45 protein-coding genes, 1 tRNA gene and 1 pseudogene (1 of these 47 running past the window's edge) are annotated in these 41,701 nt (G+C 65.5%); 19 read left to right on the top strand and 28 right to left on the bottom strand.

Annotation, left to right across the window (positions count from 1 at the left end; translation table 11 throughout):
• Both QB898_RS06150 and QB898_RS06145 read right to left on the bottom strand, forming a co-directional pair.
• Positions 1–260 (bottom strand): carboxyltransferase domain-containing protein (locus QB898_RS06150; RefSeq protein ID WP_279524235.1); only part of this gene is annotated, 260 nt, incomplete at its 3' end.
• 117 nt (positions 261–377) lie between these two features.
• Entirely contained in the window at positions 378–1,151 is a 774-nt protein-coding gene (locus QB898_RS06145) for a putative hydro-lyase (RefSeq protein WP_279524234.1), read from the bottom strand.
• Between the two features lie 391 nt (positions 1,152–1,542).
• Between QB898_RS06145 and QB898_RS06140 the strand changes: the two genes are divergently transcribed.
• A complete protein-coding gene (locus QB898_RS06140) occupies positions 1,543–2,181 on the top strand; it encodes a hypothetical protein (RefSeq protein ID WP_279524233.1) in 639 nt (212 codons plus the stop codon).
• A 94-nt stretch (positions 2,182–2,275) separates the two neighbouring features.
• Here the strand turns inward: QB898_RS06140 and QB898_RS06135 are convergent, their stop codons facing one another.
• The gene (locus QB898_RS06135; protein WP_102283212.1) at positions 2,276–3,034 is read right to left on the bottom strand and encodes a LamB/YcsF family protein; all 759 of its coding nucleotides are present in this window, start codon (positions 3,032–3,034) and stop codon (positions 2,276–2,278) included.
• 3 nt (positions 3,035–3,037) lie between these two features.
• On the bottom strand, positions 3,038–4,327 hold the full coding sequence (locus QB898_RS06130; protein ID WP_050716524.1) for an NRAMP family divalent metal transporter: 1,290 nt from the start codon (positions 4,325–4,327) through the stop codon (positions 3,038–3,040).
• 327 nt (positions 4,328–4,654) lie between these two features.
• On the opposite strand from QB898_RS06130, the gene phaR reads away from it, so the two are divergent.
• The 4 genes from phaR to QB898_RS06110 are packed head-to-tail and all read left to right on the top strand — an operon-like array spanning position 4,655 to position 7,352.
• Positions 4,655–5,239: a polyhydroxyalkanoate synthesis repressor PhaR gene (phaR, locus tag QB898_RS06125; RefSeq protein ID WP_279524232.1), complete on the top strand. Its 585-nt coding sequence runs from the start codon at positions 4,655–4,657 to the stop codon at positions 5,237–5,239.
• The gene (gene rimO / locus QB898_RS06120) at positions 5,214–6,635 is read left to right on the top strand and encodes a 30S ribosomal protein S12 methylthiotransferase RimO (protein ID WP_279524231.1); all 1,422 of its coding nucleotides are present in this window, start codon (positions 5,214–5,216) and stop codon (positions 6,633–6,635) included. Before phaR ends, rimO begins: the two co-directional genes overlap by 26 nt.
• Before the next feature lie 25 nt (positions 6,636–6,660).
• A complete protein-coding gene (locus tag QB898_RS06115) occupies positions 6,661–6,924 on the top strand; it encodes a putative signal transducing protein (RefSeq protein ID WP_050715607.1) in 264 nt (87 codons plus the stop codon).
• A gap of 35 nt (positions 6,925–6,959) precedes the next feature.
• A complete protein-coding gene (locus QB898_RS06110; RefSeq protein WP_279524230.1) occupies positions 6,960–7,352 on the top strand; it encodes a lysozyme inhibitor LprI family protein in 393 nt (130 codons plus the stop codon).
• 336 nt (positions 7,353–7,688) lie between these two features.
• Here the strand turns inward: QB898_RS06110 and QB898_RS06105 are convergent.
• A tRNA-Leu gene (locus tag QB898_RS06105) sits at positions 7,689–7,773 on the bottom strand.
• A gap of 55 nt (positions 7,774–7,828) precedes the next feature.
• Between QB898_RS06105 and QB898_RS06100 the strand changes: the two genes are divergently transcribed.
• Positions 7,829–10,042 carry a ribonuclease R family protein gene (locus QB898_RS06100; RefSeq protein WP_428982742.1) on the top strand — a complete coding sequence of 738 codons (2,214 nt, stop codon included), beginning with the start codon at positions 7,829–7,831 and terminating at the stop codon, positions 10,040–10,042.
• Positions 10,043–10,192: 150 nt separating this feature from the next.
• Entirely contained in the window at positions 10,193–10,768 is a 576-nt protein-coding gene (locus QB898_RS06095; RefSeq protein WP_279524228.1) for an NAD(P)H-dependent oxidoreductase, read from the top strand.
• Between the two features lie 186 nt (positions 10,769–10,954).
• Here QB898_RS06095 and QB898_RS06090 read toward each other — a convergent pair whose 3' ends face one another.
• Positions 10,955–11,212: a hypothetical protein gene (locus QB898_RS06090; protein ID WP_279524227.1), complete on the bottom strand. Its 258-nt coding sequence runs from the start codon at positions 11,210–11,212 to the stop codon at positions 10,955–10,957.
• Positions 11,213–11,334: 122 nt separating this feature from the next.
• On the opposite strand from QB898_RS06090, the gene rlmD reads away from it, so the two are divergent.
• Positions 11,335–12,828, top strand: a complete 1,494-nt coding sequence (rlmD, locus tag QB898_RS06085; protein WP_279524226.1) for a 23S rRNA (uracil(1939)-C(5))-methyltransferase RlmD — start codon at positions 11,335–11,337, stop codon at positions 12,826–12,828.
• A gap of 206 nt (positions 12,829–13,034) precedes the next feature.
• Positions 13,035–14,225, top strand: coding sequence for a tRNA nucleotidyltransferase/poly(A) polymerase-related protein (locus QB898_RS06080; RefSeq protein ID WP_279524238.1), 1,191 nt, complete (start codon positions 13,035–13,037; stop codon positions 14,223–14,225).
• A 226-nt stretch (positions 14,226–14,451) separates the two neighbouring features.
• Here QB898_RS06080 and QB898_RS06075 read toward each other — a convergent pair whose 3' ends face one another.
• From QB898_RS06075 to pth, 5 genes are all read right to left on the bottom strand, one after another.
• Positions 14,452–15,093 (bottom strand): DUF6806 family protein, encoded by a 642-nt coding sequence (locus QB898_RS06075; RefSeq protein WP_050715612.1) that lies wholly within the window; start codon positions 15,091–15,093, stop codon positions 14,452–14,454.
• 150 nt (positions 15,094–15,243) lie between these two features.
• Positions 15,244–15,804 carry an HMA2 domain-containing protein gene (locus QB898_RS06070; protein WP_102283208.1) on the bottom strand — a complete coding sequence of 187 codons (561 nt, stop codon included), beginning with the start codon at positions 15,802–15,804 and terminating at the stop codon, positions 15,244–15,246.
• A gap of 228 nt (positions 15,805–16,032) precedes the next feature.
• Positions 16,033–16,479: a GatB/YqeY domain-containing protein gene (locus QB898_RS06065; protein ID WP_102283207.1), complete on the bottom strand. Its 447-nt coding sequence runs from the start codon at positions 16,477–16,479 to the stop codon at positions 16,033–16,035.
• 94 nt (positions 16,480–16,573) lie between these two features.
• Positions 16,574–16,786 (bottom strand): 30S ribosomal protein S21, encoded by a 213-nt coding sequence (gene rpsU, locus QB898_RS06060; RefSeq protein ID WP_012346814.1) that lies wholly within the window; start codon positions 16,784–16,786, stop codon positions 16,574–16,576.
• Between the two features lie 152 nt (positions 16,787–16,938).
• Entirely contained in the window at positions 16,939–17,574 is a 636-nt protein-coding gene (gene pth, locus QB898_RS06055; RefSeq protein ID WP_279524225.1) for an aminoacyl-tRNA hydrolase, read from the bottom strand.
• A 784-nt stretch (positions 17,575–18,358) separates the two neighbouring features.
• On the opposite strand from pth, the gene proV reads away from it, so the two are divergent.
• The 5 genes from proV (at position 18,359) to QB898_RS06030 (ending at position 24,520) form a co-directional block, all read left to right on the top strand.
• Positions 18,359–19,615, top strand: coding sequence for a glycine betaine/L-proline ABC transporter ATP-binding protein ProV (gene proV / locus QB898_RS06050; RefSeq protein WP_279524224.1), 1,257 nt, complete (start codon positions 18,359–18,361; stop codon positions 19,613–19,615).
• Positions 19,612–20,676, top strand: a complete 1,065-nt coding sequence (gene proW / locus QB898_RS06045) for a glycine betaine/L-proline ABC transporter permease ProW (RefSeq protein ID WP_279524223.1) — start codon at positions 19,612–19,614, stop codon at positions 20,674–20,676. Before proV ends, proW begins: the two co-directional genes overlap by 4 nt.
• Positions 20,677–20,726: 50 nt before the next feature.
• Positions 20,727–21,752, top strand: coding sequence for a glycine betaine/L-proline ABC transporter substrate-binding protein ProX (gene proX, locus QB898_RS06040; protein WP_279524222.1), 1,026 nt, complete (start codon positions 20,727–20,729; stop codon positions 21,750–21,752).
• 625 nt (positions 21,753–22,377) lie between these two features.
• A complete protein-coding gene (locus QB898_RS06035; RefSeq protein ID WP_279524221.1) occupies positions 22,378–23,904 on the top strand; it encodes a trypsin-like serine peptidase in 1,527 nt (508 codons plus the stop codon).
• 73 nt (positions 23,905–23,977) lie between these two features.
• Positions 23,978–24,520, top strand: a complete 543-nt coding sequence (locus QB898_RS06030) for a TFIIB-type zinc ribbon-containing protein (protein WP_279524220.1) — start codon at positions 23,978–23,980, stop codon at positions 24,518–24,520.
• Between the two features lie 328 nt (positions 24,521–24,848).
• Here QB898_RS06030 and QB898_RS06025 read toward each other — a convergent pair whose 3' ends face one another.
• Positions 24,849–25,046, bottom strand: coding sequence for a heavy-metal-associated domain-containing protein (locus QB898_RS06025; protein ID WP_050715620.1), 198 nt, complete (start codon positions 25,044–25,046; stop codon positions 24,849–24,851).
• 316 nt (positions 25,047–25,362) lie between these two features.
• Here QB898_RS06025 and QB898_RS06020 point away from each other — a divergent pair, with 316 nt between their 5' ends.
• A complete protein-coding gene (locus QB898_RS06020; RefSeq protein WP_279524219.1) occupies positions 25,363–26,490 on the top strand; it encodes a Fic family protein in 1,128 nt (375 codons plus the stop codon).
• 183 nt (positions 26,491–26,673) lie between these two features.
• Here the strand turns inward: QB898_RS06020 and QB898_RS06015 are convergent, their stop codons facing one another.
• The 16 genes and pseudogenes from QB898_RS06015 to QB898_RS05945 all read right to left on the bottom strand — a co-directional run bounded on the left by QB898_RS06015 (position 26,674) and on the right by QB898_RS05945 (position 38,983).
• Positions 26,674–28,065 carry an MATE family efflux transporter gene (locus QB898_RS06015; RefSeq protein ID WP_279524218.1) on the bottom strand — a complete coding sequence of 464 codons (1,392 nt, stop codon included), beginning with the start codon at positions 28,063–28,065 and terminating at the stop codon, positions 26,674–26,676.
• A 2-nt stretch (positions 28,066–28,067) separates the two neighbouring features.
• Positions 28,068–28,460 (bottom strand): annotated as a pseudogene (locus QB898_RS06010) (helix-turn-helix domain-containing protein); the annotation flags it as partial.
• Between the two features lie 115 nt (positions 28,461–28,575).
• Entirely contained in the window at positions 28,576–29,064 is a 489-nt protein-coding gene (locus tag QB898_RS06005; RefSeq protein WP_279524216.1) for a phage virion morphogenesis protein, read from the bottom strand.
• 5 nt (positions 29,065–29,069) lie between these two features.
• Complete coding sequence (locus QB898_RS06000) at positions 29,070–30,440, bottom strand: phage minor head protein (protein WP_279524237.1); 1,371 nt, start codon at positions 30,438–30,440, stop codon at positions 29,070–29,072.
• A gap of 100 nt (positions 30,441–30,540) precedes the next feature.
• Positions 30,541–32,049 (bottom strand): DUF935 domain-containing protein, encoded by a 1,509-nt coding sequence (locus QB898_RS05995; RefSeq protein WP_279524215.1) that lies wholly within the window; start codon positions 32,047–32,049, stop codon positions 30,541–30,543.
• Positions 32,050–32,057: 8 nt separating this feature from the next.
• Entirely contained in the window at positions 32,058–33,566 is a 1,509-nt protein-coding gene (locus QB898_RS05990) for a hypothetical protein (RefSeq protein WP_279524214.1), read from the bottom strand.
• Positions 33,563–34,117, bottom strand: a complete 555-nt coding sequence (locus QB898_RS05985) for a phage protein Gp27 family protein (RefSeq protein ID WP_279524213.1) — start codon at positions 34,115–34,117, stop codon at positions 33,563–33,565. The genes QB898_RS05990 and QB898_RS05985 overlap by 4 nt, the downstream gene beginning before the upstream one ends.
• Before the next feature lie 3 nt (positions 34,118–34,120).
• Positions 34,121–34,438: a VpaChn25_0724 family phage protein gene (locus QB898_RS05980; protein WP_279524212.1), complete on the bottom strand. Its 318-nt coding sequence runs from the start codon at positions 34,436–34,438 to the stop codon at positions 34,121–34,123.
• The gene (locus QB898_RS05975) at positions 34,422–34,790 is read right to left on the bottom strand and encodes a hypothetical protein (protein WP_279524211.1); all 369 of its coding nucleotides are present in this window, start codon (positions 34,788–34,790) and stop codon (positions 34,422–34,424) included. The genes QB898_RS05980 and QB898_RS05975 overlap by 17 nt, the downstream gene beginning before the upstream one ends.
• Entirely contained in the window at positions 34,787–35,014 is a 228-nt protein-coding gene (gene lysC / locus QB898_RS13420) for an Rz1-like lysis system protein LysC (protein ID WP_428982744.1), read from the bottom strand. Before lysC ends, QB898_RS05975 begins: the two co-directional genes overlap by 4 nt.
• Entirely contained in the window at positions 34,905–35,306 is a 402-nt protein-coding gene (locus QB898_RS05970) for a hypothetical protein (protein ID WP_279524210.1), read from the bottom strand. The genes lysC and QB898_RS05970 overlap by 110 nt, the downstream gene beginning before the upstream one ends.
• The gene (locus QB898_RS05965; protein ID WP_279524209.1) at positions 35,303–35,956 is read right to left on the bottom strand and encodes a transglycosylase SLT domain-containing protein; all 654 of its coding nucleotides are present in this window, start codon (positions 35,954–35,956) and stop codon (positions 35,303–35,305) included. Before QB898_RS05965 ends, QB898_RS05970 begins: the two co-directional genes overlap by 4 nt.
• Positions 35,956–36,384, bottom strand: coding sequence for a putative holin (locus QB898_RS05960; RefSeq protein ID WP_279524208.1), 429 nt, complete (start codon positions 36,382–36,384; stop codon positions 35,956–35,958). The genes QB898_RS05965 and QB898_RS05960 overlap by 1 nt, the downstream gene beginning before the upstream one ends.
• Positions 36,385–36,671: 287 nt before the next feature.
• On the bottom strand, positions 36,672–37,502 hold the full coding sequence (locus QB898_RS05955; protein WP_279524207.1) for a damage-inducible protein D: 831 nt from the start codon (positions 37,500–37,502) through the stop codon (positions 36,672–36,674).
• Between the two features lie 18 nt (positions 37,503–37,520).
• Positions 37,521–38,588, bottom strand: coding sequence for a PDDEXK family nuclease (locus QB898_RS05950; RefSeq protein WP_279524206.1), 1,068 nt, complete (start codon positions 38,586–38,588; stop codon positions 37,521–37,523).
• A complete protein-coding gene (locus QB898_RS05945) occupies positions 38,585–38,983 on the bottom strand; it encodes a helix-turn-helix domain-containing protein (RefSeq protein ID WP_279524205.1) in 399 nt (132 codons plus the stop codon). The genes QB898_RS05950 and QB898_RS05945 overlap by 4 nt, the downstream gene beginning before the upstream one ends.
• 75 nt (positions 38,984–39,058) lie before the next feature.
• Here QB898_RS05945 and QB898_RS05940 point away from each other — a divergent pair, with 75 nt between their 5' ends.
• The 4 genes in view from QB898_RS05940 to QB898_RS05925 are tightly spaced (at most 38 nt apart) and all read left to right on the top strand, a layout consistent with a single transcriptional unit that may run on beyond the window.
• The gene (locus QB898_RS05940) at positions 39,059–39,244 is read left to right on the top strand and encodes a DNA-binding protein (protein WP_279524204.1); all 186 of its coding nucleotides are present in this window, start codon (positions 39,059–39,061) and stop codon (positions 39,242–39,244) included.
• Between the two features lie 29 nt (positions 39,245–39,273).
• Positions 39,274–39,582, top strand: coding sequence for an IclR family transcriptional regulator (locus tag QB898_RS05935; protein WP_279524203.1), 309 nt, complete (start codon positions 39,274–39,276; stop codon positions 39,580–39,582).
• Positions 39,583–39,620: 38 nt separating this feature from the next.
• Entirely contained in the window at positions 39,621–40,667 is a 1,047-nt protein-coding gene (locus QB898_RS05930; protein ID WP_279524202.1) for a hypothetical protein, read from the top strand.
• A 17-nt stretch (positions 40,668–40,684) separates the two neighbouring features.
• Positions 40,685–41,701, top strand: the 5' portion of a protein-coding gene (locus QB898_RS05925; RefSeq protein WP_279524201.1) for an integrase. The gene runs 909 nt beyond the window's last position; 1,017 of the gene's 1,926 nt are visible here — the first part of the coding sequence; it begins with the start codon at positions 40,685–40,687; its stop codon lies beyond the right edge, outside the window.

The raw sequence follows: 41,701 nt of genomic DNA, 5'->3' as shown, positions 1-41,701 counted from the left end.
GCCCCGGCCGCTTCTTCAGGCGGCGCGCCGCTTTCTGCTGCACTTTGTGCCTTTTGCGCAATGGCGGCCACGGCGGCGGCCAGTTGCGCATCGTCCAAGCGCCACGGCTCGTAATGAATCAGCAGCGTGCGCGCGGCCGGAATGACTTCGGTCACGCCCTCGGGCGGGCCAGCTTGCAGCGCGCGCAGCAGCGCCAGCGTGCGGGGCAAATCGGGCAGCTCGACAAGCAAAGCGCCTGCGGTGACGGGGAGAAATCTCATGCTGGAAAGAAGATGAAACCGGGATAGAGCTGTTTCGCTCTTTTTTTGATAGCTGCCTGCGCTTGTTCCATGCGGACTCGCGGGCGATTTGATGCCTGAAACAGGGGCTGAAACGGGCTACGCGTGATACGCCTCATCCGCCACGTCGGTCACGAACATGTGCCCCGGCGCGTGCGTGATGGCGAAGGGCACGCCTGAGGCCATTACCGCCGCCTGGGGCGTGACGCCGCAGGCCCAGAACACGGGCACTTCGCCCGCGCGGATGGGCACGGCATCGCCAAAGTCGGGCCGCTGCACATCGGCAATGCCAATGGCCGCCGGATCGCCCACGTGCACCGGCGCGCCGTGCACGCCGGGGTAGCGGCCCGAAATGCGGCAGGCATCGGCCACGCGGCTGGCTGCAATGGGGCGCATGGAAACCACCATCGGCCCATGCAGGCGGCCCGCCGGGCGGCAGGCGATGTTTGTCTTGAACATGGGCACGTTGCAGCCCAGCGCGATGTGGCGCACCTCAATGCCCGCCTGCGCCAGCGGCGTCTCGAACGTGAAGCTGCACCCGATCAGGAACGTGACCAGATCGGGCCGCTCGTTCCAGAGCGCGCGCGCATCCGGCGTTTCTTCCGCCAGCCGGCCATCGCGCCACACGCGGTACAGGGGCAGATCGGTGCGCAAGTCGGCCCCTTGCGCCAGCACGGTTGTGAAGCTGCCCGGCTCAGTCACGTCCAGCACGGGGCAGGGCTTGGGGTTGCGCTGGGCGAAAAGCAGAAAGTCCCACGCCCAGTCGCGGGGCAGGGCGATCAGGTTGGCCTGCGTCAGGCCGGGCGCCACGCCCGCCGTGGGCGCAACGAGGCCCTGGCGATAGGCAAGACGCGCGGATTGGGCTGGAGTCATGAAAAAAGCCTGGAAAAAAGATGGACGAATGAAAAGACGGAAAACAGACGCGCCGCTTGAACGCTTTAAAAAGGATAGCTGCCTGTGCCCATTCCACGGGGGGTTTCACGGGGATTTCACGGGGATTTCACGGGGATTTCACGGGGGATCATGCGGCCTTGCGGGCCATTGATGGCGCGGCGCAGAGTCTGGGGCGCATGGGCGTGGCCTTGCAGGCATCGGCCCGATTCAAGGCAATCCGGAGCGGTTCATGCGCTTTGGAAAAGAATAAACCGCATCCTGATTTGATAAAAGGCAATGAATCATGAAATCCGGTTGTCATAAGTGAATATCGCGGATATTGGCAACAGGCAGCAAATGGCCGGTGGGCGCGCGGTTAATCGCACATAGAATGCAATTTCCTTTGACTCATTTGGAGGCAGGTATGCGTAAATTCATTTGCGGGCTGCTGCTTGCGTGCCTGGCTTGCACGGGAGCTTGGGCTGCCGGGGCGGTGGAATATTTCAATGTCGAAATGCGGGTGGATGTGAATGGAAAAAGCATGGGCCACCAGGCGATTGCCGAGCCGGGAAAGAAGGTGCGCGTCATGTCGAAAGAGGATGGCCAGACAGTCATGCGGGCGGACTACACCCTGGGGCCGGTGGGCGCGGACGAGGGCGGAGAATGCATTGGCCGTGTTTCAGGCATGGTCTTCGTGCCTGGCGCGGATGGCGCCCTGTCCCTGGCCAGCGAATGGGTTGCTCTGGCCAAAATGGGCAAGCCGTTCCATTTTGAAAGCAGGAATGAGCGTTTCAATACCGTTATCGACATGGTGATTTCGCCCATGACGAAGGAGCAGGCGGAAGAAAAAATCGGCGGCAAAATTCCGGAATCATCGTCTTGCGATACGGCGTCAGATTGGACCAAGCATGATCTTCTCAAAATCATGGAAGAGCCTTGCTGCGAGAAACCATGCCGTTCCGGCACAAAGGAAATGAGGTGCTGCGGCGGTATGGGATGCTGCGACTTCCGGCAGGAAGAAAATGGCTGATGCCTGCGCAGATAATCAGAAAACCGTTTTTCCAAAAAAGGCCCCGTTTTTATTTGACGGGGCATTTTTATTGGTGCGTTTCAAATGGCGTTTCTCACGCGAACGCCTTCAATTCAACCCCCGCTTCCAGCAGCGTTTGGCGCACCTGGCGGGCCATGTCCACGGCGCCGGGGCTGTCGCCGTGCACGCAAATGGAATCGGCCTGTATGGGGGTGAGCGTGCCGTCGATGGCCTCTACCACGCCGTGCTGCACCAGGCGCAGCATGCGCGCGGCCACCTGGGGCGCGTCGTGCAGCACCGCGCCGCTTTGGCGGCGGCTGACCAGCGTGCCTTGCGGGGTGTAGGCGCGGTCGGCAAAGGCTTCGGCCACCACGCGCAAGCCCGCCGCTTGCGCCCAGCCCACCAGGGGCGAGCCAGCCAGCGCCACCAGCGCCAGGCCGGGATCAATGGCGCGGATGGCTTCGATCACGTCCGCCGCCTGGCGCTCGTCGTGCGCGATGGTGTTGTAGAGCGCGCCGTGCGGCTTGACGTAGCGCACCTGCGTGCCGGCCACGCGCGCCAGCCCTTGCAGTGCGCCAATCTGGTAGATGACATCGGCGCGCAAATCGGCGCTGGCCACGTCCATGTTGCGGCGGCCAAAACCGGCCAGGTCAGGGTAGGCCACGTGCGCGCCCACGCTCACGCCGCGCTCGGCGGCGGCGCGCAGCGTGCGCAGGATGCCCGCCGCGTCGCCCGCGTGAAAGCCGCAGGCCACGTTGGCGCTGGTGACGATGCCGAGCATGGCCTCGTCATCGCCCATGCGCCACGCGCCCAGGCTTTCGCCCAGGTCGCTGTTCAGATCGATGTGCGCCATGCCTTATCCCATGATGAATTTGAAAACGCCGCCAAACGATTTGTAGCCCATGTACCAGGTCAGCAGGCACACGGCCGAGCCCAGCGCCAGCAGCGGGCGTGAATAGGTTTTGCCGCCCAGCAAATCAGGGCGCGCCCAGCCGACGTACATGAAGAGCGTCATGCCCAGCGGCAGGATGAGGCCGTTGAAGCCGCCCGCAAACACCAGCAGCGCCGAAGGCGCTTTGCCCAGGCCCAGAAACACGGCCAGCGACACCAGGATGAACACCACCGTGGCCTTGTTGCGCGCACTTTCCGAAATGCCGGGCCTGAAGGCCGTGAGGAAAGACATGGAGGTGTAGGCCGCCCCGATCACGCTGGTGATGGCCGCCGCCCACAGCACCAGGCCGAAAAAGCGCAGGCCCAAATTGCCCGCTGCAGCCTGAAAGGCCTGCGCCGCCGGGTTCGCGCCCTTGCCGGAGATGTCGATGACCACGCCGCCGCTGACCACGCCCAGAATGGCCAGAAACAGCACGTAGCGCATCACGCCCGTGACGGCAATGCCGTTGAGCGCGCCGCTGGTGACGGCCTTGAGGTTTTCCTCGCCCGTCATGCCCCGGTCCAGCAGGCGGTGCGCGCCCGCGTAGGTGATGTAGCCGCCCACCGTGCCGCCCACGATGGTGGTGATCATCACCCAGTCCACCACTTCGGGCATCACGGTCTGGCGCAGCGCCTCGCCCACGGGCGGGCCGGAGACGATGGCCACATACACCGTCAGCGCAATCATCAGAATGCCCAGGAAGATGATGAGCTTGTCCACCGCCATGCCCGCGCGCCTGGAGGCAAAGATGCCCAGCGCGATGGCCGCGCTCAGCGCCCCGCCCCAGGCTGGCGGCAGGCCCATCAGCGCGTCCAGCCCCAGGCCCGCGCCCGCGATGTTGCCCACGTTGAAGACCAGCCCGCCAAACATCACCAGCAGCGCCAGCACATGCCCGCTGCCCGGCAGCGCCGCGTTGGCCAGCGAAGAAGCATCGCGCCGCGCCAGCGCCACCATGCGCCAGATGTTGATTTGCACCACGAAGTCAATCAGCACCGAAGCCAGAATGCCGAAGGCGAACGCCGCCCCCAGCTTGGTGGTGAATGTGGCTGTTTGCGTGATGAAGCCGGGGCCGATGGCCGAAGTGGCCATCAGAAAAATGGCGGCGATGATGGACGAGCGCCGCGAGCGAATGAACTCGGTCGGCTCGCTGGACGCAGACGCCGATGGCTGGACGGACGCTGCGCACGCGTTGGAATCTGCGGAAGGCAGGCTCATGGCGGATTGCTCCTGTTGCTGGGGCCAAAAAAGCACACGGCAGCGCCAGCTGCGGCAGCAAGGCCCCGCAAGCTGGCTCCCCGTGCAAAAACAGGCGCGGATTGTTGGGGCGCAGCGCCGCCGTGGCGCATGGGGATTTCCCTCTCGGGAATTACCCTGCCAAGGGTTTTCCGCCGCCCGGCGGCAAAAGCGTGCGGACGGAACCTGGCAGGCAGGCGTTGCAGACGAGGCATTGCAAGCCAAATCGCCCGCAAGTCCTGGTGGAATAGGCGCGGGCAGCTATGGTTTTTGCAGCAAGCGGGCAGCCGCCTAGAATCCGCCGCGCCCATGCCTTCCCATGCTTCTTCTTCTGCTGGCGCTGCTGGCCACGCCCAGGGCAGCGAGCGCGTCATCAAGAAATATCCCAACCGCAGGCTGTATGACACGCAGGCGTCTGCCTACGTGACGCTGGCGGACGTGCGGGCGCTGGTAATGCAGCGCGCGCCGTTCGTGGTGCGTGACGCGCGCACGGGCGAAGACCTCACGCGCAGCATCCTGCTTCAGATCATGCTGGAGGAGGAGGCGGGCGGCGCGCCCATGTTCAGCGAGCAGCTGCTGGCCAATCTGATCCGCTTTTACGGCCACGCCATGCAGGGGCTGATGGGCGCGTATCTGGAGCGCAGCATTGACGCCATGATGGATGTGCAGGCGCGGCTGGCCGAGCAGGCGCAATCGCTCTCGCCCGAGCACTGGCGTGCGTTCATGCAGCCGGGCGTGATGGGCGGCTATTTCGAGCAGTCGCAGGCGCTGCTGGCGCACATGCAGCAGCAGATGCACGCGCAGGCCGGGCAGGTGCTGGGCGCTTTCGGCCTGCGGCCCGCTTCTTCCACGATGACACCCGACAAGAATGACCACGACGACCTCCCCGACTGAATCTGCTCCAGGCCCCGCCCCGCGCGTGGGCTTTGTCTCCCTGGGCTGCCCGAAGAACCTGACGGACTCGGAACTCATCATCACCCAGCTCTCCGCCGAAGGCTACGTGACGGGCAAGTCGTTCGAGGGGGCTGATCTGGTCATCGTCAATACCTGCGGCTTCATCGACGAAGCGGTGAAGGAGAGCCTGGACACGATTGGCGAGGCGCTGAACGTCAATGGCAAGGTCATCGTCACCGGCTGCCTGGGCGCGCGCAAAACGGTCAATGCCCGGCCGGGCGAGGAAGACAACCTGGTCAAGAGCCTGCACCCCAGCGTGCTGGCCGTGACCGGCCCGCAGGCCACGCAGGAAGTGATGGACGCCGTGCACCAGCACTGCCCCAAGCCGCACGATCCGTTCACCGACTTGGTGCCGGGCGTGGTGGGCGAGGCGGGCGTGAAGCTCACTCCGCGCCACTACGCCTACATCAAGATCAGCGAGGGCTGCAACCACCGCTGCACGTTCTGCATCATTCCTTCCATGCGGGGCGATCTGGTCAGCCGCCCGATTGGCAACGTGCTCAAGGAAGCCAAGGCGCTGTTTGAAGGCGGCGTGAAAGAGCTGCTGGTGGTCAGCCAGGACACCTCCGCCTACGGGCTGGACGTGAAGTACCGCACAGGCTTCTGGGAGGGCCGCCCCATCAAGACCCGCCTGCTGGAGCTGGTGCAGGCGCTGGCCGCGCTGGCCGAACCGCACGGCGCCTGGGTGCGGCTGCATTACGTCTACCCCTACCCGCATGTGGACGACGTGCTGCCGCTGATGGCGCAGGGCCGCGTGCTGCCGTATCTGGACGTGCCTTTCCAGCACAGCCACCCCGACGTGTTGCGCCGCATGAAGCGCCCGGCCAGCGGCGAAAAAAACCTCGAGCGCATCGCCCGCTGGCGCGAGCAATGCCCGGAGCTGGTCATCCGCTCCACCTTCATCGCCGGCTTTCCGGGCGAGACGGAGGCCGAATTCCGGCATTTGCTCGACTTTGTGCGCGAGGCGCAGATTGACCGCGCCGGCTGCTTCGCCTACAGCCCCGTGCAGGGCGCGGCGGCCAATGAACTGCCGGGCCAGCTGGCCGCCGAAGAGCGCGAGGAGCGCCGCGCCCGCTTCATGGCCGTGGCCGAAGAAGTCTCCGCCGCCCGCCTGCGCCGCCGCGTGGGCAGCGTCATGCAGGTGCTGGTGGACTCGGCTCCCGCGCAGGGCCGACGCGGCGGCGTGGGCCGCAGCTACGCCGACGCGCCCGAAATCGACGGCGTGGTGCGCCTGCTGCCGCCCGAAAAAATCAGCAAGACGCTCAAGGCGGGCGCGTTCACCAAGGCGCGCATCGTCGCCGCCGAAGGGCATGACCTGGTGGGCGTGCCGATCTGAACCGCAACACGAAAGGGCAGAAACCATGAAGCTGGCGACCATCCATAGCGAACTCAATCCGTGGGATGCGCGCATCGTGTGCAACCTGCTGCGCAGCGAAGGCATGGCGGCCACGCTGCTGGGCGAGCACCACGCCACGGCCGACCTGCTGGTTTCGCCCGCGCTGGGCGGCGTGCGCGTGCAAGTGCCCGCCGAGCAGGCCGAAGCCGCCCGCGCCCTTGTCGCCCGCTGGCAAAGCGGCGAATTCGGGCGCGCGCTGGAAGATCAAATGAAGGACGAAGCGCCGTGAACGCGCCGCAAGCCGCCCCGAAAGGAAAAAGAACCATGCCCGCCCGCCAAGCCCTCCGCAAGGCCAGCCTGCTGGCCATGCTGGCGCTGACGGCTGCCAGCGCCCTGGCGCAGCCAGCGGCATCGCCCCAGGGCGCTTGCACGCCCGAAACCTGCACCCTGCAAGACTTCGAGGCGGCCCGCGCCGTCACCGAAACGCTGTATGGCGACGTGCTCACCGCGCTGGCTGCCCATGAACGCCCGGCCCTGCGCAGCGACCAGAACCAGTGGCGGCGCGCCGCCCGCCAGCACTGCAACCGGCTGGCCCCGCTGCGCGGCGAGGCCGGGGCCCCGGGCAACAACCGCCACCACGCCTGCATGATCCAGCAGCACATGGAGCGCCGCCAGGCGCTGCGCCACTGGCTGATGAATGGCTACATCGTTGATTGAGCGCGAAACCGCCGCCCGCCTGCGCCGTCCAGCCGGGCCGGACGGCAGGCGCACAAGATCAGAAAAAGGAGCAAATTTGAGCCTGCCAAAAACGGCGCCTGCGCCCTTTCTACTAGGACATCATGCTATTGATACAGGAGCGAAAATGCCCCCCATCCATGCAGCCGTTGCCAAGCAAGAAAGCGGGCCGCTGCAAACGGCCAGCGGCGGCAATCCGGCGCTCGATCCACGGCCTCCAGCATGGCCATGCGCCTGGCGGCAGACAAAAAAGCCTTGCGATGGGCAATGCAATGGGCAAAAAAAAGCCTTGCGGTTTTTGCCGCAAGGCTTCATGTGTGGTGCCCAGGAGAGGACTCGAACCTCCACGGAGTTACCCGCTAGTACCTGAAACTAGTGCGTCTACCAATTCCGCCACCTGGGCGTTTCAGGGAAAGCGCGAATTCTACAGCATAAAAATGAAAACAGACAAAACACGCATGAAAAATGAACTGGAAGGCTCTGTGCAGGGCCACCGCGACGGCCACGGCTTCGTGCTGCGCGACGATGGCGGCCCTGACCTGTACCTGCCGCCCGCGCAAATGCGCGCCGTGCTGCACGGCGACCGCGTGCGCGCCGCCGTGACGCAGTTTGACCGCAAGGGCCGCGCCGAAGGGCGGGTGCTGTCCATCATCAGCCGCCCGCCGCGCCCGCTCATCGCCCGCCTCGTGCGCGAAAGCGGCGTGTGGCTGGCCCGGCCGGAAGACCGCCGCTACGGGCAAGACGTGCTGCTTGAAAAACGCGGCATGGGCCGCGCGCGCGAAGGGCAAATCGCCGTCATCGCCTTCACGGGCGAGCCGGCGCTGCATGCCCAGCCCACGGGCCGCGTGACCGAAGTGCTGGGCGACGCGGACGACGCGGGCATGGAAATCGAAATTGCCGTGCGCAAATTCGGCGTGCCGCACGAGTTCTCCCCCGCCGCGCTGGCGCAGGCCCAGGCGCTGCCAGACGCCGTGCAGCCCGCCGAGCGCAAAGGCCGCATTGATTTGACCGATGTGCCCTTTGTCACCATCGACGGCGAAGACGCCCGCGACTTTGACGACGCCGTCTATTGCCAGCCCGCCGTGGCGTCAGGCCGTGGCAAGCGGCCCAATGGCTGGCGGCTGCTCGTGGCCATTGCCGACGTGAGCCACTACGTGACCAACGGCGACGCGCTCGACGCGGACGCCTTCGAGCGCGCCACCAGCGTTTATTTCCCGCGCCGCGTCATCCCCATGCTGCCGGAAAAACTCAGCAACGGCCTGTGCTCGCTCAACCCGCAGGTGGACCGCCTCGCGCTCGTGTGCGACATGCTGATTGACCGGCAAGGCGCCATCACCGCCTACCAGTTCTACCCCGCCGTCATCCACAGCCACGCGCGCCTGACCTACACGCAGGCCGCCGCCTGGCTTGCAGGCGAGACCGGCGGCGCCGCGCCCGGGCAGCAAGCCCTGCTGCCCCAGCTGCAAAACCTCGCCAGCGCTTACCGCGCACTGCTGGCCGCCCGCCACGCGCGCGGCGCGGTGGAGCTGGACAGCGTTGAAACCCAAATCGTCTGCGACGAAGCGGGCCGCATCACGCAAATCCTGCCGCGCGAGCGCAACGACGCGCACCGCCTGATTGAAGAAGCCATGCTCGCCGCCAACGTCTGCGCCGCCGACTTCATGCTCGAAGGCAAGCGCGAGGGCCTTTTCCGCGTGCATGACGCGCCCCCGCCCGACAAGCTCGCCACCTTGCGCAGCTACCTGGCCGCCCTGGGCGTGCGCGCCGCCGTGCCTGATGAGCCGCAGCCTGCCGACATCCAGCGCATCGCCGAACAAGTTGCCGCCCGGCCTGACGCCGCCCAAATCCACGCCGTGCTCCTGCGCTCCATGAGCCAGGCCCTCTACACCCCCGCCAACAGCGGCCACTTCGGCCTGGCCTACCCCGCCTACGCGCACTTCACCAGCCCCATCCGCCGCTACCCTGATTTGCTGGTGCACCGCGTCATCAAAGCCATGCTCGCGGGCCGTAAATACGCCCTGCCCAAGCTGCCCGCGTTTGGCGAAGCGCATGAAAAACTCCGCCAGCGCCTGCAAAAAAACGCCCGCCCGGCCAGCGCGGCGGAAAACCTCCCGCGCAAAACCGCCAAGGCCCATCAGGCCTGGGAAGCGGCCGGACTGCATTGCAGCGCGTGCGAGCGCCGCGCCGACGAAGCCAGCCGCGACGTGCAGGCCTGGCTCAAATGCCAATACATGCAGCAGCACCTGGGCGAAGTGTTTGAAGGCACGGTCAGCGCCGTCACCAGCTTTGGCCTTTTCGTCACCCTGAAAGACCTTTACGTGGAAGGGCTGATTCACGTCTCGGAACTGGCTGGCGACTACTACCGCTTTGACGAAGCCCGGCAAGAGCTGCGCGGCGAGCGCAGCGGCACGCGCTACACCCTGGGCCAGCCGCTGCGCGTGCAAGTCGCCCGCGTCGATCTGGACGGCCGCCGCATCGACTTTTGCCTGCCTGCGGCCAGCGCAGACGGGCCGCCCGCGTCCGCTGACGTGCCCGCCGGCCGCAAAACCGCCCGCCCCGCAGCCGCCAAGACAGACCGCAAGCCCAGGGCCGCAAAAGCGGCCAAAGCGGCCAGAGCCGCCAAGCCCCGGACCGCCCGTTCTTCCGCACGCTCCTCATCAGGCAGGCGCTGAACCCGGCTTGGCGGGCCGCCAGGAGCGCTCTGGCGCCCTTCATTCCTGACCCCATGAAACGGATAGCAGGCAGTCTGTTTAACTGCTTCCGTCAAAGTAATGCCAACCCGCTTTCAATCTGCACAACCTTTTCCATGCCAGGAGTATAAAGTGTCATTTACCACGATTATTTATGCCCACCCATACGATGAAAGTTTCAATCACGGCATTTTGCAGCGTGTGCGGCAGCTACTGGATGGAAAAGGAAAAAAATATCAGCTGATTGATTTGTATGCGGACGGTTTCAACCCCGCCTACACTAAAGAGGAACTTGCCTTGTTTAACCAGGGGAAAGCCTTGGATCCGCTCGTTTTGCGTTATCAGGAAATCTTGAAAACAACCAGCCGCCTGATTTTCATCTTTCCTGTCTGGTGGGCGGATATGCCGGCCATCGTCAAAGGATTTGAAGACAAAGTTTTTCTCAAAACATTGGCTTACGTTCCCACCGCCACAGGCTTGAAAGGCAATCTGACCCACATCAAGGAAGCGCTGGTCATCAGCACATCCACCGCCCCCACATGGTATCTGAAATGGTTTTGCGGCAACGGTATTGGCAAAGCGATGCTGGGCCACACCCTGAAAGGCATCGGTATTGCCAAACGCCAATGGCTCAACTTCGGCAATATGGACAAATCCACCGCCGAACAGCGGAAGGCATTCTTGGAAGATTTAAGCCGAAGCGTTTGATTTTGGAGTGGCTTGAAGCAGGTAAAAGGCTGCCTGAAAACTGAAACCAGCCCGCAGCGCGGGCAAAGCAGCCTGATTTCCATCTCCAAGGTTTACAGGCTGCTTTTGATATGCCGCTCACCTTATTCCAAATGTGCCCGGCAATTAGTCAAATAGCACTCCGCCTGCGGTTTTCATTGCATCGTTTCAGATGAATGCAAGCAGCCGCGCTGCGCTGAAGCATTCGTTGGTCCTGCAGAAATGGAAGTGCACGCTGCCCAGGCACGCGCCCTCAAAGGAATCGCCTTCGCGGAAAAACGCCTTGATTGGTGCGTTCCAAGCAGATGAAGTCATGTGTTTTTTGCTGTGCAGCCGGCTGCCTGTGCCGTGGCGTTCCGTTGGGCTGGCACGATGGCGACCATTGCTGATGATCGGCTTGTCCGTGCCCACACCTGCGGTGAACACTTTGTGTCAAGATACTTTTTTTACTGCCCACGGATCGCCCGGCCACCAGTCAAGCATCAGCCAGACCACCGCGTCCATCCGCAGTCATTTTTTTCAATTCAACATCTTTGTCGTAGCCCTCTTTGACTACCGAACCTCTCCCTGAAGGCTGGCTTGAGATTGAGGCCCTTGACATGGACGCGCAGGGCATCGCCCGCCGCCCCGACGGCAAAGTCGTCTTCGTCGAAGGCGCGCTGCCCGGCGAAATCGTCTTCGCCAACGTGCACCGCAAGAAAAACAACTGGGAAGCCGCCAGCTTGCTGGCCGTGCACCGCGAAAGCAGCCAGCGCGTGCGCCCCGGCTGCCCGCACTTTGGCCTGCACGCGGGCGCGTGCGGCGGCTGCAAGATGCAGCATCTGGACGCCGCCGCGCAAGTGGCCGTCAAGCAGCGCGTGCTGGAAGACAACCTCTGGCGGCTGGGCAAAGTGCGCCCGGCCAACGTGTTGGCGCCCATCCACGGCCCCGCCTGGGGCTACCGCTGGCGCGCGCGCCTGTCGGTGCGGCACGTGGTGAAAAAAGGCGAAGTGCTCATCGGCTTTCACGAGCGCAAAAGCCGCTACATCGCCGACATGCGCTCTTGCGCCATCTTGCCGCCGCACGTGAGCGGCTGGCTGCTGCCGCTGCGCCAGCTCATCGCCGGCATGCACGCGCGCGACACCTGCCCGCAAATCGAAGTGGCCTGCGGCGATGGCGTCACGGCCCTGGTGCTGCGCCATCTGGAGCCTTTGAGCGAGGCCGACCTGGCGCGCCTGCGCGCCTTCGCCCGCGAGCAGGGCCGCCAGCATCCCATCCAGTGGTGGCTCCAGCCCAAGGGGCCGGACAGCGCGCACCGGCTCGATGAAGACGGCGAAGGCGGCGAAAGCGCCCCGCCGCTGGCCTACAGCCTGCCCGAATTCGGCATCACCATGCCCTTTCGCCCCACCGACTTCACGCAAGTCAATCCGCACATCAACCGCGTGCTCGTCAGCTGCGCGCTGCGCCTGCTGGACGCGCAGCGCGGCGAGCGCGTGATCGACTGGTTCTGCGGCCTGGGCAACTTCACCCTGCCGCTGGCCACGCGCGCGGGCGAAGTGCTGGGCATTGAAGGCAGCCCCGCCCTGGTGGCCCGCGCCCGCCAGAACCTGCAAGCCAACCAGCGCTCCGGCCTGGCAAAAGTGAGCTTTGCCGCCCGCAACCTGTTCGAGATGACGCCCGGACAACTCATGGCCGACGGCCAGGCCGAGCGCTGGCTGATCGACCCGCCGCGCGAAGGCGCTTTTGCCCTGGCCAAATCGCTGGCCGCCATTCACCAGGCGCGGCTGGGCGCAGCGGCAACAGCAGCGGAAAACGCATCCGAAACAGCAGGCGAAAGCGGCGAAGCGCCGCCGCCCGTTTCAGCCCAAACCCTGGCGGCTTTTGCCAGCTGGCAGCCGCCGCGCCGCATCGTTTACGTCAGCTGCAACCCCGCCACTCTCGCCCGCGACGCGGGCCTGCTCGTGCACCAGGCGGGCTACCGTTGCCGCGCCGCTGGCGTGGTGAACATGTTCCCCCACACCGCCCACGTGGAAAGCGTGGCCGTGTTCGAGCGGGCGGCGTAAAGCGCAGCGGCGAGGGGGCTGAAAGAGCAGGGCAAGGGGCGGGCAGGTTTTTTTGCTCCTTTATCAATAGCATAAAGTCCTAGTGAATACTGCGCAGGGCTTATTTTTCGATCTATAAAATTTGCTTCTGTTTTTGATGCTTTCTGGCGCGTCCGGGCCGTCCGGAAACCTGCCTCATGACTGCTTCCGCCACGCCCTTGCCCCCCTTGCGAACCTACATGGTTGGCGGCGCCGTGCGCGACCGTCTGCTGGGCCTGCCCGTGCACGACCGCGACTGGGTGGTGGTGGGCGCCACGCCCGAAGACATGGCCGCGCGCGGCTTTGTGCCCGTGGGCAAGGACTTTCCCGTTTTCCTGCACCCGCAAACGCGCGAGGAATACGCCCTGGCGCGCACCGAGCGCAAAAGCGCCCCCGGCTACCGGGGCTTTGCCGTGCAGGCCAGCCCCGCCGTCACGCTGGAAGAAGACCTGGCGCGGCGCGACCTGACCATCAACGCCATCGCCGCCCCCGCGAACTGGACAGGCGATGAGGCCGCGCTCATCGACCCCTTTGGCGGCCTGCACGATTTGCGCGCGGGCGTGCTGCGGCATGTGACCGATGCCTTCCGTGAAGACCCCGTGCGCATCCTGCGCCTGGCGCGCTTTGCCGCGCGCTTTCACGCCTTTTCCATTGCTCCTGAAACGCAGGCCCTGCTGCGCAGCATGGTGCAAGCAGGAGAAGCCGCCCATCTGGTGCCCGAGCGCGTGTGGCAAGAGCTGGCGCGCGGCCTGATGCAGCCGCGCCCCTCGCGCATGCTGCATGTGCTGCACAGCTGCGGCGCGCTGGCCGCCGCCCTGCCCGAACTGGCCGCGTCATACATCACCCACGGCCCGCGCCTGGAGCGCGCGCTGGACGAAGCCGCGCGGCTGAACGCCCCCTTGCCCGCGCGCTACGCCTGCCTGACGGCGGACATCGCCCCCGCCGCGCTTGCCGGCTTGCACGAACGCCTGCGCCCGCCCGCCGATTGCCAGGCGCTGGCCGACCTGCTGACCCGCCAGCGCCCAGCCATAGAAGCCAGCGCCGCGCTGCCTGCCGCCGCCTTGGTTGATCTGCTGCAAGCGGGCGATGCGCTGCGCCGCCCCGCCCGCTTTGAACAGGCCCTGCTGGCCTGCGAATGCGTAGCCCGCGCGGAGCAGGGCGGAAAAGAGGCGGGCTGCAAGCCCGGCGGGCCAGCCCCCTCCGCCGCGCCCTGGCCGCCCCGCCAGCGCCTGCTGGTCGCGCTGGCCGCCGCGCAGAGCGTGGACGCCGCCGCCATCGCCCGCCAGGCCGCCGCCAGCGGAGCCAAGGGCGCGCAGATTGGCCAGGCGCTGCGGGCGGCGCGCGTGCAGGCCGTGCAAGCGCTGGCTGGCCTGGGCTGAAGCGGGCTGCCGGGCGCAGAGGCTCTGGTCATTGGCCAGCTGGCGGGCCGGAAACCAAAAAAAGAGCAAATCTAAGGGGGCAAAAAATGGCTCTCGCGCCCTTTTCACTAGGACATCATGCTATGGATAGAGGAGCTGAAAATCCTTCCCGCATGGGCATTGACAGGCGCGTGGCCGAAAAAAAGCGCCGCGAGAAGCGGCGCTTGTGCGGTGGGCCAAGAACGCGTCAGTGCAGATGGCGCGGCCTGCGCCCGCCGCCGTGGCCGCCCGCGTTGCCTGAACCGCCTGGGCTGCCGGAGCCGCCACGGGGGCGGCTCATGTCCAGCGAGCTGGTCAGGTCGTTGAAACGGTTGGCAAAGAGCTGGTCAATGGCATGCACCACGCCGCCCAGCTCGGCGCTGTCGAAATGGCGCTCCATCAGGCGCACCACGTCTTCCACGAGCAAGTCGCGCTGCACCTGCATGATGGCCTGCGGCGTGGGGCCGATGAACAGCAGCACGAAGTCATCGCGCGCCTCGCGGCCTTCGTCTTCGTCGTCTTCGTCGAAATCCACGTCGTAGAACGAGACTTCGATGGGCGCGCCGTACTCGGCCAGGTCATTGAGGTTCATGCACAGGTCATCGAGCTGCTGGCGGAAGTCTTCGCCGCCTTCCACCGTCCAGCACATCTGCAAGGTGCGCGTGATGGTGTCGTAGCGAATGCCTGGCTCTTCCTCGTACAGGCTGGCCGCGCCGCCAGCCAGCGAGCGCGCGCCCGCGTACTGCCACAGGGGCTTGAGCGCCTCTTCAATGGCCTCCAGGCGGGTGCCGGGGCGCAGTTTCACGTCGCCATGCACATGGATTTCAAAGGCATTGTCATTGGCGCTCATGGCGTTTTCCTTGGTTTGTGAAGGCGTTCGGACCGGGCAGGCCCGCAGCGCGAAAGATTATGCCCGTGGGGGCTTGGAGCCTGTTCACGGCCCGTCCGTGGGCGCAAAAGGGCGGACTTGGACGGACACGGCCAGCCTCTGAACGGTTTTTTACTTGAGCAGGCGGTGGCGGTGCACGGCCAAATGCACGCCCAGCAGCAGCACGAACACGCCGCCCAGCGCCGCGTGTCCGCGCTTGGCCCCCGTGGCGGCCAGCGCCAGCGAAGCGCCCAGCGTGAGCAGCATGCCGCGCTTGGCCCAGCGGTTGATGACATTGCGCGCAGGTGCGTGATGCGGGTGCGGCGCTGGCGGCGCGGCGGGCACGCTCAGATGGGCCGCCCGCGCGGCGCTGGCGGCTGCGCGGCGGTTTTGCCGGGGCTGGCGCGGTGCAGGGCTGGACGGGCAAGCCGCAGCGCCTGCGTCATCGTTGGCGGCGGGCTGCAAGGCGGCTTGCACGGCGGCGGCCAGCAAGGCTTCGGCCTGCGGCTGCGGCAGCGTGGCCGCGTCGTAATGCAGCAGCAGGCTGCCCACGCGGGCATTGGTTTGCACGCGGATCACGCCCGGCTGCGCCTGCAAGGCGCTGCGCGCCTGGGCCAGCGCCCGCGCTTGCCGCAGCACCGGCCCGCGCAAGCGCACGCGCCCCGGCAGAGCCGAGGCCACGAGTGAATTCATGGAGAACTTTCAGGAAAAAAGGCGCGGATTGTAGGAATGGCCGCTCATTCGTGCTGGCGTGGCGCGCCTTGCCCGCGTTGGCGGCGCGCTTGCCGGGAAAGGAGGCTATTTGCTCCTTGAACAATAGCGCAATGTCCCCGTGGAAACTGCGCCAAAGCCGTTTTTCAGGCGCTGGATTTGCTCCTGAATCAAAAGCGAAACAGGAGCAGAAAGCCGGATAGGCGCGCCTTATCCGGCTAGCGCGGCCTTGACGGCGGCGGAGACGGCGGCCATGTCGGCCTTGCCTGCCAGGCGCGCTTTGGCTGCGCCCATCACTTTGCCCATGTCGGCGGGGCCGCTGGCGCCCACTTCAGCCACCAGCGCCTTGACGGCGGCGGCCACTTCTTCGGCGGACAGACGCGCGGGCAGATAGGCTTGCAGCACGGCCAGTTCGGCGGTTTCCTTGTCGGCCAGGTCCTGGCGGCCCGCCTGGGTGAAGGCGGCGATGCTGTCCTTGCGCTGCTTGGCGAGCTTGTCCACGATGGCGGCGACGGCCGCGTCATCCAGCGTCACGCGCTCATCCACTTCCTTTTGCTTGATGGCCGCTTGCAGCAGGCGTATGGCGCCCAGGCGCGCGCTGTCCTTGGCGCGCATGGCGGCTTTCATGTCTTCAGTGATGCGTTCCTTGAGGGTCATTTTTTACTTTCGGCTTGTGGCGCGGGGCCAATGAAAAAAGGCTCGCTGAGCGTCCCCGGCGAGCCTTTTGAAAACGTGCGTGTGAGCCGTGCGTTCAGTACAGCTTTTTGGGCAGCTGCATGCTGCGCACGCGCTTGTAGTGGCGCTTGACGGCAGCGGCCTTCTTGCGCTTGCGCTCGGCGGTGGGCTTTTCATAGAACTCGCGGGCGCGCAGTTCGGTCAGCAGACCCAGCTTTTCGATGGTGCGCTTGAAGCGGCGCAGGGCCACGTCAAACGGCTCGTTTTCTTTCACACGGATGGTGGTCATTTAAATGAAGGTTTTCCATGAATGTGCGGCCAGCGGGCGCGGGCCAGATCAGCTCCCGCGCCATGCGCCGCAAAAGTCGCCCCGCTTTCAGAAACTAGTATGTGGCCGCGGGGCTTTTGCCAGCAAAGCCGCGCATTATAGCCAGCCGCGCCTCATTCAGAAACGTCAGGAGCAGGCGCCGCCTGCTGCGGCTTGCGCGGCGGTTTGGGGCGGGGCGGCTTGCTGGTGTGAATGATCTGCGTGGCCTGCGCCACTTCGCCCGCCGCCAGCAAAGGGAAGGCTTGGGCGGCGCGGTCCATGGCTTGTTCGATGCCGATGCGTTCATCCAGCGGCGGCTTGCGCAGCACCCAGGCCGCCACTTCCGCCTTGTGGCCGGGATGGCCAATGCCCAGGCGCAGCCGCCAGTAATCGCCGCTGCCCAGTTGCGCATGAATGTCGCGCAGGCCATTGTGCCCGGCGTGGCCGCCGCCTTGCTTGAGCTTGGCCTCGCCCGCAGGCAGATCCAGCTCGTCGTGCGCCACCAGAATTTCCTGCGGCGCGATTTTGTAAAAACGCGCCAGCGCCGCCACGGCCTTGCCGGAGAGGTTCATGAACGTCTGCGGCTTGAGCAGCCAGACGGATTGCCCTTGCACGCTGGCGCGCGCCGCGTGGCCGTGAAAGGCGCGCTCGGGCGCCAGCGTTGCCCCCAGCTGGCGGGCGATCTGGTCAATCCACCAGAAACCCGCGTTGTGGCGCGTGTCGGCATATTCAGGCCCGGGGTTGCCCAGGCCAACAAAGAGTTTGATCATGGGCGGCGATTATTGTGGAAGCGCCGCTCTTGCAGCGGCGTATTTTCCTGGCCGGTTCCAGTCAGGATGGAGCCGGCCATGAGGTTTGAAATCTTCCGGCAGCATGTCTTGATTTCAGGCGCAGCCAAATTGAAGGGGCGATGGCGAGATTGAAATATATCGGGTGATTTTCTATGGTCAGAAAGGCGATTCGTCCGCCATGACGTGTGGCGCCTGATCTGGATAATTCCTATTTATGTTGAGAAGAAAATTGGAAAACCGTTTTTATTGCCCAGAATCATTGAATGAACTAAATGGCGGGTGAATGACCAGGAAGGGCCGGTAAAAGGCTGATAAAAGTCTGTTGGAAAGCGGTTGGGCCGCGCGGTGCATGCGCCATGCCGTTTTCGTGCGGATTACAGAGGCAGGGCAATTTCATTTGCCGCAGAAAGGGCGCGAGCGGATTTTCCGAAGGCGGGGCAGGGTTTTCCTTAATGATGAATGAATATTCTGGTCGATATTCCGTGTATAATGCCCCGGTCATTTTTCCCTGACCGAAGGCGCTGCGCGTCTTCACCTCTTTGCATGGCCCCGCAACAGGGTCATCACCCTTCGCCAGGGGCCGCGCGCCCCTGATTTCCCTTCAGCGAAAGGGCGCCGCGCCTGCCGGGCGCGGGCCGCTTTTTCGCGCCGGGCGCGGTTCATTGAGGGCTTGTCGAACCAGGGAATGGGCAATGGGCCTTTGGCCTTGCGCCTTTCGGCATCCCCTGGCTGGCCGTGCCGCCGACGACAAGGAGTGCGCCTCATGGCCAAGCAAATCCGCGTCGAGCATGTTTTCAAGGTGTTCGGCAACCATCCCCAGCAGGCGCTTGCGCTGGCGCGCGAAGGCGCGGGCAAGCAGCAGATTCTGGAAAAAACGGGGCAGTCCATTGGCGTGTTTGACGCCGATTTCACCATCGAGGCGGGCGAGCTGTTCGTCATCATGGGGCTGTCGGGTTCGGGCAAGTCCACGCTGGTGCGCATGCTCAACGGGCTGATTGAACCGACGGCCGGGCGCGTGGTGATTGAGGGGCAGGACATCAACGCGCTGCCTGCCGCCGCCTTGCGCGCGCTGCGGCGCAAGGACATCAGCATGGTGTTCCAGTCGTTTGCGCTGATGCCGCACATGACGGTGCTGGACAACACGGCGTTTGGCCTGGAGCTGGCGGGTGTGCCGCGTGATGAGCGCCAGCGGCAGGCCGCGCAGGCGCTGGAGCAGGTGGGCCTGGGCGGCTGGGGCACCCAATACCCGGACGAGCTTTCGGGCGGCATGCAGCAGCGCGTGGGGCTGGCGCGGGCGCTGGCGTCTGACCCGGCCATCTTGCTGATGGACGAGGCGTTTTCGGCGCTGGACCCCATCATCCGCGCCGAAATGCAGGGCGAGCTGCTGCGCTTGCAGCAGCTGCAGCGGCGCACCATCGTTTTCATTTCGCACGATTTGCAGGAGGCCATGCGCATTGGCGACCGCATCGCCATCATGCGCGACGGGCAGGTGGTGCAAATCGGCACGCCGGACGAAATCCTGCGCGCGCCGGCCAATGCCTTTGTGCGCGATTTCGTGCGCGGCGTGGACGCCTCGGCGGTGTTCAAGGCGGCGGACATCGCCCGCAAGCCGGCGGTGGTTTACGTCTCGCATCACACCGATCGCGGCTGCCGGCCCGTGCTGGCGCTGTTGCAGGAGTCAGACCGCAGCCATGCCTACATCGTCAATTCGCGCCAGCAGTTCGAGGGCGTGGTGTCGCAAGACGCGCTGCGCGCCGCGCTGCACGGCCACACCGGCCCGCTGGGCTTGCAGCACGCCATGCTGGCGGATGTGCCGCTGATCGAGGCGGACGCACCCGTGGCCGATCTGGTGGGCCAGGTGGCGCAAGCGCCGTATGCCGTGCCCGTGGTGGGCGAAGCCGGGCGCTTTCTGGGCGCCATCAGCAAGAGCACGCTGCTGAAGTTTCTGGACCCGGGCACGCCGCCGCTGCCGCCGCAAGCCCCTCCCGCCAACGCCGACACGCAAAGGAGCGCCGCATGAGCGATACCCCTCTGAAACTGGATGCCGTCCCCCTTGCCAACGCCACTGGAGACGACCCCTGGCAGGCTGCCGCTTCCGCAGCCCCTGCCGACTGGCTGGACGATGCCTCCGATGCAGTGGAAGCCGCCGCTGGCGCCGGCCCTGCCGCTGCGCACGGCGCGGCCGACGCGCTGGCGGGCCATGCCGATGCGATCGAGGCCGCCATCAACCAGGGGCTGGGCTGGTTCGTGGAGCAGTTCCGCCCCTTCTTTCAGGCCGTGCGCGCGCCCATTGACGGCACGCTCGGCGGCGCAGAGCGCCTGCTGACCGGCACGCCCATGCCCGTGATGGCGGCCCTGCTGGGGCTGCTGGCCTGGCAGTTCGCGGGGCGCGCCACGGCCCTCGGGGCCGTGCTCTCGCTGGCCGTGGTGGCGGCGCTGGGCGTGTGGGAGCAGGCCATGGTCACGCTGGCGCTGGTGCTCACCTCGCTGCTGTTTTGCATCGTCATCGGGCTGCCGCTGGGCATCGCGCTGGCCGCCAGCGACCGCGCGCAGCGCCTCATCCGCCCGCTGCTGGACGCCATGCAGACCACGCCCGCTTTCGTTTATCTGGTGCCCGTGGTCATGCTCTTTGGCATTGGCAACGTGCCGGGCGTCATCGTCACCATCGTGTTCGCGCTGCCGCCGCTGGTGCGGCTGACCAACCTGGGCATCCGCCAGGTGCGGCCCGACCTGATCGAGGCCGCCCACGCCTACGGCGCCTCGCCCATGCAGATGCTGCTGAAAGTGCAGCTGCCGCTGGCGCTGCCTTCCATCATGGCGGGCATCAACCAGGCGCTCATGCTCAGCCTGTCGATGGTGGTCATCGCCTCCATGATCGCCGTGGGCGGCCTGGGGCAAATGGTGCTGCGCGGCATCGGCCGGCTGGACATGGGGCTGGCCGCCGTGGGCGGCCTGGGCATCGTGCTGCTGGCCATCACGCTGGACCGCATCACCCAGGGCATGGGCCAGCCCCGCCGGGGCGTGCGCCACTGGTGGCAAAGCGGCCCGGCGGGGCTGATTGCGCGGCTGTTCCAGCGCTGACTGCCCGCTTGGAACAGGTTCTTACCCACACCGTGAAAGGAAACGCTTGCATGAAACCGCTACGCCGCGCCTTCTTTGCCGCCCTTTTTGCCGCCAGCCTGGCGCTGGCTTTTGCCGCCTTTGCCGCCAGCGCCCGGGCCGAAGGCCGCCAGCCGGGCCAAGGCGTCAAGGTCTATCCCATCCAAAGCTCCATCGCTGAAGAAACCTTCCAGACCCTGCTGGTGGTCAAAGCGCTGGAGCAGCTGGGCTATGACGTGCAGCCCATCCGGGAAATCGAATACGCCACGGGCCACCTGGCCATCGCCAACGGCGACGCCACCTTGCTGGCCGCGCACTGGAACCCCCTGCACGCCGACTTCTACAAAAACGCCGGCGGCGACGCGCGCCTTTACCGCCAGGGGGCCTACTCCACCGGCGCCGTGCAGGGCTACCTGATCGACCGCAAAACCGCCGAGCAGCACCGCATCACCCACATCGACCAGCTCAAAAACCCCGAAATCGCCCGCCTGTTCGACGCCGACGGCGACGGCAAGGCCGACTTGACCGGCTGCAACCCCGGCTGGGGCTGCGAAGCCGTCATCGAGCACCAGCTCAGCGCCTACGGGCTGCGCGACACCGTCACCCACGTGCAAGGCGCTTACGCCGCCCTCATGGCCGACACCATCACCCGCTGGCGGCAGGGCAAACCCATCCTCTACTACACCTGGACGCCCTACTGGGTCAGCGGCGTGCTGCGCCCCGGCCAGGAAGTGGCCTGGCTGCAAGTGCCCTTTACCGCGCTGCCCGGCGAGCAGGCCGGGCAAGACACCCGGCTGCCTAACGGCAAAAACTACGGCTTCATCGCCAACCAGCAGCAAATCGTGGCCAACAAGGCATTTACCGACGCGCACCCCGACGCCGCCCGGCTCTTTGCCGTCATGCAACTGCCCGTGGGCGACATCAACGCCCAGAACCTGCGCATGAAAGACGGCGAAAACAAACCCGCCGATATCGAACGCCACGTGCAGCGCTGGATTCGCGCGCACCAGGCCACCTTCGACGGCTGGCTGGAGCAAGCCCGCGCGGCGGCCCGCTGATTAGCTCCTGATTACATAGCATGAGGTCCTAGTGGATACAGCGCAGAGCAGGTTTTAGAGTATCTGAATTTGCTCCTCTTTTTGAATCAGCCTGAAAGGCATATGAGCTGTTTCAAAGATTGTCTGTGGGCGTTCACTTGCGGAAGGCAATGCTGCAAAGCTTCTTGCTGCCCGGCCGCTCGTTCAGGCGGATGGCGCAGGAGCTGGCCTTCCTGCCCGGCTGGCATTGCGCTGGACAGATTGCTGCCTTCTTGCGCGTCTTCCGCCAAATCGGGGCGAGCCGCAAGGCGCGAGCAGTGAATGAATGGACATGCCCAGCTGAGTCCGTGGCGTGGTTTTGCTCTTCTATCAATAGCAAGATATCTTGGTGCAGACTGTGGAAAACGGCATTTCAGACCTGCTTAATTTGCTCCTTTTTCGATATTGGACGGCGGGTCGGCCTCGATGAAATACCTCTTCCATTTACGCTCTGATACACAGGGTAACTACTTAAAAGGCGGGCTTCGCATTTTTTCGTTCAGACTCAAAACACCTGCGGCGCTTGTGCGCGAATCAGAACAAGCCCGCTTTCCGCTTTTCTTGACGGGCGCATTCCGCCCTTTTTTCATGTGAGGAGATGCACACCATGACCTTTAAGACCAAAACCAGCCTGATGGCCGCCGCCGCCCTGACGGCGATGATGCTGGCCGCTTGCGGCGGCGATGACGACGGCGGCGAGGTGCCCGTGCCCACGCCTAACCCCAACAATCCTTCCAACCCTTCTAACCCTTCCAACCCCAGCGCCACAGGCCGCATTGAGCCGTATGACCTGCCAGCCAAGGTCGAAGCCAAGGCAGCGGCCCGCAGCCGCCTGCCCGCGCAGGCGCCCATCGCGCAGGTGGACCTTGGCGCGCTGGCGCAAGCCAAGTCTGATGAGGTGCTGAACCAAAACAGCGGCCCCGGCGTGCCTCTGCAAATCGGCTTGGCCCGCCCTGCGCAGGCCACCGCCGCAGCGGGCGATTTCGCCGGCCTGCTGAACTGGACGCCCACGGCCGATGGCGCGCAAGTGGCGGCTATCCGCTTCACGTCTGACCAGGCCTACGGCGTGCGCCTGGGCCTGAAAGTGGAGCAGCTGCCTGAAGAGGCCGTGCTGCGCTTTTATGGCGACGTGAATGACGCCGCAGGCGGCGAAGTCGTGGAAGTCAGCGCGAAAAAAGTGCTGGAGCTGCTGGCGCTTAACCGGCAGGCGGGCGTGAAGGGCGACGAGGCCGTCACTTACTGGGGGCCTGACTTCGGCGGCGCGGCGACCACGCTGGAAATCGAGCTGCCCGCCACCGTCCGCACCACAGACGTGCAGCTGTCCGTCCCCTCGGTCATGCACAACGTGATCGACCCCGCCCGCGTGCATGACTTCCAGCTCAAGGGCGTCGGCGACGCCGGAAGCTGCAACCTCAATGTCACCTGCAACAGCGCGCTGTTGAACACCGAAAGCCGCGCCGAAGCGCAGATGAGCTTCGCCAGCGACGGCAAGCAGTACGTATGCACCGGCACGCTGATGAACGACGCCAAAAACAGCGGCACGCCCTACTTCCTCACGGCCAACCACTGCCTGTCCACGCAGGCCGTGGCATCCACGCTGCAAACGCGCTGGTTCTTCCGCGCCGCCAGCTGCGGCAGCGCCAACAGCATGTACAGCGGCGCGCGGCAGCTGAGCGGCGGCGCGCGCATGCTCTACGCATCGGCCAACACCGACACCGCGTTCATGCAGCTCAATGAACAGCCGCCTGCAGGCGTGCGCTATGCCGGCTCGTACTTTGGCGGCGTGGTTGGCCTTGAAACGGAAGTGACAGGCGTGCATAACCCGCGGGGCGATTTGCAGAAATACAGCATTGGCACTGTGAAAGCCTATGCCCGCCAGGTTCAAACGAGCCAAGGCACGGCCTTGCAGACCAGCGCCACGCCGCAGAACTTTTTGGCTGTGGTGTGGAGCCAAGGCACGACCGAAGGCGGCAGCAGCGGCTCCGGTCTGTTCCGCACCATTGGCAGCACCCGCTATGTCGTTGGCCAGCTCTTCGGCGGTGACGCCAGCTGCGCCAACCGCGAGGGCGGCGATGCCTATGGCCGCTTCGACCTGGCCTACAGCGCCGCTCTCAGCCGCTGGCTGAATCCGTAAACCGCAGCCTCTCCAAGGCGCATTGAAACGCCGCCACGGCCTGCCGCCGTGGCGGTTTTTTATCGGACAAATCATGTATTGCCCCCGCTGCCAAACCACATTGCTGCGCGCCACCCGGCTGGAGGACGGCCTGGTTGGCGAAAGCTGCCAGAGCTGCCAGGGCGCGCTCGTGGGCCTGGCCCATTACCGTGACTGGGCGGAGCGCGCCCCGCTGCCGCAGGATGCCGAGGCCGGCGCCCCAGCCGCTGACGTGCAGCCCGTGCCCGACGGCCAGCGCGCCCTGCGCTGCCCCAAATGCAGCCGCCTCATGAGCCGCTACCGCATTGGCCACGGCGTGAGCAACGCACTGGATTTGTGCCCCGCCTGCGACGAAGCCTGGCTGGACGGCGGCGAGTGGCGTCTGCTGCGCGCGCTGCAATTGAGCCGCCACGTGCCCCGCATCTTCACGCAAGTCTGGCAGCACCGCATCCGCGCCGAGCAGCAGGCCCAGACCGCCCGCGAGCGCCTGCGCCAGCAACTGGGCGAAGAAGACGCAGCCAAGACGCAGGCGCTGCGCGAATGGCTGCAGGGCCACCCCAAGCGCAACCTCATCCTGCAATGGCTGAACCGGCCTTGAGCGCCTGTTCATGATTGGGCCGTGAGGGGCGAAGCGCGGCCTTGGGCGTGGCCAATCCTGGCTTGCCTGCGCCGCATGGCCATCAGCGGAAGGCTCAGGCGCGGCCAGTGGATGGCGGGCGGGGTTTTGGAGCCAGTCCCACCCGCCAAGTTATGCTCAAAACAGGAGCAAATTCAAGGGGCTAAAACGCCCGCCTGCGCAGCTTCCACTAGGACCTCATGCTATGGATAAAGGAGCGAAACAGCGCTGCTGATCCGCTCTTTTCCGGCCGTTCTTCCGCTTGCTCCAGCGTTTGCGGCCGGACGGCGGGCAGGGCCGGGGCCGGTTTTCAGGCCAGCACTTCGTAGCCTTCTTCGCGGATGGCGGCGGCCAGCGCCTCGCGCGGCTGGCCGGATTCCACGCGCACACTCTTTTGCGCGCGGTCGATGCTCACTTGCGCGGCGGCGTCCAGCTGTTTGATGGCGCGGGTGACGGCGGCTTCGCAGTGGCCGCAGGTCATGCCCTCGACGGTGAATTGGTGTGTCATGGCTGTTTCCTTTCTGGAGTTGCGGTGAAGTGTTGAAGATGAGACTGGCCGCGCCGCATTCAAGCGCGGCGGGCCGGGCGCTTTCATGCGCTGCGCCGCCGCACGCCAGCATGCGCTTGCTTGTCATTCATTTGCCGCCCAATCTGAATGACAACACGGTTTGTCCTTCATGGAGCAAGGGCAAGCTGCTTTGTCGCTCATGAAATCAATTTTTTGAGTCACAACGCGGTTTGCTCTTTATGGCGCAAGCACAAATCGCGTTGTCGTTAATGTGATTGCGTTTTTTAATGGCAATGCAGGCCGCAGGAGATAAGGCATGCCGCTGGACTTCACTTCCGCCGTTCACTATCACTTGGGGCAGTTTCCGCCTGGTGCGCCAAATTACGCGCGATTGATGCAGGGGCTGCTGGACGCCACGGCGGCGCTGGCGCGCTATGACCAGATGCTGCGCGGCCTGCACAACAGCGAGCTGTTCGTGACGCCGCTGCGCGGGCAGGAAGCGGTGGTGTCTTCACGCATGGAGGGCACGATCAGCACGCTGGATGAAGTTCTGCTGCTGGAAGCCGAGTTCGGCCCTGGCGGTGACGAGCGCGCTTTGCGCGAGCTGCGTTCTGACGCGGTGGAAACAGCCCTCTATCGCCGGGCCATGAATACGGCGCAAGCCATGATGCAGGAGGGGCGCCCCTTGTCCGAATCGCTGCTCAAAAGCATGCACCGGCAGCTGCTTTCCTTTGGGCGCGGGGCCGGCAAGTCGCCCGGAGCCTACAAACACGAGCAGAACTACGTTGGCGAACGCGGAAGCGGCCAGGTGAGCTTTGTGCCGGTGGCGCCGGAGCATTTGCCCGGCGGCATGCAAGCGCTGTTTCGCCTGATGGATGACGAGGCCATGCCCGTGCTGCTGCGCACGGCGCTGGCGCATGCCGAATTCGAGGCGCTGCATCCGTTTGAAGACGGCAATGGCCGCCTGGGCCGGATGCTGATCACGCTGATGCTGTGGCGCGGCCGGGCGATTGCCGAGCCGCACTTTTACATCAGCCGCTACCTTGAAGACCACAAGGATGAATACGTGCGGCGCCTGCGCAATGTGTCCGCGCAAGGGGACTGGGACGGCTGGTGCGCCTTCTTCCTGGAAGCCGTGGCGCGGCAGGCCGAGGCGAATCTGGCCGCAGCGCAGGGCATCCGCGACCTTTATGAAGAGATGAAGCCGCGCTTTGCCGACGTGCTTGCGTCCAAACATGCCGTGGCGGCGCTGGACTACTTGTTTGCCAATCCGGTTTTCAGCAACAGCCGCTTTATCCGCAACGCGGGCATCCCGGGGCAGACAGCCGCGCGTTTCAGCCGCGTGCTGCTGCAACAAGGGCTGCTGGAAACCGTGCGCGAGCCTGCCGGGCAGCGCCCAGCGATTTATCGCTTTGAACCCCTGATGCGCAAAGTGCGGGTATAGGAGCTGGTTCAAAGTCTGGCCGCAAACCGGTTTTTTGCCGCAGGCCGCGCCCCGTAAGCCCTCTTTTTCGCTACTTTCTCAATAGCGTCAGGTCCCGTCAAACTGTGCGACAGGGGCGTTTTTAAGGGCCTGAAATTTGCTCTCGCAAAAAGAGCGAAATGCGCGAAGCCTGGGGCTTGGTTTTCAGCGTTTTTTCAGTGCCGCGCGCCACAGCGCGGCCGCCAGGGTCAGGCCGGCCAGGCCCTGGGCCAGGGCGATGGCGCACCAGAAGGCCAGGGGCGAGCGCCAGGCGGGCCAAGGCCCCAGGCCGGTGAAGGCCAGGGCATGGCCCACGGGCAGGCCCAGGCCCCACAGCAGCACGGCGTAGATGACGAAGGGCAGGGTGGTGATGCGGTAGCTGCGCAGCGCGAAGAGGCTGGCGGCCTGAAGGGCGTCGCCCAGGTGGTAGGCGGCCACGGCGGGCAGCAGCGCGGCAGCGGCGGCGGCAATGGCGGCGTCGCCCACATATAGCCGCGCGATGGGGCCGGCGGCCAGGGCGATGAGGCTGGCGGTGCAGGCGGCCAGCACGGCCGTTGCGGCCATGCCCACGGCGGCGGCGTGGCGCGCGCGGGCGGGCTGGCCCGCGCCCAGCCAGTGGCTGATGCGGGCGCTGGCGGCAATGCCCAGCGCCAGCGGGGCCATGAAGACCACGGTGGCCACGCTGGCGGCGATTTGGTGGCTGGCGGCGGCCAGCGCGCCCAGGCGGGCGACGAGCAGGGCCATGAAGGTGAACGAGGTCACTTCCACCACGACCGCCAGCGCGGCGGGCACGCCCAGGCGCAAAAAGGCGGCAAGCTGCCGCCAGTCGGGCCGCTCCGGCTTTTGCCAGATGGCGTAGGGCGCATACAGGGGCCGCCCGCGCAGCAGCGCCAGCGCGGCGAGCATGAGGCCCGCGTAAACGGCCAGCGTGGCCCAGGCGCAGCCTGCCGCGCCTTGCGCGGGCACGCCCAGGCCGCCAAAGGTGAACCAGGCCGAAAGGGCTGCCTTGGGCAGCACCGCGCCAATTTGCAGGGCCGTGACCAGCCGGGGCTGCCCCAGGCTCTGGTTGAGCGTGCTGTAGAGGCGGAAAAACAGCGCGGGCGGCAGCGCCCAGGCTTGCACGGCCAGGTAGCGGCGCGCTTCGGCCTGCAAGGCCTCGGGCACTTGCGCGGCGTCCAGCAGGGGGCCGGGCATGAGCAGCACGGCCATGCCCAGCGCGCTGGCGGCGGCCAGCAGGTAAAGCGACTGGCGCACCGACTGGCCCAGCTGCCGCAGGCGGCCCGCGCCGCGCAGCTCGGCCCACACGGGCAGCAGGGCCTGCAACAGGCCCATCAGGCCCACCTGCACGGTCACGTAAACGGCCACGCTGACAGACAGCGCGGCCAGCGCGTCTTGCGAGTAGCGCCCGGCAATGAGCGTGTCGGCCAGGCCAAAGGCCACGGCGGCCAGCTGCCCGGCCAGCACCACGGCGGCGTGGCGGGCGATGGCGGCCAGCTCGCCGCCCCGGCTCCGGGCGGCGTTGGCGGGGCGGGCGGGGCATTCAGGGGCGCGCGCCATGTTCACCTGCGCAGCCGCATGAAGGCATCGAATTCCCAGCGCCGCATGGCAAGCACGAGCGTGTAGCCCTCGCGCGCGGCCTCGGGCAGTTTCTGGTCGGCCAGGTGCTGCTGGGCGAAGTCTTGCGCCACGCGCTGCAAGCGTTCCAGAAACACCGGCGCCAGGCTGCGGCTGACGCTGCCGTGCACCAGCAGCAGCCCTTCGGCGGGGCCGTCAAAGCCGCCGCTGTAGTAGTCCAGCGCCACGTTGTCGCGGAAAAAGTTCATCACCGGCCCGTGCGGCCGCCAGCGGAAGGCCTTGGCGAGCTTGAGGCGGTAGCGGTTGCCGGGCTTGAGGTCGATGATGCCGATGCGGTCCAGCTGCGCCAGGCATTTCACGCATTCGGCTGAACCCAGATGAGATATCCCATAGGGCAAAGGTGAGATAAATCTGGGATTTGGCGGGAAATTCAGGGAGATGGTGGGATGGAATTTGCAAAGCCTTTGCACATTCTGCAAGAGGATGCGGGCATCATTGCTGAAACAAGAAATCGCCCAAAACGTCAATCACAGCGCGCTCGTCGTCGGGTGCCAGAGTGCCCGCTTGCGGGTTGGCCATCAGCAGGCCGCGGCGGGGCATGCGGCGCTTGCCAAATTCGACACCAAATTCATGGAACGTGGCATAGCTCTGGTCAAAGCCGACCCTCACACTGCCCGCCTCTGCCTGGTAGCTCAAGCCTTGCAACATGTCGCCATAACGGTCGAGCAGCCGTTCGTTGCCGCTGCGGCCGGCCTTGATGGCCGCCGGTGTGCCCGGGCGGGGGTAGCTTTTATCGGTTGCATCGGCCCATTTCTCCCAGGGCTTGCCTGTCGGATCGGTGCGCGTTTCAAAGCGGCGGCTGACGCGGCTTTCCATTTCCGCGCCAATACCGGTCATGGCCGGCGTCATGTCTTGCAGTCTGTTCTGCAAGGTTTGCAGCAGATCCCTGAAGGCTTCGTCGTTAATGGCAATCGTCAGCATGATGATCAGTGGCCGGGCAGGTCAAATGGCAAGCCATCGTTGCGCCTGGCGCCTGCCAGCAGCTCGGCTATAGTGAGTACGCGCCCTGTGGTCGGTTGAGCTGTCCCCACCCCGTTTGCCTGCGGGGAGTTCAGCAGTGTTCCCGGCAGGGCGCTTTCTATTTCCACTGCTTCCAATGCATGCAGCAGCTTGCGCGACTGGCTGCCTTGCTGCAAATCCTTCACCGTCAGCTTCAGGCGGTAGAGCCTGCCCTCGATCAGCGCGGGCGCGGCCAGCCGATAGATCCACTGCACATACTCATTGCGGTGCATCAAGTCCGCATGCCGCTCCACCACCACGGCGCGGCGCACCAGCGCCTTCAGGGCCGCTACGGCTTGCAATGAGGGGCGCGACTGACTCATGTTGTCCCCCATCTTTTTGACTGACCTGCGGTTAAGCCGCAGCAGCCAACCCGTATCGTTATTGGGCAGTCCGTCACTGCCTTGCAGCTCTTGCAGCAGCGCCGTGGCGGCTTTCATCAATTCAGCATGTGCGAGACCTTTGCCGAACTCATCGCCTTGCAGCCGCGTCATTTGCACCGGCGGCAAATCGGCCAGGCCCGGGCGCTGGCCTGTGAAGTCCTGGCGGGGCAGCCCCACATGCAGCCGCTCCAGCCGGGCTGCCTGGGCCAATGCAGGCACAGCTGCCCCCAGCTTGTCGGCTTCCAGCCTGGCCAGGGCGCGCTGGCGCGCCTGCCCGGCGTTGTAAGCAAAGCCCGGGTCTATGCCCGCAGGCGTGTACGTCACTTCGCCCGTGCGCTGGTTGATGAACTCCACCCGATACTGCGGCGGCATCTCTTTTTTCAGCGCACTGCCATCGGGCGCCAGGCCCCGCTCGTAATCACGGCGCGACACCGACACCACCCGGCAGCGGCAGCGCCAGCCATTGGGCGGCCAGTGCTCGCTCCAGAAGGCGTCATCCACCGGCAGCGTCACGTTGTGCCAGGCGCGGTGCTGCGGGCGCACTTTCCCGTCATCGCGCGTCACATAGCGCACATACGGATGCGTGCGCCTGGCCGCCCACGCGCGCTCCCATTGCCCCGCTGCGTGCGCCTGCCGCAAATTCGTATCGAAAATCAGCGCCAGCCGCATCGGGTTGAAAACCGTCTTGATCACCTTGCCCGTGGTCGGATCCACCATCTGCCGCTCGCCCCACCAGGCCGCATCGGCCAGCAGCTGCTGCACATCGCGCATCCAGTCCCTGCGGCTCAAATCGCCCTGCACCGAACGGCGGATGCCTTCGTACACCGCCTGCAACAAATCCAGCCGCGCCAGCCTCGAGACGGTGAACTGGCTGGCATGCTCGTCCTCCCACAAATCCTGCCAGTCGTGCGTCACCGTCAACTGCGCGCGCGCCTGCAAATAGGCAATCGCCCCGGCCGCAGGCAGCCTGCGCAGCCGGGCAAACTCCGCTGCTGCCGACATCGCCCCTTGCCCCTTACTCGTCATCCAAACCCGCCCGGGCCGCGCCCCGCGCGGCAAAAGCCGCCCGCGTCAGCGCCTGTGCCAGCGCATCCGCATCCATCTCGGGCAACACACCCGGCAGCGCATCCAGCAACTGCCCGGCCGTCCAGCCCTCCTGGCTGGCGCGCGCCATCAGGCGGCGCAGCGGCGTGGCCATCGGCTCCAGCGCCTCGCGCCACTGGGCCAACTCCTCATCCACCAGCTCATCCAGCGCATCCCTGCCCACGGTTTGCCCCTCGGCAAAGCTGCGCGGCACGCCGCCCGCAGCGCTGGCAGGCAACGTCGGCTGATTGGGGGCCAACTCCCAGTGCTCACCGTATCGGGCGCGCACCCCGTCCAGCGTCATGCGAAAGCCCATCGCCGCCACGTTCGCATCCGTCTCACTGGCTGCCTTGATGTCCTCGGCCGCCTTGATCGTGCGCGACACCATGCAAGGCTGCAAACCGTTGAACTCGCAAATCCACCGAATCAGCGTCGCATTCAATGTGTCACTGAGCAGATCGCTATCGGCCTGGCTCAACTCCAGCCGCACCGCCTCGCGCTCGTTGGCCGCTGCGGCCAGCGCCCCGCCGCTTTGGCCGCGCGGCGGCTGCCCCAGCAGCACCTCCATGATCCAGTCATCCATGTACTCCACCAATGACTGATTGGGCGTCATCCCGCCGCTGCTGATCCTGGCTTCCAGCAGGGTGATATCCACGCCTTCCGGCGTCATGATGAAACCGTCATTGCTCATGGCCCGCAGCGCCTCAAACAACGTGCCCTTTTCCCGCGCCTTCGCCTCGCGCGGATATTTGCCCCAGGGCGTTGGCGTGCCAAAGCGGTCGCACAGCTTGCCCCAGGCCAGCACCCCCTTGCGCTTGAAAAACACCGGCCAATACAGTTGCAGCCCCAGCCCGACGCCGTAGGGGTTGTCATCCTCCGCATTAATGCGGTGCACGATAAATTTGCGATCGGGCACCGGCACGCCCTGCTGCATGGCCTCGCGCACCAGCAGGCGCAACTCGGGCGGGCCGCCCGCTTCGCCCTGCACATAAACGAAACGCCGATGCAGCCGCTTCGGAGCGCGCTCGGGCACCACCATTTGCCGCCCGCCTACTTCGCGCAGCGTCCACACAATCTCGGCGGGCTGCCAGCCCATCAGCAACGCGTCCAGCAAATCCACGCACAGGCGGTCAAAAGCGAACCCGTTCAGGATATCCATCACCAAGGCTGCATCGCGCCCGCCCGCCTCGCTGGCCTGCACCGGCTCCACCGACCACGGGCGGCTCACCACCGCCAGCTTGCGCTTTTGCAGCCCGCTGAACACCTTGCCGTCGCGCTTGAGGTCGCGATACAGCTCATGCGCCAGCGAGCCACCCTTGCCGCGCTCCAGCAGCAGCGGGTCATTGGGCTGCAAGATGCCCATGAAAACGGTATTCCACGGGTCCAGCGCCAGCGGCGCTGCCTCGGCATCCAGTTGCGGCCAATCTTTCTTGTCTTTCATGGGCTGCCTCACAGAAAACCTCTCGTTTCCTCTTCATCCGAGCGCGCGCCGCCGCTCATGAACTCCATCGGCGCGGCCGCCGTCAGTGAAGCAAACCAGGCCAGCGCCCCGGCAATGGCCGTATCCCCGTGGCGCTTGCCGCCTGCGGCATCCTTGAGGGCCACCCCATCGGGCACCTTGGGCACGCCACGTACCAGCTGCACCGCCCGGTGGTCATCCAGCACCCCGCTGCTGCGCGGCAAGGTGATATCGCCATCCTCGAACGCCGCGCGGTACCTGGGCATGTTCTCCATGTACCACTGCTGCGACAGCATCACCCGCTGCACCCGCGCCGCGCCATAGCGCTGCATCGCCACCTCGGCCAAATAACCGCCGTTGCCCGTCGCGTCATGCGCCCCGCCCGCAAACCCCGGCAGCGCATCCACAATAAAAAACAGCGCCTGTCGCTGCTGCTCAAACGGCACATTGCGCAGCTCCACAATGAAGGGCGCCTGGCGGTGCAAATGCGCGTCTTGCAGCAGAGGCACCAGCGCCGACAAATCCCCCGAACGGGCAAAGTCCATGCCGTAAAAACTGCGCGCCTGCGGCGGCAGCGCCTCCAGCAGCGGCTGCACCTGCGTGTGCAGCCAGCCATCCACAAATGCCATCCGCTCTGCGGCCGCGCGCACCTCAAAGCCGGGCGGGCACTGAAGCCGCAGCACCGGCAGCGCATCGCTCATGCGGCTCTCCAGCAGCGCCCGGCTGAAATAGGCGCCACTGCTCGCGCTCGGAATGCAATCGAGCTCCTCATCCGCGTTATCGCGGTAAAAGTCATAAATGCCCTGCACCCAGGCATCCTCATCGGCCTGCGACCACGCCCGGCCCATGCGCAAACACACCCGCCGGTACAGCCCCTCGTTGACGGCCTGCCGGAACGTAATGCGGTGAATGCTGCCCCGCTGCCGCCCGGCGCGAATGTCCTGGCAAAGCAGGTTGAATGGGTTGTCCGCGCCAAAGTGCGTCGAAATCAAACGCACCTTGCCTCCCCATATGAGAAAGGCCATCGCCGCCTTGATCAGCGCGTCCAGGTCGTCCTGAAACGCCGCCTCATCGCCCACCAGCACCCCCTGGCGACCGCGCAGCTTGCGCGGCCGCGAGGCCAGCGCCGTAATACGGTGGCGGCTTTTGGGAAAGCGAATCGAAAACGTCAGAATGTTCTTGTTGCGCTCATCATCGCCATCTTCATCCCAGATGCCTTGCTCCACACTGCCGGCGGCCTGATTGAACTCGCGCGCCCACATCGCGCAGGCGTCGATGTACTCCTCGGTCATATCCTTGTCCTGGCCGATGTAGTACACGTTCTGCCCGCCCGCGTTTTTGGCCGCCGCCGCAATCAGCACGTCATCGGCCGCCTCGGCCCAGGTCAGGCCCGTGCGCCGGCCCTTTTCGGCCACCTTGAACGGCGACGCATCGGCCACCCAGCGCTGCTGATACGGCAGCAGCACCGCAGGCAACGCAGCGCCCATGCCCGCGCTCATGCCTTGTCTCCCACACCCAGAATCCGCTGGCGAATGCTCGCCACCAGCTCATCGCTCATGCCCGCCTGGCGCGTCATGCTCTCCACTTCGCGCGCCGCCGCATCCGCGCGCGAACGCACCTGCTCGCGCAGCCTGCGCAACTGCAGCTCCACGTCCACGTGCGTCTTGTTGGCGCCCGCCAGATCTTTCAGCGCCCGGGCCAGCAGCATCACATCCATGGCCTTGACTGGCTGCCGCGCCTCGCCCAGCTCGCTCAGCGACTGCCAGGCCACCACACGCAGCATTTCGGGTAGCAGGCGCGCCACGTCGCCGCCCGGCTCGGCTTCCAGCTTGTCCACCCAAACTTTTGCCACCTCCTGCGCCTGGCGGTACTTCTCCATCGCATCGCGCGCGCCCTTCACATAGCGCCCCACCGCGCTGCGCGACACATTCGCCCCCAGCGCCTGCAAGGCCTGCAAGATTTCGGCAATCGTGCGCCCCTCGCGAATCAGGCCATTGCACGCCTGCACCAGCTCGGCGGGCAGCGCGGCCACGGTGCTACGCCGGCCCATGCCTCACTCCGGCTGCGGGCGCGCCACACCCGGCACTGCTGCGCGCCCGCGCGCCACATCCAGCCCGCGCCGCGTCAGCGTGGCAATGAGCACCGCGGCCACGCGCTGCTGCGTCAGCAAACCTTGCTCGGCCAGCCAGGCCAGCTCGCCATGCAGCAAGTCACTGCCCACCACATGCCCCAGCTCCTCCAGCATGGTCTCCAGAATGTATTCATTGGCCTGGTAGCCCGCGCTATCGGCCAGCACCCGCAAAATCACCAGACGGCGATCGCGCGCCAGATGCCGCGCATACGGCGCCTGCTGCTCAAAGTTGTGTGTCATGTCGTCCTGCTTTCAGCAAAAAATCCTCCACGCGCCGCGCTGCTGCGCGCGCGCCGCGTGCCTCGTTGAACACCAGCTCCTGCTTGCCCTTGAGCGCAGCCAGCTCCACCCGCAAATCGCCAAACTCCTTGCCATCGGGCATTTGCGCAATCAAGCGCCCGTGCCCCTCCTGCGCCACGCGCAACTCGGCCAGCGCCTGGCTCATGGCCGCCTCCACCGCCTGCACATGCGCGCGCGTATCCACCTGCCGCGTCGCGCGCCAAACCCACAGCAGCACCAGCGGCAGCAGCGCCATTTGGGCGGCCGCCAGCGCCAAAAGCAGCGCATCCATCTCCGGCGAACCCAGCCTCATGGCGCAACGCCCCCCGCGCCGCCATCGAGCCAGCGCACCAACTCGGCATGCTGCCCCGCACAAGCGCCATAAGCGTCATACGAGCGCTTGAGCGTCAGCACCAGCGCATCCATATCAGCGCCCCCGCTGTGCGGCGGCGGCGGGCACAGCGCCAGCAAAGCCGCCGGCAGCGGCCGCAGCGGCTGCGGCCCGGGCGGCGTCAACCTGGCGCAAGACGCCAGCATCCAGCACGCAAGCAGCGCGCAAATCAGCCGTTTTGGCAAGTGCATCGGCAAGCTCCCTCGTCGTCTCATCATCGGCCCTGGCGCGGGCAGCGGCAGCGCGGCGCAAACGCTGGCTCGCCTCCTGGCTCTGCTGCACCAGACTGCCGTGCTGCTCCAGCACCGCAGACAACTGCTGCACCAGCTGCGCGTCATGCCGCGCCCGCTCGGCCAGACGGCCATCTGCGCGCCCGCGCCAATACCCCGGCGCCGCCCCCGCCAGCGCAGCCAACAGCACCGCAGCAAGCCATCTCATGGCCGCACCTGCCGCACCTGCTGCTGCGCAGGCTGCCACACCGGCCCCCAGCTGGCCCCCCAACTCGCATACCGCGGCTGCAAAACCAGCAAAATGCGGCGCGGATAGGCCAGGTTCTCCCTGCAATGCAGCGCCGCCCGGCGCGCCCGCCCGCAAGCCGCATCAATCTGCCCGCGAGTGGGCAGCGCCAGCCCCGTGGCCTGCGCCTCGGCCCGCCAGTGGGCCTCGCCGCCGTTGTAGCCGCGCAGCATCAGCCACAAGCGGTCAAAACGGTGCATATACGCCGGCGTGCGATCAAACAAAAACTTGTCATAGCCCACCATCGCCCGCAGCGCCCAGGCCGGGTTATGCGGCAGGCAATCCCAATCGGCCACCCCCTCGCGCGCGCACCACCAGCGCGCCGTCGCCGGCATAAACTGCGCCAGCCCCCGCGCCCCCGCGCGGCTCACCGCCGCCGCATCCCAGCCGCTTTCCTGGTGCACCTGCGCCGCCAGCGCGGCCACCGGCGCATCCAGCCCCCACTGCAAATGCGCCTGCCGCAGCAACTCGCGCTGAAAGCGCCCCGCCAGCGGCAGCGCCTGCCCGGCCGACTGCGCCCAGGCAGGCACAGCCAGCAGCAAAGCCAGCGCCCACAACGTGAACCTGCGCATCACGCCCCCAGGCCCACGGCCAACATCCCCGCGCCCACCACCAGCGCGCGGCGCACCATGCACACCGCCCCCAGCAGCAGCAACTCACGCGCCCCGGCCGCATCCAGCGGCGCACCCGCAGCCTCATCTGCCGCCGCCTTCGGCTCCGTAAACGACACCACATCCCGCAGCGCCGCAAACCGCGTCTCCGGCTGCTGCGCAGCCTGCGCCCCCAGCAGCAACACATCCGGCCGCGCATAAGGGAACATGCTGCGGTCCAGCCAATAACCGGCCAGCGCCGCCAGCGCCATCAGCGCCAGCTTGTAAACGGCCACCGGCAACTGCTGCGGCGCCATCCACCCCACGGCAGCCAGCAGCAGCAACGCGCAAAACAACCAATCGGCCAAACGCACGCGCGCCAGGCGCGCGCCAAACCCAAGCAAACTCATTTCAAGGCACTCCAGCGAGAAGGGAAAAACGTGCACCTGGCCTGCCGGTTTATCAAATGCCCGGCCATCAACAGCGCACACTGACCAAACCCCAGCCGCGCCAGCGGCAACTGCTGAACACAAAAATGCCGGCAACTGCCGCAGCGCGGAACACACGGTTTGGACATGCCCCTCACTGTCGCGCAAACAAAGCGAGCGCCCCAAATGAAAAGCTTCAAAACAAAACGGCCACCCAAAAAGGGTGGCCGTTGCAGAAGAAACCGGGTGACAGGGCAGCAGTGCGGGGCCTACTTTTTCCTCTCCGGCGCTTTGGCCGGCGCATCGAGTTTTTGCATTTGCCTGGCCGTATGGCGCAAGCCCCGCTTCACGGCATTGATGTTTTCCTCCTGCGCAAGCGCCTCCGGAGCCACCCCGCTGTTTTTCACCATCATGGCGCGCACATCCTGCCCCACCTGGTGCGCCGTCTTTTGTGCGTTGCGCAAACCGATATTGGGCGTTTGGCCCAGCCTTGCAGCCGTTTGCGTCACCCGAAACAAATTACCCGCCAACTCCGTCAGCCCCATGAAATCATAGGCAGTATCCCTAGGGCCCAACCCCCGCAACTGCTTGAGATCGCGCAAACTCATGTTGTACATACCCCGAAAGCCGGCATCCTTGAACAGCCCCTGCTCATGCGACTGCACCCCCGCGCGCTGAGCTGCTGCGGCCATTGAACTTTCCGCAGACTTCAAATCATCGCGCGTTTCAATGCGCCCCAGCTCATACTGGCCCAGCCGCGCGGCAATCACCTCATTGGCCAGCGCCGCCATCGCCACCTTGGCCGCCGCCACCTGCGGCTTGCGCTCATCGGCATGCATCGTCACCAGCAGGCAGGCAAACCGCGTCAGCCGCACAGACACCCGCTCCTGTCCGTCATCCGCATCCACAAACGTTGTGGGCATGAACTCGCCCGTTGCATCCATCTCCAGCCGCGCGCAACTGGCCTGCGCCTTCAAAATCACCTTTTGAAACGACGCCCAGCTCTCATAACCCAACTCGCGCATCAAATCATGCGCCAGCCAGTAGCGCACGCCATTTTGTTTGGCACAACCTTCAAACGCCTCAATACTGAAAGCCATCGCAAGCCCCTCATCATCTCAAACCGACAACAACCTTTTTGAACGCAACAAGCGCACCAAAGCTTCGCGTCTCAAATTGTCCTTGTAGTCAAGCAGCACCAGCGTATACCCCAGCTTCTTGCATAGTGACCGCTTACGCGCATCCCTGCGCTGCTGGGCCTGAAAACCCTCTGCGCCATGCCAGTGCTTGACTTCACGGAAATGCTGCTGGCCCTGATATTCAAATGCCAATCGCCGTCCAGGCAGAAAAATATCCAACTCAAGCCCTTGCATTTCAGGGGGACGATAGCGTCGCTTGATGCTTTCACCCTCAAAAATCTGAGCAATATTGCGGTACAAAATTTCTTCGCTAACCGGCTTGCCTTTGGGAGCAAACCCCATCCGCTGGCGCAACTCCTGCTCATCGTCGTCCGGCTTGCCGTAATACAGCATGAACTTGCTGTATCCATAGATGTACATGACGGGCCGTGCACAAGGCGCAGTGATCTTGGGCAAGGCCCGCACGGCTTCCACAAAATCCGCGGGCAGCTGCTGCGGCATCAAACAGACACCCAGCCAGCCTTGCACGCTGCTGGCCTTGTTGTAAGCCGCTTCAAAGCGTGTGTGATAGCCCAGCGGCGCAGGTAGCGAACAAACATGCCCCCCAGGCGGGCGGGCCACAACAGCTGCGAAATTGCCGATCTGCAAAGGCGCGTCAGCATCCACATACAGCGCCGGATCAAAGCTGCCCACCTGCTGGTCCCTGGCATTTTGGTAGAACTCTGACCAACGCACCGCAGTATAGGAATAGTCGCGATCCACGTAACGATTGGACTTGACCGGATCGGGCTCATAAGAACTGCCCCATGAATCCGACGGCGGTGGCGGCGCCATGTTGCCAGGCCATGTTTGAGCCGCCCCATATTTCAGGCGTGTGGAATCAAACCAGCGCCCCTCTAACGGCACCCCTTGCTCTTGTAGCCAGTCGAGCAAACGCTGCCGGAACACCCATTGCACATCCAGCCTGTAACCCAACTGCTGCCCCGCAGGCAAGCGCGCCGCCTCCAGCAGACTTTGGCACAAAGCCATACCCGGCTTTGCAGTCATGGATTTCCAAAGTTGCTACCGCCATCAGAAAGCGTTGCCAATCTGGCCAACAGGCCAAGCACCAACGCCTTGTCGCCTGCACTACAGGCACGCCACATCTCCAACACCTGATGCTCTTCGTGCGCCACTGGGCGCATTGGGCGGCCCGAACGAGCGGCATGAATCATCTCTCGCGCGCTCCTCGGTAGCCCCGTTACGACGTAATCAGCGTCAAAAAACTCCTTGGATGCCAAAGCACGCACCCTGTCTTCCGGGAAAGACCTGCGTTTCTTGCGGTCGTTGAAAGCGGTAGGTGACATGCCCAGCCGCTTGGCTACCTCCTTGTCGGTGCGCACCTTGAGCTCCCCCTTAAGGCGCAGCAATGCGGCATCAAAGTCAAGAACCTCTTCAGACACTTGAACAAACTCCTGAAATACGGATAAAATCCGTATCAATAACTTTGCAAATCAATTTGACATAGGAGCACAGCAATGACCCCAGATCAACTCAAAGCCCAGTTCCGCGCTAGCGGCCAGACCTTCAGCCAATGGGCACGCGATCACGGTTACCGCCCGCAACAGGTACTGCGTCTGATCAACGGTTTTGACAAAGGCCATCGAGGCCAAGCACACGAAATCGCAGTTGCGCTTGGCATCAAGCCCAAACCCAAGAGCTAAGGCCAATTGTCTCCGCAAAAGAAACAGCCATGACCACCCCTGCCTCCCCCGCGCGCTCGCTGCCGCTGCGCACGCTCGATGTGCTCGACGCGCTTTGCGGCTTTGCCGCCAGCGGCGCGGCCAACGGCGAGCTGGCCCGCGCCGCGCGCTGCACGCCCAGCCAGGTCACGCGCTGCATGGCCCTGCTCATTGCCAAGGGCTGGGCGCGCAAAAGCGAGGAAACCGGGCGCTTTTACCCCTCGCCCGCCTTCACGCGGCTGACGTTTCGCGTCACGGCCGATCTGGAGCGCCTGCAAACGCGCCTGGACGACCAGCGCCGCGCCCTCACCGGCCTGTAACACCCCCCCTTCACCCCCTTTGAAAAGGAAAACCCGCCATGCCCCGCCCCCCCAAAGCCCCCGCCGCCCCCGCCCCCGCCCCCGAAGTGCTGCCCGCCGTGGCCAGCCGCATCGAGGCCGCGCAAGACGCCGCCCTCACGGCCGCTGAAACCGATGACGTGTTTGCCGCCGGCATAGACGTCGGCAGGCTGGAGGCGCTCGATTTTGTGGCGACGGTCGCCACTTCCGCGCTGCTGTCGATTTTTGAAAACGTAAAAAAATCAAAGGCTTGGAAACACCTTCGCCACCCTCAAAGTGGCGACGGTCGCCATTTTTCGAGTTTGGAAGAGTTTTGCGAAATCAAGCTGGGCAAGAGCTACCGGCGTTTCCGTGAACTGGCCGCCAACCGCAACCTCATCGGCCAGCAAGCCTTTGAGCAGGCCGAGCGCATCGGGCTGCGGCAGGTGGACTACAAGGCCATCCGGGCGCTGCCCGCGCCCGAGCAGGAGCTGGTGCGCCGCGCTGTAGAGGAAAGCGCCAGCCGCGACGAGGTGCTGGGCCTGCTGCAAGAGCTGGCCGCGCGCAGCGCGCAAAAGGAGCAGGAGCTGCGGGCGCAGGTGCGGCAAGAGCAGCAGGAGCGGGCCGCCACCGAGCAGCGCCTCTCCGTGGTGCGCCAGCAAAAAGAGCAGGCCGAAGAAAAAGCCGCCCTCATTGCCACGCTGCCGCCCGATGAAAAACTGCAACAGCTGCGGCAAGAAGCCGCCGCCCTGGCCGCGCAGGCCGAGGGCCTGGTGCTGGGCAGCCTGCGCCAGGCGCTGCTGGCGCTTGAGGACCATGCGGTCAGCGACGGCGAGGGCACCGCGGGCAGCGCCGCCTTCATGGCCGGCCTGCTGGCGCAGGTGCAGGCCCAGCTCGATGCGCTGCGGGCAGAGTTTGGCTTGCCCGATGCGGCCGATGCCGATGCCGATGCCGCCTGGATGCCCCCGGCCGAAGTGCTGGCCGCGCTGGGCGCGGGCGGTGATGGGCGCAGCATCATCGACATGGGCACGGATGGCGGCGCCGATGGCGATGCCGATGGCGATGCCCCCGTCTCTTTCCAGGCGTAAAGCGGGAGCGGCCCATCATGACTGCCCCCCGCGCTGCCAGCGCCGCCACAGCGCAGCTGATTGCGCAACTGGCCCGTGATCTGGCCCAGGCCACGGCCGGCCAGGGCCACGGCGGCAAGGGCGCGCTCGTGGCCGCCGCCAGCCAGGCCACGGGCCTGTCGCGCGCCACCGTGTACCGGCGCCTCAAGGAGTTCACCGTGCAGCCTGCGCGCCGCCGCCGCTCTGATGCCGGCGCCGTCAGCGTCACGCGCCAGGAGGCGCTGGCTATCAGCGCCGCCTTGATGCAGTCGCAGCGCAAGGGCGGCAAGCAGCTGCTCAGCGTAGCGCGCGCGCTCGATGAGCTGCGCTGCCAGGGCCTGGTGCGCTGCGAGCGCATCCACCCCGAAACCGGCGAAGTGCGCTTCTTGAGCGCCAGCGCCGTGGAGCGCGCCCTGCGCACCTACGGCCTGCACCCGGCGCAACTGCTGCGCCCCACCCCCTGCACTGAAATGAAAAGCCTGCACCCCAACCATGTTTGGCAAATTGACGCCAGCCTCTGCGTGCTCTATTACCTCTCCAACGGGCAGGGCAAGGGGCAGGGCAAGGGGCAAAAGGGCGGGTGCCAGCGCGGCGGCCTGCAAGTGCTCGAGGCCGACAAGTTCTACAAAAACAAGCCGCGCGCGCTCGAGCGCGTGCAAAGCGAGCGCGTGTGGCGCTATGTGGTCACCGACCACTACAGCGGCTCCATCTTCGTGCACTACGTGCTGGGCGCTGAAAGCGCGCTGAACCTGGCCGAAAGCTTTATTGCCGCCATCAACGCGCGCAGCGTGCTGGGCGCGCCCGACCCCTTTCACGGCGTGCCCTTCATCCTCATGATGGACATGGGCAGCGCCAACACCAGCGGCCTGTTTAAAAACCTGGCGCGCCGCCTGGGCGTGCAGCTCATGCCCCACGCGCCGGGCAACGCCCGCGCCACCGGCCAGGTGGAAAAAGCGCAGGACATTGTCGAGCGCTGCTTTGAAAGCACGCTCAAGGGCCAGGCCGTGGGCAGCCTG

The organism is Ottowia cancrivicina (genome assembly GCF_029813755.1).
GTDB lineage: Bacteria > Pseudomonadota > Gammaproteobacteria > Burkholderiales > Burkholderiaceae_C > Ottowia > Ottowia massiliensis.
This window is presented reverse-complemented; position numbering and strand designations above follow the sequence as displayed.

Bases quoted from the DNA above. Each gene is read 5' to 3' on its own strand.
- QB898_RS05950 (WP_279524206.1), bottom strand. From the start codon at position 38,588: ATGACTGCAAAGCCGGGTATGGCTTTGTGCCAAAGTCTGCTGGAGGCG.
- proX (WP_279524222.1), top strand. From the start codon at position 20,727: ATGAAACCGCTACGCCGCGCCTTCTTTGCCGCCCTTTTTGCCGCCAGC.
- QB898_RS05980 (WP_279524212.1), bottom strand. From the start codon at position 34,438: ATGACACACAACTTTGAGCAGCAGGCGCCGTATGCGCGGCATCTGGCG.
- rpsU (WP_012346814.1), bottom strand. From the start codon at position 16,786: ATGACCACCATCCGTGTGAAAGAAAACGAGCCGTTTGACGTGGCCCTG.
- QB898_RS06070 (WP_102283208.1), bottom strand. From the start codon at position 15,804: ATGAATTCACTCGTGGCCTCGGCTCTGCCGGGGCGCGTGCGCTTGCGC.
- QB898_RS05960 (WP_279524208.1), bottom strand. From the start codon at position 36,384: ATGAGTTTGCTTGGGTTTGGCGCGCGCCTGGCGCGCGTGCGTTTGGCC.
- QB898_RS05955 (WP_279524207.1), bottom strand. From the start codon at position 37,502: ATGGCTTTCAGTATTGAGGCGTTTGAAGGTTGTGCCAAACAAAATGGC.
- QB898_RS06145 (WP_279524234.1), bottom strand. From the start codon at position 1,151: ATGACTCCAGCCCAATCCGCGCGTCTTGCCTATCGCCAGGGCCTCGTT.
- QB898_RS05940 (WP_279524204.1), top strand. From the start codon at position 39,059: ATGACCCCAGATCAACTCAAAGCCCAGTTCCGCGCTAGCGGCCAGACC.
- QB898_RS06035 (WP_279524221.1), top strand. From the start codon at position 22,378: ATGACCTTTAAGACCAAAACCAGCCTGATGGCCGCCGCCGCCCTGACG.
- QB898_RS06005 (WP_279524216.1), bottom strand. From the start codon at position 29,064: ATGCTGACGATTGCCATTAACGACGAAGCCTTCAGGGATCTGCTGCAA.
- QB898_RS06110 (WP_279524230.1), top strand. From the start codon at position 6,960: ATGCCCGCCCGCCAAGCCCTCCGCAAGGCCAGCCTGCTGGCCATGCTG.
- QB898_RS06075 (WP_050715612.1), bottom strand. From the start codon at position 15,093: ATGAGCGCCAATGACAATGCCTTTGAAATCCATGTGCATGGCGACGTG.
- QB898_RS06115 (WP_050715607.1), top strand. From the start codon at position 6,661: ATGAAGCTGGCGACCATCCATAGCGAACTCAATCCGTGGGATGCGCGC.
- proW (WP_279524223.1), top strand. From the start codon at position 19,612: ATGAGCGATACCCCTCTGAAACTGGATGCCGTCCCCCTTGCCAACGCC.
- rimO (WP_279524231.1), top strand. From the start codon at position 5,214: ATGACCACGACGACCTCCCCGACTGAATCTGCTCCAGGCCCCGCCCCG.
- QB898_RS06135 (WP_102283212.1), bottom strand. From the start codon at position 3,034: ATGGCGCACATCGATCTGAACAGCGACCTGGGCGAAAGCCTGGGCGCG.
- phaR (WP_279524232.1), top strand. From the start codon at position 4,655: ATGCCTTCCCATGCTTCTTCTTCTGCTGGCGCTGCTGGCCACGCCCAG.
- QB898_RS05935 (WP_279524203.1), top strand. From the start codon at position 39,274: ATGACCACCCCTGCCTCCCCCGCGCGCTCGCTGCCGCTGCGCACGCTC.
- QB898_RS05965 (WP_279524209.1), bottom strand. From the start codon at position 35,956: ATGCGCAGGTTCACGTTGTGGGCGCTGGCTTTGCTGCTGGCTGTGCCT.
- QB898_RS05970 (WP_279524210.1), bottom strand. From the start codon at position 35,306: ATGAGATGGCTTGCTGCGGTGCTGTTGGCTGCGCTGGCGGGGGCGGCG.
- QB898_RS05930 (WP_279524202.1), top strand. From the start codon at position 39,621: ATGCCCCGCCCCCCCAAAGCCCCCGCCGCCCCCGCCCCCGCCCCCGAA.
- QB898_RS05975 (WP_279524211.1), bottom strand. From the start codon at position 34,790: ATGAGGCTGGGTTCGCCGGAGATGGATGCGCTGCTTTTGGCGCTGGCG.
- QB898_RS06140 (WP_279524233.1), top strand. From the start codon at position 1,543: ATGCAATTTCCTTTGACTCATTTGGAGGCAGGTATGCGTAAATTCATT.
- QB898_RS06020 (WP_279524219.1), top strand. From the start codon at position 25,363: ATGCCGCTGGACTTCACTTCCGCCGTTCACTATCACTTGGGGCAGTTT.
- QB898_RS06025 (WP_050715620.1), bottom strand. From the start codon at position 25,046: ATGACACACCAATTCACCGTCGAGGGCATGACCTGCGGCCACTGCGAA.
- proV (WP_279524224.1), top strand. From the start codon at position 18,359: ATGGCCAAGCAAATCCGCGTCGAGCATGTTTTCAAGGTGTTCGGCAAC.
- QB898_RS05990 (WP_279524214.1), bottom strand. From the start codon at position 33,566: ATGAGCGCGGGCATGGGCGCTGCGTTGCCTGCGGTGCTGCTGCCGTAT.
- pth (WP_279524225.1), bottom strand. From the start codon at position 17,574: ATGATCAAACTCTTTGTTGGCCTGGGCAACCCCGGGCCTGAATATGCC.
- QB898_RS05995 (WP_279524215.1), bottom strand. From the start codon at position 32,049: ATGAAAGACAAGAAAGATTGGCCGCAACTGGATGCCGAGGCAGCGCCG.
- QB898_RS06100 (WP_428982742.1), top strand. From the start codon at position 7,829: ATGAAAAATGAACTGGAAGGCTCTGTGCAGGGCCACCGCGACGGCCAC.
- QB898_RS06030 (WP_279524220.1), top strand. From the start codon at position 23,978: ATGTATTGCCCCCGCTGCCAAACCACATTGCTGCGCGCCACCCGGCTG.
- lysC (WP_428982744.1), bottom strand. From the start codon at position 35,014: ATGCTGGCGTCTTGCGCCAGGTTGACGCCGCCCGGGCCGCAGCCGCTG.
- QB898_RS06130 (WP_050716524.1), bottom strand. From the start codon at position 4,327: ATGAGCCTGCCTTCCGCAGATTCCAACGCGTGCGCAGCGTCCGTCCAG.
- QB898_RS06015 (WP_279524218.1), bottom strand. From the start codon at position 28,065: ATGGCGCGCGCCCCTGAATGCCCCGCCCGCCCCGCCAACGCCGCCCGG.
- QB898_RS05985 (WP_279524213.1), bottom strand. From the start codon at position 34,117: ATGGGCCGGCGTAGCACCGTGGCCGCGCTGCCCGCCGAGCTGGTGCAG.
- QB898_RS06065 (WP_102283207.1), bottom strand. From the start codon at position 16,479: ATGACCCTCAAGGAACGCATCACTGAAGACATGAAAGCCGCCATGCGC.